A 55,889-nucleotide genomic window follows, 5' to 3' on the forward strand; every position below is an offset into this window, starting at 1 on the left:
CGGCCGGGCGTCGCCACGACGACCTCCGCGCCGCCGCGCAGCGCACTCGTCTGCCGGCCGATCGACACGCCGCCCACCACGGTGGCGAGCCGCAGGCCCAGGGCCCGGGCGTACGGGGTGAGCGCGTCGGTGACCTGCTGGGCCAGTTCCCGGGTGGGTACGAGGACGAGGGCGAGCGGCTGCCGGGGCTGGGCCCGCTGCCCCTCCAGCCGGGCCAGCACCGGCAGCCCGAAGGCGAGCGTCTTGCCCGAGCCCGTACGGCCCCGGCCCAGGACGTCACGGCCCGCCAGCGCGTTCGGCAGCGTCGCCGCCTGGATCGGGAAGGGCGCGGTGACGCCTTCGGCGCCGAGAGCGGCCGACAGCCGGGCCGGCATGTCCAGTTCGGCGAACGACTCCACCGCGGGCAGCGGCTCGGTCAGGGTGACCGGCGGCGCGAACTCCTGCCGCCGCGCGGCGGGGCGTGCGCCCTGGACAGGCTTTCGCCCGGTGCCCTGACGGAAACCCTGGCGGTCCGAGCCCTGTCCGCGGGCGCGGCTGCCGGGAGCGGCGCCGGTGGAACGGGGGGACTTCCGGTCCGCGCGGGAGCCACCGGATGTGCCGGGGGTGCGACGCGTGCGGTTCATGAGGAACCTTCCTCGATGCGGCGTATCGAGGAATTGCGTCCAGCGGTGCCTACCGCGCGCGAATTCGCAAGAATGAGCCGGAGAAAAATGTGTACAGCCGGCCCGCTCGGTGGGGAGGCCGGAGTCGTCCGCGGTCTCCGGTGAATCCGGGGAGCGGGTGAACGCATGAGGCTGGGGCCCGCATCCCGAGAGAGCGGGCCCCAGCCACATGATGCGCGAGCCGGTGGCTCGCGACGATTTCGCGTCAGCGTCAGGCGGGAACGATGTTCTCGGCCTGCGGGCCCTTCTGGCCCTGCGTGACGTCGAAGGTCACCTTCTGGCCTTCCTGAAGCTCGCGGAAGCCGGAGGTGGCGATGTTCGAGTAGTGGGCGAACACGTCAGCGCCGCCGCCGTCCTGCTCGATGAAGCCGAAGCCCTTTTCCGCGTTGAACCACTTCACGGTGCCAGATGCCATATTGAATCTCCCTTGGGGGGCAGTGCCGGTCTCCGCACCTTGCGGAGCCGAGTCGCCGCGATGATCACCCCTCCGGAAAGATCCGGAAAGCTCTGCAAAGAAAAATTCTCTGGCAACCAAAACTGCAACTGCTATCACGCTAACACAGGTGGGTCGGCACGGGCCATGCGTTTTGGTGGTCGACAGAATTTCCCGTCCTGCCACATCCAGTAATTCTGTACCGGCTGCATCAGATTTTCGGGTGTCCGGGCAGCCCGCACCCGCGCGGCCCGGCCCGGTGGACTGCTTAGGCCAGGTCCGGATCAGGCCAGTCGGGATCGCTGACACGGCCTCGGGCGGTGGGAGAACCTGCTGGTCACGCGAACGACGCAGCATCGGAGGGGTTCCAGCGTGAAGCGCGAAATCATCGTGGTCGGCGGTGGCACGGCAGGTCTGATCGCCGCCATCACCCTTACTCGTACGTGTCCTGAGACGGACGTCACCGTCATCCGCTCGGCCGCGCTGGGCACCATCATGGTCGGCGAGGGCACCTTCGCGAACACGCCCACCTACCTGCACGACGTCCTCGGGATACCGCAGGACGACTTCTACGCGAAGGTCAACCCCGTCTGGAAGCTCGGTGTCCGGTTCCACTGGGGCCCGCGCCCGTACTTCGACTATCCCTTCAACGAGCAGTTCGACAACCAGATCCTGCCGGCCCGCCACAAGCCGTGGGGCTACTACCACCTGGACGAGTACGAGGGCGGCTCGCTGCCGGCCGCCGTCACCGGCCGGGCCCCGGCGAAGAACTTCGGTTACCACATCGAGAACCAGCCGTTCGTCGCCTACCTGGAGCAGCACTTCGAGAGCCTCGGCGGGAAGCTCCTCGACGCCAAGGTGGCGGCTGTCGAGACCGGCGAGGCCGGCGTCGAGTGCCTGGTCCTGGACTCGGGTGAGCGGTACACGGCGGACTTCTTCGTGGACGCGTCCGGATTCCGCGCGGAGCTGATCCACAAGGCGCTCGGTGAGCCGTTCGTCAGCATGCGCGACCACCTGTTCTGCGACAAGGCGGTCGTCGGCGGCTGGACGCGCGAGGACGAGCCGATCCAGCCGTACACGACGATGGACACGATGGACGCCGGCTGGTGCTGGCGCATCGACCACGAGAACGTCATCAACCGCGGGTACGTCTACAGCAGCGCGCACATCAGCGCCGACGACGCGGCCGCGGAGCTGGTGCGCAAGAACCCGAAGATCGACCCGAGCAGCCTGCGGGTCGTGCCGTTCGAGGCGCGGCACGTCCGCCGGCCGTGGGTGAAGAACGTCGCCGCCATCGGCAACGCCTGCGGCTTCGTCGAGCCGCTCGAAGCGACGAACATCCAGGTCATCTGCATGCACGCGGAGCGGCTCGCGCGGGCACTGAACGCCGGCGGCCTGAACGACCCCGACATCGCGCAGGACTACAACGAGGCCGTCCAGCTCCAGTGGGAGGACATCCGGGACTTCCTCGCCCTGCACTACCGCTTCAACACCCGCCTGGACACGCCGTTCTGGCGGATGGCGGTCCGGGAGACCCCGCTGGGCGGTCTGGAGGAGTACGTCAAGCTCTACCAGGAGGGCGGCCCCGCCCTGTTCGCGGACGCGGCCGGCCGGCCGGGGAGCATGTTCGGCTACGACGGCCACCTCGCCGTGCTGCTGGGCCTGCGGGCGCCGTGGGAGGACGGCGGCATCCGCTGACCGGTTCTTCGTCCCGCCCGTCGCCGTGTGTACGGCGGCGGGCGTCGTCAGGTCCGCTCAACGAAGAGGCATCATGATCGACCACTCCCTCGTCTCCCGGCACTACGAGTCCTTCAGCGAAGGGCCACGGCTGCGGAAGTCACGCGTCCGCCGTCTCGAGTACGACACCACCCTGCACGTCCTGGACGGGCACCTCTCCCCGCGGTCCGCCGTGCTGGAGCTGGGAGCCGGCCACGGGGCCTACTCCTTCCGCCTCGCGCGGCAGGGCCACCGCGTCACGGCCACCGACCTCGTCGACGTCAACGTCGACGCGATGCGGGCCCTGGCGAAGGAGGAGGAGGGGCTCGACTCGGTCGACATCCGCCGGGCCGACGCCACGAGCCTCGACGACTTCACCGACGGCGCGTACGACGCGGTGCTGTGCCTCGGCCCGTTCTACCACCTGCGGACGCGTGCGCTGCGCCGCCGCTGCCTGCTGGAGTGCCGGCGGGTGGTGCGCGACGGCGGCACCGTCGCCGTGTCGTACATCAACCGGGTCTTCGCCGTGAACTACCTGCTCAGGAACGGCAAGCCGCTCACGGCCGACCAGTACGCGTCGCTGACGGACCCGGACGACCAGCGCGTGGACTACCCGGACGAGTTCTTCAACGTCACGCACTTCTCCACGCAGGAGGCCGTCGAGGCGGAGCTGCGGGCCGCCGGCCTGGAGATCGTGGAGCACGCCGGCACGGACGGGGCCTGCGGCTTCTTCCCGGAGACCCTGGAGGAACTCGACGAGCGCGCCTACCTGGAGTACCGGGCCTACCACCTGGCGACCTGCTCGCAGCCCTCGCAGCGGGGCGCCAGCAGTCACTGCCTCGTCGTCGCGCGGAAGATCTGACCCACGCCGTTCCCAGCGCCCTGCCAGCGTCCTGCCAGCGCCCGCCCGGCACCCGCCGGGCGGGCGCCGGCGCGTCACGCCGCGGCCGTCGCCGCCACCCCGGACACGATCCGTTCGGCGTCCTCGCCGTGGAAGGTGTTGATGCCGACCCGCCGCCGGCCCCAGGCGTCGCACCGCGCGTATCCCAGTCCGATGCCGAACACGCCGGGTACGGCGTCGTGGCCCGCGTCCAGGACACGGCACGCGTCGTCGACCCGGACCGTGCGGTCGCCCGTCGGTATCCGTTCCCCCCACCGGTCGAAGAGCGGCACCGCCCGGGTGCGGTACCCCAGGGCGTGGACCACCAGGCCCGCCTCGGCGAGAGCCGATCGCGCGCCGGCGGAGGCGGTGTGGCGGAGCGTGAGCCGGGGCTCGCGGCCCCGGAGCGCCCGCAGGCACAGCTCGCGCGGTCCGGAACGCAGTCCGTGGAAGCGGTTGATCACGCCGGACTCCGGACAGGTCTCCAGCCGGCCGGCGAGCTCCGGTGGCACGGAGCCGGCCTCGGCCGGATCGGTGTAGGACAGCGCGAGGTCGCGGTGGACGAGGACCAGGCCGCCCGGAGGTATCGCGTCACCGAACCGGTCGAGCAGCAGTCCGGCGGCGGCGAAACCGCTGTGCGAGCCGCCGAGGAGGGCGATCCTGCCGCCCGCCCGGAGCACCCGCGCGGCCTCGTCGAGCCGCCCGGACATCAGCTCCGCCGAGCCGATCACCCGGCCCGGCGGAATGCCGTACGCCTCGGACACCTCCCGGGTGTCCTCGTAGCCGCCGGTCGCGAGCACGACCGACTCGGACGTGACGAGCGCGGCCCCGGACCGGTCCACGCTCGTCCAGGAGCCGTCGCGGTTGCGGCGGACCGCCCGGACGTCCGCCCCGTAGCGGAACCCGTGCGGAAGGACGTCCTCCACCGCCCGCGAGAGATCGTTCACGAACTCGCCGACCAGGGGGAGCGGAACCTGGCGGTCGTGGCGCTCCCGCAGCAGCCGGCCGGCCCGGCCGCGCAGCGCCGCGGCGAAGGTCCCGTCGGGGCGGACACCCGCCAGGAAGTCCCCGCCGACGGAGTTGGCGTCGATCAGGAAGGGGAAGCGCAGGCCGTCCAGGGCCGTGGGACTCGGTGACCGGTCGAGGAATTCCACCCCGCCGGCCAGCAGCCGCGGCAGCGCGTCCCGGCGGTCCGCCGCGAGGGCGAGTCCCAGGGCGGCCGGGCCGCATCCGATCACTTGGCAAAGCACCCCGCTCACCGCGCACCTCGGCTTCCTTGGCATGTCGACGACTTCCGGGTCACGTGTCTCTACCGGACGGCTGCGGGCCGGGGGGCGTCCGGCGCGCCGCTGGACAGCCGCACCTCGACGGGGTGCGGCAGGGCGAGCAGTTCGACGAGGGCGGAACCCTCCACCGCGGCGCGGAAGTACCGCTCGGTGTCGGCGGACGGGAGGCCGGCCGGTCCCTCGACGGCGCAGTCCACCGTCTGGAAGCCGACCGCGGCCGAGGGATCGACCAGCATCAGCCCGCGCAGGTCCAGCAGCCCGTGCGCGTGGACGGTCCACTCCCCGGTGCTTCCGGTGGCGGCCGTCTGGGCGCGCGCGGCGAGCGAGGCCAGCTCGGCGGCGAGGGCGAGGACGACGTACTCCTGCGGATTGGGTGCCCAGTCCACACCGGCGAACTGCTTGGCCTCGTCGACGCGCAGGGGCAGGTCGCTGCCGCTGTGGTCGAGGCCGGCGGACTCGAACTGGGTGCCGCTGATCCACGTCACCCGGCGGCGGACCGTGCGTTCCCCACCGGCGCCGGCGGGGCTCGGCGCGGGGGTGCAGGCGAGTTCCCGCCCGTCGTGGCGGAAGCGCAGCTCGGTGTCGTCCTTGACCGTGCGGTGGTTGGGGCTGCGGTCCAGGATCTGCCGGGTCACCTCCTCGATCAGCGCGGCGTCCGCGTCGGACCGGGTGCTGATGTCGTAGCCGAGCCGGCGTACCCGGGCGGTGGGCAGGAAGTCCGCCTCGCCCGGCAGCACGTCCGCGGAGATCACCATGTCGATGCCGTCGAAGGTGATGCCCCGGGCGCTGCCGCCCGCGATGGCCGTCTTGAGCGAGCACACGCCCACGGCGGCGAGCGCGAGATCGAGCGGTGTGTGCTCGCGCGCCGGGGAGCCGGCCCGGTCGCCCGGTGAGCCCCCCTGCCACCCGTCGGCGAGATCGAGCTCGAAGCGGCGCGCGGACTTCACCCGCCCGAGGATCGCCGGACGCGTCCACGCGCGCAGTCCCCGTCCCGGCCGGAAGCGTGCGGCGGCGTGGTAGTGGAACTGCGCCTCCCGGGCGTCGTCACGGATCTCGTTGACGAACTCGCTGGAACTGGCGACGTTGAAACCGTTTCGCATGTCTGTCCTAGATCGATTCGAGGGCCTGGGCGATGTCCGCGATGAGGTCTTCGGTGCGCTCCACGCCCGCGGAGTAGCGGACCAGCCCCGGCCGGATCCCGATGGACGCGCGCTGCGCGGCCGTCAGCGAGCAGTGGGAGGTGTTGAACGGCAGGCTGACCAGCGACTCCACGCCGCCGAGGCTGGTGGCCACGTACGGGATCTCCAGGGCGGCGCAGAACTTCAGGGCGCCGGTGTCCCCGCCCGCCACCTCGAAGCCGACCATCCCGCCGTATCCGCCGCTTCCGCCGTTCCCGCCGCGGACGTCGTCCCTCAGGTGCGGGTGCGGGTAGTGGTCCAGCGACGGGTGGTGGACGGCCAGGACCTTCTCGTGGCCGTCGAGGAAGGCGGCCAGCGCGGTGGCGTTGTCGTTGTGCGCCCGCATGCGCAGGGCCAGCGTCTTCAGGCCGCGTTCCAGGAGGTAGCAGGCGAGCGGCTCCATGGTGCCGCCGAAGCGGAGCGCCTGTGCCCAGATCCGGTCGACGAACTTCCTGCTGCCGGCCACCACGCCGGCCGTCACGTCGCTGTGGCCGTTGAGGTACTTGGTGGCGCTGTGCACGACGATGTCCGCGCCCAGGTCCAGCGGCCGCAGGTTCACCGGCGACAGGAAGGTGTTGTCGACCACCAGCAGGGCGTCGTGCCTCTTGGCGATCTCGGCGATGGCCCGCAGCCGGGGCGCCTTGAGCAGCGGATTGGTCAGGCTCTCGAAGAAGAGGAGCTGGGTCTCGGGCCGGATGGCCGCCTCGATGGCGGCCAGGTCGGTGGAGTCCACGAAGGTGACCTCGCGGCCCGCCGACGGCATGTCCTCGCGCATGAGGTTGTAGGTGCCGCCGTAGACGTCGTACGCCGTGACGATGTGGCTGCCGTTGTTGGTCAGCGCGTAGATCGTGCTGGCGATCGCGCTCATGCCGGACGAGGTGACCACGGCGCTCTCGGCCCCTTCGAGCGCGGCGGCCTTCTCCTGCACCGACCACTGCGAAGGATTGCCGTACCGGGTGTAGATGGGCACGTCACGGGTGGCGCCCCGCTCGAACGCCGCGTAGCTCAGGTCGTCCAGGAGGAAGGTGCTGGTCTGGAAGACGGGCGTGCCGACCGCGCCGGTCACCGGGTCCTCGTACGTTCCGCCGTGCACGGCGACGGTCGCCGCCCCGAGGGAGGGGTCGACGGCCCGGTGGTGGACGGAGCGCGGGCCGGGATTGCGGCGCCGCTTGAGGTCGTTGAGCCACTGCGCGTCGTCCTCGAGTCCGGCCCGGAAGCCGACTGCTGTCCGGTCTTGCTCGCTCACGGTTCTCCTCATGTGGTCTGGAGTGCGAAATCTCGGGGGAGGGGCGCCGGTGCCCCGGACCTGTGCCGCGCCACGGCGCCGGCCATCCGCCGGACGATCCGGGTGAGGATCGGCTCGGTGGTGGCGAAGTTGAGGCGTACGAAACCCCGGCCGGGCGCACCGCAGCTGCCGCCGTCCACGGTGGTGACGCCCGCCTCGCGGCGGAAGAACTCCGCCAGGTCGTCACCGGGCAGGGCCAGTTCCCGGCAGTCCAGCCAGCCCAGGTACGTGCCCTCGGGCGGCAGGTAGCCGGCTCCGGGCAGGTGCTCGCGGAGCAGGTCCCGCAGCAGGTGCCGGTTGCGGTCGAGGCGGGCGCGCACGCCGTCCAGCCAGGGCTCGCCGTCCCGGTACGCCGCGGTGCCGGCCACCACCCCGAGGATGGACGTGCCGTCGGTGGCCAGCCGGCCGAGCTCCGCCCAGCGCGCGCGGTCGGCGTCGTTGGTGAGCACCATCTGGGCGCACTTCAGGCCGGCGATGTTCCACGCCTTGGAGGCGGACACGGCGGTGAGGGTGTGCCGCGCGGCGGCGGCGGAGGTCGAGGCGTAGGGCACGTGGCGGTGGCCCGGGTGAACGAGCGGGGCGTGCACCTCGTCGGCGAAGACCCGTCCGCCGTGCCGCTCGACCACGTCGCCGATGGCGGTCAGTTCCGCGGTGTCCAGCACCCTGCCCAGCGGGTTGTGCGGATTGCACAGCACCAGCAGGTGTCCGCCCGCGCGGTACGCCCGGTCCAGGGCGTCGAGGTCGTAGACGTACCTGCTGCCCGACCGCACCAGTTCCACCGGGATGACCCCGCGGCCGAGCAGGCCGGGGACGGTGAGGAACGGCGTGAACGTGGGGACGGGGACGATGACGGGTGAGCCGGGCCGGGAGAAGTGCTCGACGGCCACGTGGAAGGCGCGGATGACGTCGGGGAGCAGCCGTACGTCGTCCGGCGCGACGTCCCACCCGTGGGCGCGGCGCTGCCAGTCGGCGCACGCCTCGCTCAGTCCGGCCGCAAGCCCGGGAGGCAGGTAGCCGAGGAGGTTCCTGCGGAGCGCTTCGCTCAGTGCCGTGATGACCGGGGGTGCCGTGCCGTAGTCCATCTCGGCGGCGCACGCGCCGAGCAGGCCGGGCCCGGACCCGGTCCACTTCAGGTGTCCCGCCTCCCGCAGCGCCCGCGCGGTGATGTCGTCGCCGCTCATCGGGTGCGCGGGGGGCGGCCCGCGGGATCGGTCCGGACGGAGGCGGGGGGCCGTCCGGCGGCCAGCAGGGCGTCGACCACCATGGCCTGGTAGGCGGGCGGTCCGCAGACGTACGTGGTGGGCGCGTCCATCGCGGTGACGACGTCCCGTACGGTGCCGGCGTCGAGCCTGCCCTCCGTGCCGGTCAGCCGCAGGTCGAGGCGCATGCGCCCCCGGTGGGCGCGCTCCAGCTCCTCCAGTGCGCCGACGAACGGGGTGGTGTCGCGGTGGCGTCCGGAGTAGTGCAGGCGGACCTTGCGGTCCGAGGAGGCCAGGGCGTACTTGCACAGGGAGTACAGCGGTGTGATGCCGAGCCCGGCCGCGAAGAGCAGGATCTCGCTGTCGGACTCGTCGAGGGTGAACTGCCCGGTCGGCGGGAGGGCCTCCAGCGTCATCCCCGGTACGGCCTTCTCGTACAGCCAGTTCGACCCGGGCCCGCCGGGCGCGGCCTTGACCGTCACCGCGAGGCGGGGGTCGGAGACCGGGCAGGTGGAGATGGAGTACGAGCGCATCACGGGCCGGTCGGCGCCGACGGGGAGCCGCAGGGTGAGGAACTGCCCCGCGCGGTAGTCGAGGAGCCGGGCGGCGCTGCCCGGTGCGGGCTCCAGTACGAAGGTCTTGACGTCCCGTCCCTCTTCGACGATGCGGTCGATGCTGACGTGGACGAGTGGAACGCCGGCTGGTCGGTTCATGGACGGGTTTCCTTCATCGGGATACGGATCTGTGCCTGCGGCGGCCCGCGCACCGCCGGGACGTGCGCGCAGACGTCCCGGCGGTGCCGTGCGGACCGGACGGTTCAGGCAGCGCTGCGCGCACCGACCAGGTCTTCGGCGCGGCGCGCGCCGGGCGAGGGGGCGGCGGCGTCCGGTGCCGTGGCGGGCTCCTGGGCGGCCGGCGGACGCTTGGCGGCCCATGCCCGCCGGGCGTCCTCCTCCTGCCCCGGCTTGAAGTGCAGCCGGTAGAGCGGCAGTGCCAGCGCCGTCGTCAGGACGGCGATCAGGACCAGGATCGAGAACAGCTCCTTGCCGATGAGGCCGAGCGAGAGCCCGATGTTGATGAAGATGAGGATCATCAGCCCCCGGGCGTTCATCAGGCCGCCCATCGCGACGGACTCGCCCCAGCCCCACCTGAAGGAGCGCAGGACGGTCAGCGAGGACAGGAACTTGGAGGCGAAGCCGGCGGCGAAGAGCACGGCCAGCGTCCAGACGTAGGTGCCGCTGGATGCGCCCGTGAGGTCGGTGTTCAGCCCCGAGAAGGCGAAGAAGACCGGCAGGAACAGGCAGCGCACGGCCTGCATCAGGCGCGTGTTCAGCAGCGCGGCGAAGCCGGGGACGCGCGGCAGCGCGACGCCGCAGACGAAGCCGCCGAAGACCGAGTAGATGCCGATGTAGTCGGTGAACCACCCGGCCGCGAGGACCGTCCCGAGCAGGGCCGCGAAGAGACCGTCGCCGATCTCCCCCTCGCGCACCGCCTTCTCCATGGAGGCGCGGAACAGCCGCGGCAGCACGGCGAAGGCGACGCCCAGGAACAGCACGGCGGGGACGATGGTGCGCCAGGAGGCGAGCAGACTGCCGTGCACGAACAGCGCGCTCACCACCGCCAGGATGCACCAGGCCGCCGCGTCGTCGATGGCCGCCGCGCGGACCGCGACACCGCCGAAGTCGGTGTGCATCATGCGCCGTTCCTGCAGCACCCGGGCGAGCATCGGGAACGCCGTCAGGGACAGCGCGCCGCCGACGAACAGCATGAACAGCGGCAGGCCGACGCGGGAGGGCCGGTAGTCGTCCGCGATGTACCAGGCGGCCGCGGCCCCGACGAGCAGCGGGACGACGACACCGGCGGCCGACAGCACCACGGGCAGCGCCTTGTCCCTGCGGCTGCCCGGGTGGTACTCGTGCTCCAGCCCGACGAGGAACATGTACAGGCACAGCCCGACCATGGCGATCACGTACAGCGTCGGCTTCACCGAGGCCGAGAAGACGTAGCCGCTGAAGTCCGGCGCCAGCGCGCCGAGCACGGTGGGCCCCAGGACGATGCCCGAGAGCATTTCGCCGACCACGGCCGGCTGCCCGACCCGGGTGGCGAGGCGCCCGAACATCCGGGCGGCCAGCACGATGACGCACAGGGCCGCGGTCACCGCGAGGAGAAGTTGCATTTTGGGGTCGTGCATCGGTCCGACGACCTCCGCCCTTTCGTTCAGATGACGCGGGTATCGGCTCGGGACGGCCTCGGCCGCGCCGGCTCAGCGGCTGACGGTGCCCTCTTCCAGGCGGCGCACCATGCGGCGCGTCGTCTCCAGCGGGGTCTCGCCGAGCGACGGCTCGGTGAATCCGCCGCGCTCGTTGATCCCGGCGACCTTGGCGTTCCACTCCTCGTGGCCGCGGAAGGCGATCGACTCCCCGGGCGAGTAGGCCGGCCACTTGCGGTACTGGTTGGCGGCGGAGCCCGGCTCGCCGCGGACCAGGACGGGGTCGAGGTACAGGCCCTCGTTCGCGACGAGCGTGGACGTGGCGATGTACCCGATGTCCAGGCCGCAGCGCCGCTTGGGCGAGGTGTTGGCCTCGGAGCAGTGCAGGATGTTCGGGTGGTGGATGGAGACGTCGCCCGGCTGGAGTTCGATGTCCACGACGCCGGCCTTCTCCGTCCAGTCCCGGACGATCTCCTCGCGGGTCTGGGAGTACAGCATGTTGGCGACGTCGGTGCGCACCGTCGGCGCGTGGATGGGCAGTTCATGGCTGCCGGGGATGATCCGCAGGCAGCCGTTCTCCGTGGTGGACTCGTCGATCGCCGCCCACACGGTCAGCGCCTCCATGGGCTTGAGCTTCCAGTAGGCGCCGTCCTGGTGCCACAGCACGGGGCGGCCGTCATGCGGCGGCTTGCAGACGTAGTGCGAGGTGAAACACGCCAGGTCGGGGCCGAGGATCAGCTCCGCGATGTCCACCAGGCGCTCGTCGGTGACCAGGCGTACCCAGAAGGCGTCGTTGCGCATGAGCGGGTGGTGGTACTCCTCCGGCCGCAGATGCGGGTAGCGGCGGCCGAGCCACTCGACGTGCTCACGCGCTTCGGCGATGAGGTCCTGGTCGAGGACGTTGCGCAGGATCGCGAAGCCGTTCTTCTCGTACTCGTTGAGGACGGCGGCGGTGTCGATGTCGGACATGGGAAAACCCCCACTGGTGTGCATGCGTGAGAACCGTGAGAACGGCGAGAACCGTGAGAACCGTGAGATCGGCGAGAACCGTGAGAACCGTGAGAACGGGGTGAAGAGACCGGGTGGTGGCGGGCCGCCGGCCCGTCACTGCCAGCCGGTGGTGTCCTGGACGGTGGCCGGGGCGGGGGACTGCCAGCCGGTGGTGGCGTCCAGGGCCTGGGTCCGGGTGGTGGGACGGGTGGTGTCCTGGGCGGTGGCGGCGGTGGCGGTGGTGGCGAGTGCGGCGCAGGAGGCGACGAGGATCGCGGCGAGGGCCTTGGCGGTGCGGCGGCGTGCGACGGACATGGCTACTCCTGTGGTGCGTCGTGCGGTGGTCCCTCGGGGCCGGCAGCGCCCGCCGGCCGGGCCCGGCGCGGGTGTGCGCAGCGGTGCCCTCTTTCCGGTGGGGCAGCTGGTGTGTGACTGCCGTGTAACCCCGTGAGCAGCACTTTTGTCGACCGGACCGGGCGCTGTCACCGTTCTGCGCTGTCCTGATCCGGCGGTGTCATAAGCAGTCCACCCCCGAGCCGGAATGCGCCCCCGAACGGGCGGAGGCCGGGTCGCGCCGAGGTGGTCCCCCGGCACGACCCGGCCTCGCATCCGGCTCGGCGACGTCGTCTAGGTGGCGTCGTCCATGGTGATCCATCCGCGCAGCGCGGCCTGCGCCCCGGCCTGGAAGCGGCTGCGGGCGTCCATCTTGTCCATCAGGTCGGCGGCGATGCGGCGGACGGTGCGGGAGGAGACGCCGACGCGTTTGGCGATGTTCTCGTCCGTGTGCCCCTTGGCGAGCAGCTTCAGCACCTCGGCCTCCGCCGCGGTCAGCCCCCGGTCGTCGCGCTCCTGCGCCTTGTCGGAGCCCAGCGGCGTGGCGCGTTCCCACGTCGACTCGAAGAGCCCGCACAGCGCCGCGAGGATCCCCTCGCCGCGCAGCACCACGGCGCCCATGGAGCTGTCGTCGCGCGTGACGGGGACGAGAGCCGTCGACCGGTCCATGATCAGCATCCGGATCGGGAGCGACGGCACCGTGCGGACCTGGCCGCCCTGCTCCGCCAGCCAGTTGGCGTAGGCCACCGTGGGCGGATTGTTGCGGAGGCTGTCCAGGTACAGGGTGCGCATCCTGACGCCGCGCCGGAGCAGTTCGGCGTCCTGGGGCTTCGCGGCTTCCATGTTCGCCGCCGTCTGGGCGCCGTCCGGGGTGAAGGCGAGTACCTCCTCCTTGACCTCCGCGCACAGGAGGCGAATACGGTCCCGTATCTCGTCGAGGTGGTAAAGCCGTTCTATCTCCCCGTTTCCATTGTCCTGTACCCGGGAGAACTCCGCGATGATCTTCTCGGCCGCGTATTTCGCGTCTTCCAGCTGTTGCTGGGCGGCGGCGAGTTCTGCCTGGCGTTCGGCCAGGAGCACTTTCATTCCGATCTGCGGCGAGACGGCGTGCATCCGGTTGGGGTCGTCGGCCGCGGGGCGAACGAGTGCCAGTTCGCTGAGCCGGTCGAGCTCGGCTCTCAGATCGGCTTCCGAGAGGCCGGTGAGCTCTCTGATCCGGTCGAATCCCTCACTGGGGTGGGCGAGCATCGTCCGGTAGACGAGCTCGGTCGTCGCTTCCATGCCTAGTGTTTCCGGCATTTGAGTGCCCATCTCTTTCAGTGCAACCGGTAATTCCTTACCGGCACAGGTGAAACCGAGACTACACAGCCCGCTGCTAAGAGGGCAGATGCGGGGGTGGGGGTGGCCAGGACCGATGATTCACACGGCAACGACTATCGGCCGCTATCCGGCCCGAATACCCGGGCCCGCGGGATGCGGCACCGCGCCCCGCAGCCCCGCAAGTCGCGTCGGGGACAACGAAGTTGCGCGCGGGCTGTGCGTCCGCTTCCGTCCTCGTCCGCATACGGCCCCGACATTTTCTGGCCAATGGGACACGGCTCATCGATGCTCGCAGACATGAGACTTGTTCATGTGCGTCTTGACGGCCCCCCGGTGCCCATCAAGCCCGATTTCTCATCGTTCATCATGGCTTGCGCCACCGAGGAGGACCGCCTCGGACACGTGATGGTCCACGAAGGGCCACCCCCGACGGTCGGTCTCTACCTCGCCGCGGAGTCCCTGGAGCGGGCGGAGCGCACGGCGTACGGCGTGGTCCGGCGAGCGCTCGACCGGCTCCCGGAGTTCGCGGGCACCTCGGCCGTCTGCTGCGGCACCCCTCTGCTCGTGCCCTACTACGAGCGGCTGCTGTCGACGGCGCTCCCGGGGGGTGGACTGCTTATGACACCGCCGGATCAGGACAGCGCAGAACGGTGACAGCGCCCGGTCCGGTCGGCAAAAGTGCTGCTCACGGGGTTACACGGCAGTCACACACCAGCTGCCCCACCGGAAAGAGGGCACCGCTGCGCACACCCGCGCCGGGCCCGGCCGGCGGGCGCTGCCGGCCCCGAGGGACCACCGCACGACGCACCACAGGAGTAGCCATGTCCGTCGCACGCCGCCGCACCGCCAAGGCCCTCGCCGCGATCCTCGTCGCCTCCTGCGCCGCACTCGCCACCACCGCCGCCACCGCCCAGGACACCACCCGTCCCACCACCCGGACCCAGGCCCTGGACGCCACCACCGGCTGGCAGTCCCCCGCCCCGGCCACCGTCCAGGACACCACCGGCTGGCAGTGACGGGCCGGCGGCCCGCCACCACCCCGTCCCGACGCCACGGATCGCCCACCACCCAGCTCGCCAAAGGTTCACTCGATGCACGACTCCACATTCAGCGATGTCATGTCGGAAGTCCTGGAGATCAGGGAGCAATACGTCAGGGACCGCTCGGTCTTCGTCGAGGGCGCCCGCATGGTGCGTATTCTCCGGGCGCTCGGCGCCACGGACGAGGACCTGGAGAAGATCAGGCTGGTCAGTGACAACCTGTCGCCGGACCCCACGCTGCCCTTCCGGGAATCGAAGAACGGCCGGTTCTGTTTCGACTTCGACCGGTCGGCGGCGTACCGCCTCGAATCCCAGCCCTTCGCCCTCTCGGCGGAAGAGGACTTCGTACGGCACGACTCCGGTCAGACCCGCGTCTTCGAGGAGATTGGGGACGACCTCCAGGGCAATACCGCCTTCCAGGCACTCCTCGCCTTCAAGTCGCTGGTCTTCCGGGAGGTGCCGACCGCGCCGAGGCCGAAGCTCGACTACGGCAATCCCAGCTGGATATGCACGGTCTTCAACCTGCGGACGATCAGCACCCCCGACCTCGTGGGCGAGCCGGCCCTGGAGGGCGTCCACAGCGACGGCGTGGACCACACCATGACCACGTTCCTCGGCTGTACCAACATGACGGACGACAGCGCCGTCACGTTCCTCCACGACATGCGGGAGAAGAACGCCACGCGCTGGAACGAGACGGACCCGGAGCTGGTCCTGGGCCAGTGCCGGCACCGGCACTTCCTCGACACCCTGATCGTGGTCGACCACGAGCGCAAGCACAGCCTGTCGCCCGTCTCGGCCGTCGACGAACGGCAGCCGGCCACCCGGGACATGCTCATCTTCTTCACGCGCAAGCCCGTCCTCGAGGGGCACATCTCGCATCCGTACGACTCCCTCAAGGCCCACGACCGGCTCCCCATGGTGATCGGCCTGCCCTCGCCGGCGGCGCGCGGGGAGCTGGTGGGGGCCGGCGGTCCGGTGGCCGGAGGCACGGCGCGATGGGCGTGAGCACACCCGAACGGCGGCTCGACACCGCGCTGCTGAGGCAGCTGGCCATGGCGAGCCGGCGCCGGGTCGCCGTCCGGGCCGTCCTCATCCTCGCGCTCTACGCGGCCGGGGTCACCGCCTCGCTGCGCTTCGGGTTCTCCTGCGGCGTGGCACTCGTCAGCTCCGCCGTGCTGGGCACGGTACTGGCCGGCTTCCTGAACGCGGCCCACGACTGCCTGCACCGCTCGCACCTGCGCTCCCGGCGCGGCAACCGGATCATGGGCGCCGTCTGGTCCACCCCGTTGCTGGTCAACTTCAGCGTCTACCGCTACCAGCACCTGGTGCACCACCGTTTCACGGCGGTGGAGGGGGACACCGAGTCGCACCGGACCTACGCCACCGTGGGCAGCTACCTCTACGCACTGACCGGTATCGCCCTGTGGCGGCACACCCTGGCCGGCCTGCTGGAGTCGTCCCGGGGCACGTTCCCGCCGAGCGTCAACTCCGAGGAGCGCCGCAGGGAGGCGCGCCAGGACGACGTGGCGATCGCCTGCTGGCTCGTCCTCATGGTGGCGCTCACCTTCGCCTTCCCGCGCGAAATCCTGCTCGCCTACTGGCTCCCGCTGTACTTCTCCGGGCCGGCGATCATCTTCCTCGCGCTGCCGGAGCACTACGGGCTCTACGGCTCCCCGGAAGTGACGCGCAATACGCGCACGGTCAGGTCGAACCCGCTGGCCCGGTTCGTTCTGTGGAACGCCAACTACCACGCGGAACACCACCGTTACCCGGCGGTGGCCACCCTCAACCTGCACCGGCTGCACCGGTCCATGCCCGTCCCCCACCCCATTCAGGAGAAGTCCTACCTGGGCTTCCACACCAAGCTGGTGAAAGCCATCAGCGCCAAGGACCAGAGTTCGCTGAAAGGACCCGATCCCGATGTCTGATCAGGCGGCACCCGTCTCCACCACCGATCCCGTCGAGCGGGTCTGGTACCACGGGCAGTGCCACTGCGGCGGAGTGAAGTTCTCGGCCGCCGCCAGCCGCAACCTCACCATCACCCTGTGCAACTGCGGGATCTGCTTCATGTCGGGCCACCAGGAGCTCATGATCCCCGAGGAGCGGTTCGAGCTGCACCAGGGCCAGGAGTTCCTCAAGCCCTACCGGTTCGGCAACAAGATCGCCGACCACACGTTCTGCGCCGTCTGCGGAATCATGCCGTTCTACCGCCCGCGCTCGCACCCGACCGGCTTCTTCAGCGTCAACGCCCGCTGTCTCGACCTGGGAGCCGCGGAGAACATCGAGTACGTCGAATTCGACGGACAGAACTGGGAAGAGAGCATCGCCGCGGGAAAGCACGTCCTGACGGAATAGCCCCCCACGGCCCGCGCACCGGTCCGCGCATTCCTTTCCGAGAAGACCTTGCGAGAATCCATGGAAACCCTGCACCCACCCGTCCAGCCGGTGCACCAGACACCGGAGTCGACACCGATCGAGCGTTTCGTCTGGGACCTGACCTACGCGTGTCCGCTGCGCTGTCAGCACTGTCTGTCCGAGTCCGGCAGGCGCCCGGCGAGCATGCTCCGCCGTGCCGACGCGCTGAAGGTCGCCGACGTCATCATCGGCGCCCGGCCCAAGCGCCTGTCGATCGGCGGCGGCGAGCCGCTCCTCGCGCCGTGGTGGGAGGAAGCGACCCGGCGGCTCACCGAGGCCGGGGTCCCCACCACCATCTTCACCAGCGGCTGGCTGATGAACGGGGCGATCGCCGGCCGGCTCGCCGATGCGGCCACCGGCGTCGCGGTCAGCGTCGACGGCCCCGGCGGCACGGTGCACGACGTGATCCGCGGCCGCGCCGGCTCGTTCGAGCGGTCGATGGCCTCCCTGGAGCACCTCGACCGCGTCAAGCGGGAGCGCCGGGAGCAGGGCCGCAGCTGCTACCGGCTGGGCGTCGAGTACACCGTCACGCGCAGCGGCTGGGAGGGCAAGGAACGGTTCGTCGAGGACATCACCACCCGCTTCCCCGAGGTCGACTACATCACCTTCGGCGCGGTGATCCCCGAGGGACTCGCCCAGGAGGAGGCCTTCGCCTCGCGGGAACTGCTCAGCGACGAGCAGCTGGTGGCGCTGAGCGAGGCGGAGGCCGAGCTGGCCTCCCACGCCAGGAGCGCGGCACACGTCTCCGTCACCGACGCACGGCTGTTCCTGCCGACGTCGCCGCTGAGCGCCGAGGGCGAGACCATCGCGCACATCGAGGCGAGCGGGCAGCTCAGGGCCGTCACCAACTACGAGGCCAAGGTGGGCAGCGTCCTGGAGGAGCCGCTCGACGTCCTGTGGCGCCGGGCACTCGACTGGCGCAACGACCCGTTCGTGGCCCGGCAGCGCAACTCCATCCGCAGCCTCGACGACTGGGCGCGCGTCACGCGCCTGCTCGACCGGCGCTACGGATCGGCCGCGGACAAGCTGCGCATCGCACGGCGGGGCGATGCCGCATGACTCCGGTGCGCCGTCGCCGTCCGGCCGGGGAGCGGCAGCGGACATGATCGTGGAATCGGTCTTCTACCACTCCCTCGTCGGGGACCTCGGGGGGCGGCGTGGCGGGTCCTTGCTCGCTCCCGCCCGCCCGCCCGCGGCCGTCCCCCGGATCGAGGGAGTGGGGGACGCCCTGGCGCAGACTCTCGCCCTGCTGCGCCGGCGCGTGGACGAGGCGCACGAGGTGATCGACACCGTCCTCGCCGGGACCCCCGGCGGCTTCCCCCGGGTGCCGCCGGCTCCCGCGGAACGCCGGGCGCTCACGGAGCACGCGCACACCCTGCTGCACACCTACCTCGACCGCTTCATGGGGATGGTCTTCAACGGCGAGGAGTCGGTGCGTCTGCCGGTCGGCGGCAAGCGCCTGAAGAAGGTGTCACGCCGGCTGCACGACGCGGTCGAGGAGTGCGCCGCCGCGTACGCCCCCGTGACGGACCTGGCCGGGGTCCTCGCACAGGAGCACCCCGGCTTCGCCGCCGCGACGTACGAGCGGGTGTCGGCCGCGCTGCTGGTGCTGGCCGCCTGGGACGCCTCGCACACGGGCCCCACCGGGGAACTCACCGGGAGCCTGCTGCGCAGCGTCGAGCGGGACGGCCGGATCAGGCTCGGGCTGTTCGTGTGCCCGCCCGTGGACTTCACCCGGATCGACGGGGAGCGGCCCGAGACGTACCTGCGCGACCACATGCACGGCAGCGTCCTGAGCCGGCTGGCCGGGCGGCTGCGGGAGCTGTTCCTCGGCCTGGCGGACGCCGGGGTCGAGGTCGAGCTGCGCACGCTCATCGGCGACACGGACGAGGACGACTACCTCTGGTACGGCGTGCCCGCCCCCGCGCACCTGGACCGCGTGGCGCTGGACGCCCGCAGGGAGGCGCTCGTCACCACGGTCGCCCGGTACCTGACCGAGGAGGTCCCCGGCGCCCGCGGCCCCCGCCCCCGGGTCTTCCGCGGCGCCGCCCTGACCGTCCAGCGGCTGTCCGCGACGGCGCCCTCGACGGAATGCCGGAACGTGTACGAGTCCGTGCTGGCGGACCCTGCCGCGCACTTCGACCGGCGGGACGTCGACGCCGAGATGGCCATCATGCGGGGCCTGTGGGAGCCGGGCTCCTACTACGAGGGGCTGCCCGAACCCGATGACGCCACCCTCGCCGCGATCGTCGTGCGCAAGTTCGCGACCTACGCGATGCAGGGCCGGCTGCTGCGTGAGCTCGAACCCGACCTGGTGCTGGTCCAGACCGAACGGCCACCGCTGCTGCGCTCGCGGATGCTGAACGCCGGCTGGGACGGCACCGGCCGCTCGCCGCTGCCGACCGTCGAGTTCTTCGCGCCCGAAGACCGCTGACGGCGCCCGGGCACCGAGCCGCCCACCGGAGAGACACGAGAAGAGCCACCTGACACATGCCGAAGATCATCATCCTGAACGTGGGCACGGCGCACGCGCTCGGTGACCACGCCTCCAGCACCCACCCCATCACCAGATCGGGCTGGCGCCACGCCTGGTTCGCCGACCGGGGGGACGTCATCGTCAGCCCCGTGGCCGTCGGCCGGGACTTCCTGCGGTACCTGGGCGAGACGCTGGGGTTCGACCCCGCAAGCGTCACCGTCCTCAGCCGGGAGCGGCTCGTCACGGACGAGTTCCTGCTGTCCGAGGACGTCCTCGCCGAACTGCGCGAGCTGACCGGCGACGGCTCAGGCTGGCGGCTGATGCCCTGCTTCTGGACGCAGGGCGTCGCCGAGCTGGCCGCACGCCTCGGCATCGGGCCGCGGGCCGGACTCGGCTTCGCCGCCCAGCGCGGGGCCGACCTGCTGAACCGGAAGACCCATTTCCGGCAGCTGGCCGCGGGCGCGGGCCTGCCGCTCCCCGAGGGCTCCGTGGCGCGGACGCCGCGCGAGCTGGCCGAGGCGATCGAACGGCACCTGCCGTGCACCGGCACCGTCATCGTGAAGCAGGACGACGGCGCCGGCGGTCTGGGCAACCTGACGCTGACGCGGGGCGAGGCGGTCCCGCTGCCCGGATCGCGCGAGACCCGCCAGGCAGGCGAGGACATCCCCGCGCTCGCCGAAGAGGTCTGGGCCGCCCTCGCCGACGAACTGAGCCACGGCCTGGTGGTGGAGAGCTACCACGACTCCACCCACCAGTTCTATCTGGAGTACGCCATCGGCGACGACGGCGTCCCCGCCTTCCTCGACAGCGGTGAGATCCGGCTGCGCCCGGACACCGACCCGGACTCGACCGAACTGGTCTGGGTCGGCCTGGACATACCGGCCACGCTGCCGCCGGCGCTCACCGCCGAGGCGATGCACCAGTCGCTGCGCCTGGCCGCGCTCACCGCGCAGATCGGCTACCGGGGCCACCTCAACATCGACGCCATCGCCACCACCACCGGCGACCTGGTGTTCAACGAGATCAACGCCCGGTGGGGCGGCGGCCTGGTCGCGCACGTCATCTGCGAACGGCTGATCGGCAGGGGGTATGCGGACCACCACGTGGCCGCGACCCTCCGGGACGTGCCGCCGGCCCCGCTGGAGGACGTGCTGCGGACCCTGCGCGAGGAGCGGCTCGGCTTCGACCGGGACACGAACGAGGGCGTGCTCGTCCTCGCCTGCGACCCCCTGCTGGTCAACGACACCGAGTGCCTGGTCGTCGGTGCGACGAGGGACCGCGTCCGGGAGATCGAGGAGCGGCTGAGGAAGGCCCTGGCATGAAGACGGGTCCCCTGCGCCGACGCGCCTTCCGCAGGGTCTTCCTGGGACGGTCGCTCTCGCTGGTCGGTGACGCGGTGGTGCCGGCCGCCCTGGCCCTGGCCCTGCTGCGGGCCACCGGCTCCGTCTCGTCGCTCGCGCTCGTCCTCGGGTGCGCGATGGTCCCCAAGCTCCTCCTGCTGCCGGTGGGCGGTGTCGTCGCGGACCGCTTCAACGCGCGGACCGTCGCCGTCGCCACCGACCTGGTGCGCTGTGCGGCGCAGCTGCTCGTCGGCCTCCAGCTCCTCGGCGGCGAGCCGTCGGTGGGGCTCATCGCCGCGGCCGAGGTGGTGGGCGGCGCCGCGTCGGCGTTCGCCACTCCCGCGCTGTCCCCGCTCGTCGGCGCCACGGTCGGCGCCGAGGACCGGCAGCGCGCCAACTCCCTGCTGGGCACGGCCGGCAGCGTCGCCCGCCTGGGTGGGCCGGCCCTCGCCGGACTGCTCATCTGGTCGGCGGGCCCGGGCTGGGCGTTCATCCTCGACGCGGTGACGTTCGCGGCCAGCGCGGCGCTGCTGCTGGGCGTCCGGGTCGCCCACGCCCCGCTGCCGAAACGGTCCTTCCGCTCCGACCTCCTGGAGGGCTGGACCGAGGTGCGCAGCCGCGACTGGTACTGGACCAGTCTCATCGCGCACGGCGTCTGGAACCTCACCGCGGCGGTGTTCATGGTCCTGGGACCCGCGATCGCCGTCCGCTCGCTGGGCGGCGAAGGCGCTTGGGTCGCCGTGCTCCAGAGCGGCTCCATCGGTGTCCTCGTCGGCGCGCTGCTCGCCGGGCGCCTGCGGGTGCGCCGGCCGGTGGCGGCGGGGAACCTCGCCGCCGGGCTCTACGCCCTCCCCCTGGCCGCGCTGGCCGTGCCCGCCCCCGCACCCGTCGTCATCGGCGCCTACGGCGTCGCGATGGCCGGCCTCGGCTTCCTCGGCCCGGTGTGGGAGACCACGCTCCAGAACACGATCCCCGAGCACGTGCTGGCCCGGGTCGTCTCCTACGACTGGCTCATGTCCCTCGGCGCCATGCCCGTCGGGTACCTCCTGGCACCCCTCGCCGCCTCGGCGTGGGGGAGCGGGGCGGCCCTGGCGGCTTCGGCGCTGCTCGTCGGCGGGGCGTGCGCGGCCACCCTGCTCGTGCCCGGGGTGCGCCGCTTCCTCGTCACGGCCGGGGAACGGCACCCCGGCCCGCAGCCGGGCGGAGCCCGGACGGCGGAGCCGGCGCGCGGCGAGGCCGCGTGAGACGCCGACACGGCGGCCCGCACCACCCCGGTGATGCGGACCGCCGTGTGCCGGGCCGTGCGGAGCCGTCAGTCCTTGAGGCCGGGGAACAGCTCGGCCGTCGGCGAGGCGTTCTCGCGCCGCTGCACCCAGTCGACGACCGTCTCCACGGCCTTGTCCACCGGGACGCCGTTGAGCTGGCTGCCGTCGCGGAACCGGAAGGACACCGCCCCGGCCTCCGCGTCCTTCGCGCCCGCGAGGAGCATGAAGGGAACCTTCTGCGTGGTGTGCGTGCGGATCTTCTTCTGCATGCGGTCGTCGGAGACGTCCAGCTCGGCGCGCAGGCCCTTGAGGCGCAGCGCCTCCTCCACCCGGCGCAGGTGCGGGATCTGCTCGTCGGAGATCGGGATGCCCACCACCTGCACCGGGGACAGCCAGGCCGGGAACGCGCCCGCGTAGTGCTCGGTGAGCACACCGAAGAACCGTTCCAGCGAACCGAACAGCACCCGGTGGATCATCACCGGGCGCTGCCGGGAGCCGTCCGCGGCCGAGTACTCCAGGTCGAAGGCCTCCGGCAGGTTGAAGTCCAGCTGGATGGTGGACATCTGCCAGGTCCGGCCGAGGGCGTCCCGGGCCTGCACGGAGATCTTCGGCCCGTAGAAGGCGGCACCGCCCGGGTCCGGCACCAGCTCCAGACCGGATTCCTCGGCGGCCGTGCGCAGCGCGTCGGTCGCCTTCTGCCAGATCGCGTCCGAGCCGACGTACTTCTCGTCGTTGCGCGTCGACAGCTCCAGGTAGAAGTCGTCCAGGCCGAAGTCGCGCAGCAGGTCCAGGACGAAGTCCAGCAGCGACTTCAGCTCGTCCTGCACCTGGTCCTCGGTGCAGAAGATGTGGGCGTCGTCCTGGGTCAGCCCGCGCACCCGGGTCAGGCCGTGGATGGTGCCGGACTTCTCGTAGCGGTAGACGGAGCCGAACTCGAACATCCGCAGCGGCAGTTCACGGTAGGAGCGGCCGCGGGAGCGGAAGATCAAGTCGTGGAACGGGCAGTTCATCGGCTTGAGGTAGTAGTCCTGCCCCGGCTTGCGCACACTGCCGTCGGCGTCCAGCTCGGCGTCCAGGTGCATGGACGGGTACATGCCGTCCTTGTACCAGTCGAGGTGCCCGGAGGTCTGGAAGAGGTTCCCCTTGGCGATGTGCGGCGAGTTGACGAAGGAGTAGCCGGCGGCGAGGTGACGCTGCCGGGAGTAGTTCTCCATCTCCATCCGGACGATGCCGCCCTTGGGGTGGAACACCGCGAGACCGGAACCGATCTCCTCGGGGAAGGAGAAGAGGTCGAGTTCGGTGCCCAGCCTGCGGTGGTCGCGCCGCTCGGCCTCGGCGAGCAGTTCCAGATGGGCGTCGAGCGCCTCCTGGGACTCCCAGGCGGTGCCGTAGACGCGCTGGAGCTGCTGGTTGTTCTGGTCACCGCGCCAGTACGCGGCCGCCGTACGCATCAGCTTGAAGGCCGGGATGTGCTTGGTGGTCGGCGCGTGCGGGCCCCGGCACAGGTCGCCCCAGACCGTCTCGCCGCTGCGGGGGTCGACGTTGTCGTAGATGGTGAGTTCGCCGCCGCCGACCTCCATCACCTCGGCGTCGTCGACCTCGCTCTTCAGGTCGACCAGCTCCAGCTTGAACGGCTCGTGGGCGAGCTCCTCCTTCGCGGCCTCCACGGACTCCACCACACGGCGGGAGAACCGCTGCGACCCCTTGATGATCTGCTTCATGCGGCGCTCGAGCACCACCAGGTCGTCGGGGGTGAAGGGGCGGTCGACCTGGAAGTCGTAGTAGAAGCCGTCCTTGATCGGCGGTCCGATGCCCAGCTTGGCCTCGGGGAACTCCTGCTGGACGGCCTGGGCGAGCACATGGGCGCACGAGTGACGGATGACGCTGCGCCCGTCCTCGCTGTCCGCGGTGACCGGCTCGACCACGGTGTCGGCCTCGGGCGCCCACGACAGGTCGCGCAGACGCCCCTCGGCGTCGCGCACCACGACGACCGCCCGCGCCCCCTTCGCAAGCACTCCGGCGTCGCGCAGCGCGGTACCGGCGGTCGTCCCGGCCGGCACCGTCACGCTCGGTGGGATCACGGACTGGGCAGCACCTGCTTGCGACACGGAAGACTCCTCGAAAGGGATCGGCATTTGGTGGCGATGCTAACCACGGCACGGCCGCGCGGAAGGGCGGTTCCCGGGGCCCACCGCCCCCTGCCCGCCGATGCGTCAAGGCCACCCCCGGTACCGTGCACGTGGCCTCTGACCAGGCACTTCATCTCACCACTCCCCGTCGCAGCCAGGAGACAGCCCATGTCCGCACCCGCTTCCCACCGCTCTTCCGCTTCCGCTTCCGGCCTGTCCGGATCCGGACAGAAGGAGGCCGATACCGTCTGGTCGGTCGTCACCGGGCTGTACACCGCCCACCGGGACGGGGACGTGGGGCAGGTGGACGAGCGGCTGGATCCCGAGGCCACGATCTGGCACTCCGAGGCGGAGCCGCTGCTGCTGGGCAAGGGGGACCTCGACCGGCTCCGGGCCGGCCGCGAGGCCACCGCGTCCGGTCCGCGGGTGGCGTCCTACCGCGCCTACGACCCCGTGATCGACGTGTCCGGGCACATGGCCCTGGTGCGCTACTGGCTCCGGGTCGACTACGCCCCGCGGGCGGACGGTACGGCGCCGCGCCCGGAACGGGTGCGGAACACGGCCGTACTGCGCCGGAGCGCGGCCGTCTGGCGCATCGTGCACCTGCACGAGGAGGTCTGGGAGGCGGGGGAGGCGGGGGACGGGCCTGAGCCGAGCGCCGGGCGGGCGTGACACCGTCGGCCGGTCCGGCTCGGGCCGGGGGGTGCCGCCGTGGAACCGTCGTGGGACCGCGTGTCCGCCGGCGGCAGGCGGCCGTGTGCTCAGGCGGCGCCGGAGCCGGTGGGACTGGCCGCCGCTTCGCCGGCGGCACGCCGGTACTCGGCGTTGATGCGCTGCGCTTCCTCGAGCTGGTCCTCCAGGATGACGATGCGGCACGCGGCCTCGATCGGGGTCCCCTTGTCGACGAGCTCGCGGGCACGGGCGGCGATCCGCAGCTGGTAGCGGGAGTACCGGCGGTGTCCTCCCTCCGAGCGGAGCGGAGTGATCAGACGGGCCTCACCGATGGCCCGGAGGAACGCCGGGGTGGTGCCGAGCATCGCGGCTGCCCGGCCCATCGTGTACGCGGGGTAGTCGTCGTCGTCCAGACGATCGATCAAGGGGTTGTCCGATGTCATGTCACCTCGCTGTGCAACGCGTCGAGGGGCCCTGGTGCCGTACGGCACCAGGGCCCCGAAGGAAATTCAACACCATCTGTCGGCCCTACTGCTGTGCCGACCTTCTGTTTCCGCTACCCGGCCCAGCAGGGCGGAGCGGGGGTTCTCAGCTGCCTGACCGGGGACCACCATCCCTTCCGGGGTCTTGCGGTTGCCGATTGGTGCTCCATCCATCCGCCGGTCCGCTGCCGGCGGCTCTCGTTCGACCGTCTCTACGGGATAGAGCGTACCCACGTCGGGGACGAATTTCTACTCTGGCGGCAGTAGATTTCAGTCTCCCGGCGCAGCGGGAAGTCTCCCGCGGACAGCACCCACCGGTGGGACGAATAAGCTCCGCTGTCATGTCGAATCCTGATGAGCTGCTCGTCGCCATCTCTGCGGCCGTGGAGTCCGAGCGAAGCAATCAGATGGCGCTGACCGTGGTCGTCGGCGGTGCCGTCATCACCGGCCGACTGGCTCCCGAGGCCGTCTGGCGGGAGCGGGTGGCCGAGGTCCTGAAGGACTCGGACCGCCTCGGTGCGTTCTCGGACATCTTCGCCCGCGGCTCGCGGACCAAGAGCTCCGGTCGCAGCGAGGCGCCCACGCACCTGCACTTCCATCTCGCCCGGATCCTTCAGGGAAGCCTCGGCATCCCGGAGACGGGCGGCATGTACCGCGTCGCCATCAAGGACGTCAGCGCGTGGACCGTGGGGGACATCAGCTACTCCGACCAGTGAACCCCCCTCACCGCCCGGCCGCACCCGGCCGGCGGCCCGCGTGGGAACGGCGCTCGGGCACATCCTCTCGCGTGCGCCGCCGCGGGCCCGGACGACCCCGTTCGTCCGGGCCCGCGGCGCAGCGGCGCAGGCGGCTCGGAAGAGCCCCTTCGTCCATCCCCCCAGGGGGTCCTGCTCGACGGTGTTCAACTGCCCCTGGCCGAGGGTCGGCTGGGAGCCCGTGTGGACGGCCTGCCGGGGGCAGGCGTCCGCGACCCGGCGCACGGTGACCCCGCCGCCCTCGGCGGGCTCCACGAGGGGGACACCCCAGTGCCCCGTGCCGGCGCCGCCCGCCACCGGGAGCCCGCCGTCCGGGGTCGCCACGGCCTGCCGTGACGTCCTGACCGGCAGCGTCCGCGGCGCGGAGCCGTCGGCGCACGTCGGCGCATGGATCCGGCAGCCGCTGCCCGACCCGGCCGAGTGGACCGGCGGGGCGGCCGGAGCCGGCGCGGACCCGGCCGACCGGATCACCCGGGACGAAGTCGGTGTGCCGCCGGAACCGGAACCGGCCGTCACCCCCCTCCGGGGCGCGGTCGCCGCCGGCCGAGTCCGCCGGATGACGGTGTCCAGGGCCCTGGGCCGGTCCGATCGGTGGGGTGCGGCGTGGCGAGTGCCGCTGTCCGGGCGGGGGCCCCGCCATGCTGGGTCCGAGGCACGTGTGCCCGGGAGGTCCGATGGAATGGCTGGTCACGCTGATCGGCGCGGTGCTGGTGCTGATCATCCTGCGGGACGTGTTCCACACGCTGTGGCATCCCACTCGGCACGGTGGCCTGAGCAGGTTCGTCATGACGCTTCTGTGGCGGCTGTCCACGCACAGCCGCCGGAGCAGCAAGGCCGCCGGCCTGGCCGGCCCGGTCGGCATGGTGACCGTGGTGGCCACCTGGGCCTGCGCCGTGGCCGTGGGCTGGGCCCTGGTGTACTGGCCGAACATGCCGGAGCAGTTCTCCTTCTCCGGCGCATTGGAACCGTCCGAGCACTCCGGGCCGGTGGACGCCTTGTACCTCTCCCTCGTCACGGTGGCGACGCTCGGACTCGGTGACATCGCCCCCTCCGCCGACTGGCTGCGGATCGTCGCGCCGCTGGAGGCGCTGATCGGTTTCGCGCTGCTGACCGCCACCGTCTCCTGGATCCTCGGCATCTACCCCGCTCTGGCCCGGCGCCGGGCACTGGCACTGCGCATCTCCCAACTGCGCCGCTCCGACCAGGCGGCCGGGCAAGTGGACTCGGACGCGGCAGCCGCGCTCCTCGGACAACTCGCCGCCGACATCGCACGCACGAGCGTGGACTTCCTCCAGTACCCCGAGTCGTACTACTTCTACGACGGCCCGGGCGACACCTCGCTGGCCCTCACCCTCGGCCACGCCGCCGACCTCGCAGAGCGGGCGACGCACGCGGGGACCCTCGGCGTCCGGAGTGCCGCGGCCGTGCTCACCACCGCCCTGGACGATCTCGCCACCGTCCTCGACGAGCGGTTCCTGCGCACCGGCGGCCCGCGGCAGCAGATCCTCGCCGCCTACGCCCGCGACCACGGCAGCCGCTGACCACGCGGCACCGAGCGGTCCGAGAGGACCCGCGCCGCGCTCGTACCGGCGGCCCCGGCTCCGGCCTCCGCGCCTGTGCCGTCGTCGCGGACACCACGCCCGCCCCGGTGCACCGTGACCACCGCCGGGAACGGCCAGGCCGACGGCTTCCCCGGAGCCCTCGGAGGGCAGGAGCCCCCGGAATCCCCGGGGCCCTCGGATCCCAGGAGCCCCCGAGCCCCCCGGGGCCTTCGGACGGGAGAGAAGGAGCACCGTATGAGTGACTGGCACAGTTGGGCGGCCGTGGCCGTGTTCGCCGGCGCGTACGTACTGATCATCAGTGAGCGGGTTCACCGTACGGCCGCGGCCCTGGGTGGTGCCGGGTGCATGCTCGCAATCAGCGCCACCGACGACAAGGCGGCGTTCTACTCCGAGCACACGGGTATCGACTGGAACGTCGTCTTCCTGCTGCTGGGGATGATGGCGATCGTCGGCGTACTGCGGCAGACGGGTTTGTTCGAGTACCTGGCGATCTGGTCGGTCAAGCGGGCCAGGGGCAGGCCGTTCCGGGTGATGGCGATGCTGGTCCTCATCACCGCCGTGGCGTCCGCGCTGCTGGACAACGTCACCACGGTGCTGCTGGTCGCCCCGGTCACCCTGCTGGTCTGCGAGCGCCTCGGCCTGCCCGCCGCTCCCTTTCTGATCGCCGAGGTGTTCGCCTCCAACATCGGCGGCACCGCGACCCTGGTCGGTGACCCGCCGAACATCATCATCGCCAGCCGCGCCGACCTGACCTTCAACGACTTCCTGGTGCACCTGGCCCCGATCGCCGCCGTCCTGACCCTGGTCCTGCTGGCACTGTGCCGGGTGATGTTCCGCAAGGCGTTCGTCTACGACGACGAGCGTGCCGCGCAGGTCATGGCGCTGGAGGAGCGGGAGGCCATCCACGATCCGCGGCTGCTGTGGCAGGGCCTGGCCGTCCTGGCCCTGGTCGTGGCCGGGTTCGTCCTGCACCCGGTGCTGCACTACGAGCCCAGCGTCGTCGCCCTGCTCGGCGCCGGCCTGCTCGTCGCCGCCTCCAAGGTGGAGACCCGCCAGGTTTTGGGCGAGGTGGAGTGGCCGACGCTGGCGTTCTTCGCGGGCCTGTTCGTCATGGTCGGCGCGCTGATCGAGACGGGCGTCATCGGTGATCTCTCCCGTGCCCTGGCCGACGCCACCGGCGGCCGGGAACTGGGCGCCACGCTCACCCTGCTGGGCGGTTCGGCCGTGCTGTCCGGCATCGTGGACAACATCCCGTACGTGGCCACCATGGCACCCATCACCGCCGATCTGGTCAAGGACCTGGGCGGCCCGGCCGACGGCCACCACGTCCTGTGGTGGGCGCTGGCCCTGGGCGCCGACCTGGGCGGCAACGCCACGGCCATCGGCGCCAGCGCCAACGTGGTCGTCCTCGGCATCGCCGAACGCAACCGCCAGCCGATCTCGTTCTGGCAGTTCACGAAGTACGGCCTGGTCGTCACGGCCGCCACCGTCGCCCTCTCCGCCCTGTACCTGTGGCTGCGGTACTTCGCGCTCGCCTGAGCCACGCTGGGCCGGCGGGATCAGACCTCCGAAGAACTGCTCGGCGTCTCCGCCCTCCCCAACAACTCGTGCAACAGATGGGAGGCGGTGATGACGCCGAGCAGACGCGTCCCGGCCTTGTCCTTCTCCGCCACCGCCACCAGCGGACTGCGCACCCGGGCCATGAGCGCGGCAACCTCCAGAGCGGTGTCGTCGGGATCGGCGATCGGCGGCGGCGCCGCGCTGCGCGGCAGGCACTCGCCGACCCGCCGCCCGGTCAGCGCCTCGCACAGCCGGTCGGCATGCTGCTCGTCGACGACCGCAGCGAGCGCGGGATCCTCGATGACGTAGTCCGGCACGAGGATCTTGACCATCTGGGACGCGGGCAGGATGGCCTTCGGCTCCCCCCGCTCGTCCAGCACCAGCAACCCCGGCAGCCTGTGCTCGGCCATCAGCCGGGCCGCGTCCAGGGCGTCACTGCCGACGCTTACCGACTCGTACTCCACCGCCAGGTCACGCGCACGCACGATCGGCTCCTCGTCTGAACGGTATCCGCCTCAGCCCAGCCTCGTACGGACCCACCCGCAGCGCCAGACGATCGCGGAACACCCGCACCCTCGAGCACGCGCCCCGCGACACCGGGCGTACCGCAGCGCCCGCCGAAAGCCGCGGAGCCACTCACCGCGACGCAGCGAGGGCGCCCTGCGGCCGACCGTCCCCCATCGCGCTCCGGCACAGCCCGACTGATCACCAACACGCGCGGCACTACGCGAACGACTTCACCGACCTGGAACTGTATGGGTCCGAGGACTGATTAGAGGGATAGTGCAGAAGGCATTGGACATCTACAACGGGACCTATCAGCCATGACGTACAACCTCCTCACCGTGGAGCCTCTGCGCCTCGACACCGTCACAGCGGCACTCGCGCGGTGTCTGAATGTGCGCGAGCAGGAGGTGGACGTCGCCGACGAGGACACCGACCAAGAGCGGCGCAACTGGGACGCCCTGGTGTTCTGCGAAAAGGCAACAGTGCTGGGGGACGTGTCCACGTCCCTCGACATCTACGTCCAGGAGTCCGTGCAGCCACAGCCCAGCGAGCGCCAGCTGGCATCAGCCTTCGCCCAGGTGGCAGGCACCGTCGTCCTCTTTCCCGCCGAGGAAGTGCCGCCGAGCGCGTACTGGCTGGCCACGGAAAACGGGCTGATCACAAGAGCACGCCTGTATGACTCGGACGACGAGGAAACACATTATGTGATTGACAGGGTTGAGGCCCCGGTCAGCCGGCTTCCGCGTGCCACCGTCGCCCGCATCCCCGAAGTGGTCCGCGAACTGAAGATCGACACCCCGGTCAAGGACGTCTTCGCCGGGCATCTGCACCGCATGTTTCCGGAGGAGGTCAACACGCCGGGAACAGCCTGCTGGGAAGCGAGGAGTTCCCTGGGGGCCTGGGAGAAACTCGTCCGGCACATGGAATCCGCATGGGCCCCGTCCGGCTGGTGTCCACCTGATCTCTACCTTGAGCGACTTGAAGCAAGGGACGATCTTGAGCGAGTGAGTGAACAACTCCCCGCGACGGTCTCCGCACTCATGCAGAACGCCCTCGAGTCCTTGGACACCCTCTTTGCCGAGCTGACAGTCGACGACACCGGCGGCTTGCTCCGCAAGGAGCTGCTTCCTGCGGAAGGCGCCGCCTCGGCACACGGGTGGTGGTGGAACCGCCGTCCTGAGCCCCTGCCCTGGTGATGCGGCGGACCGGCCCAGCAGTAGTCCGGCTTGGCCGCCCCCTGTCTGAGGACGCGCCGCATGCGCCATTGGCTTCGAGGAGCGTCGATGGCGCTGCGACGCGGCGCACCACACCCCGAATCAGCCTGGACAAAAAGTGAACCCCAAGTCGCTGACCTGGGGGCTTCTCACCGAGCGGGTGACGAGAATCGAACTCGCGCTCTCAGCTTGGGAAGCTCGGATTTCTTGCGGCGGATGCTGGGCTGACCTGCTGCGGAACGAGGCCGGAGCCTGAAGACCACCGACGCAATTCCCCGGCTTGCCCCGTGAATTGCCGCCTGGCCTGGCACGGTTGTGGCATACCTGCAGGTGGTTCTGACCACACGAACAACGGCGTTGTCAGTGAGGGCTGTTGATTTCCAGGGAAGAGCAGGGCCGGTTCGAGGTTCTCGCTGAAGAGCACTGCGGTCACAGGGGTAGCCGGATAAGGTTCTCCGAACCACTGGGCTTCGGGACACCGCATGGTTCCGCACCCGCACCCCTCACAACGTTTGGATCCGTCGAATCGGGCAGGCTGTTGCGCGGCGGCTTCGCCTTCATCCACGTTGATGGCTGATGGTCGTAATCAACGGTCTATGTGGCTGTCGTTGCCGTCAGGGTTGCCGTCAGCCCTGAACGGTGGCATGGGCGATTGGGCTCCCTGCCTTCAGGTTGCTGAAAGCTCGTCGGCGATGAGGTCCATGAACTGGTCGGGGGTGAGAGTGGCAAGGTCGACGGAGCGGTCTTCGAGCACGAGTCGTGCCGTCGCCTGCTGCGCCCTGAGCTGTTGGGCGCGTTCGATGAGCTCGCCGGCGCGGCGCCGCTTTCGGATACGGTCGGCGATGTCCGCGACTGCGAGCATGGCCCGATGGAATGGACACGATCAGGGACGCCACCGCGACCGGATCGACGCCCTTGGTGTCCGGATCGTTCGCCGGTGCCGCTGTCGGAGCTGGTTCGGGTCGGTAGCCCCAGCTCGAGGTCAACGCGGCGACGCTCTTCCCGGCGGCTTCGGCGTCCGCTCCAACAAACTCGATGATCATGATTCCTAGTTCCCATCGCCAGTGGCTTTCAGTAGCTCATCAAGCTGGTCAACAGCGTCCGCGAAACCGATCTTGGTGGCAGCGGCTCGGCTCGCCTGAAACACCTGCCGGGCCTGCCCGCGTTCACCCGCGGCCAGCAGCGGCAGCGCGACGTTGCCGCCGGCCTGGACGACATGGTCCGCACCGAGCGTGCGAAGCACCACATCGACAAGAGTGCGCACCACAAGGAGAAGCCCACGGGCAGCTAGCCGCCGCTTGTGGTGCGGATGTGGTGCGCGGCCCGTCCACTGGTCCAGACAAAAAACAACCCCCAAGTCTCTGACCTGGGGGTTTTGCATGGAGCGGGTGACGAGAATCGAACTCGCGCTCTCAGCTTGGGAAGCTGATGTTCTACCATTAAACTACACCCGCGTAAGTACGGACGAGCCTTGGAGAGGCCGGTGTCCGGACGCTTGCTCACTTTACATCATCGCGGACCTCCGGTGGTCGAACCCCGGGGGTCTGAGTCTGTTTCAGGGGTGGGATCCGGCTGCGGGTGGCGTGAGTTGGGGCGTACCGTGGGGACGTGGGCGAGGGGTCCGGCGAGGCCGGAGTGCCGCCTGGAGAGTCGTCTCTTTGATCCCGTAATGTGGCTTTTGTCGTCCGGGCAGCAACGCCGGACGAGGCTCTTGGGGAAGGGACTTGAGGGACTTGATGCAACGCACCGTCGTCCGATGCGCGGACGGTCACGTCTTCAGCACCGCTTCGTTCCCGATGCAGCAGGCCGAGCGGCTCGGCCCCGGCCGGCTCGTGCGCTGTCCGCGCTGCGCCCGGCTGCGCAGTGCCGTGCCGGTGATCTTGCAGAAGCGGTGAGCGGCGGCAGCGCGCGGTCAGCGACGAGACGCGTAAGTGACACGCGGTAAGTGGCGAAACGCCGTCAGTGGTGAGAAACCCTGAGTGGTGAGAAACCCGTGAGACGTCCCGAGCGGTGAGACACCGCACGCGGAGCGACACCGCACGCGGTGTGACGCCGTGAGTGGCGGGACGAGGAGCGGTAAGGCAGGGCAAGAGCCACCGGGGGTAGTCGGTGGGTCACCGCGGGCGCGCGGGGTCGTCGTGATTGCGATGGTTCCGCGCGCCTTGCGTATCCTCGCTACGTGCTTCTCTCAGACAAGGACATCCGGGCCGAGATCGACGCCGGGCGGGTACGGATCGATCCCTATGACGAATCCATGGTGCAGCCGTCGAGCATCGACGTACGGCTGGACCGGTACTTCCGGGTGTTCGAGAACCACCGGTACCCGCACATCGACCCCTCCATCGAGCAGGCGGATCTGACGCGGCTGGTCGAGCCCGAGGGCGACGAGCCGTTCATCCTGCATCCCGGGGAGTTCGTGCTGGCCTCCACCTACGAGGTCATCACGCTGCCCGACGACCTCGCCTCGCGGCTGGAGGGGAAGAGTTCGCTCGGCCGGCTCGGGCTGGTCACGCACTCCACCGCCGGGTTCATCGACCCCGGCTTCAGCGGGCACGTCACCCTGGAGCTGTCCAACCTCGCGACGCTCCCCATCAAGCTGTGGCCCGGGATGAAGATCGGCCAGCTCTGCATGTTCCGGCTGACCTCCCCCGCCGAGGCGCCGTACGGCAGTGAGCGGTACGGCTCCCGGTACCAGGGGCAGCGCGGGCCGACCGCCTCGCGGTCCTTCCTCAATTTCCATCGGACCCAGGTGTGAGGGCGACGACGACATGACGGACGCAGACGTGCGGGAGAACCTGACCTACGAGCGGTTCGGGACCGCCATCCGCGAGCTGGCGCAGACCATCGCCGACGACGGGTACGAGCCCGACATCGTGCTGAGCATCGCCCGGGGCGGGGTCTTCGTCGCCGGCGGGCTCGCCTACGCCCTCGACTGCAAGAACATCCACCTGGTCAACGTGGAGTTCTACACGGGCGTCGGCACCACCCTGGAGATGCCGGTCATGCTCGCCCCCGTGCCGAACGTGATCGACTTCTCCGACAAGAAGGTGCTGATCACCGATGACGTGGCGGACACCGGCAAGACCCTGAAGCTCGTGCGTGACTTCTGCCTCGACACCGTCGCCGAGGTGCGCTCCGCGGTGATCTACGAGAAGTCCCACTCCCTCGTGCAGTGCGAGTACGTGTGGAAGCGTACCGACGACTGGATCAACTTCCCGTGGAGTGTCGAGCCGCCCGTGGTCAAGCGGGCCGGACAGGTTCTCGACGCCTAGGGGGCGAGACACCCCCTAGGGGTGTGTCCCAGGCCCCGCGCTCCGGCCTCCGCGTGCGCACGGATGCGGCGACCTTGTCGTGCAGGGAGGGGCCGGGCACGTACGGGGTTGGAGAAGGCCCCCGGCTCGGCAGCCGGGGGCCTTCGCCGTGTGTGGTGGCCGGGAGGCTAGAACGTGCCCAGCTTCACGATCGACAGCAGGGCGACCAGCTGGAGCGCCGAGGCCCCCAGCGCCTTCGGCCAGGGCAGGTCGTGGGAGCGGCGGACCATCATCGTCAGCAGGGCGCCCGCGCCGATCCAGGTGGCCCAGCCGAGCAGCTGGACGAAGCCGGCGTCGCCGCCGAAGAACATGGCGACGATGAGGCGGGGCGCGTCCGTGAGGGCCGTGATCAGCATGGACAGGCCCACCGTGGGCTGCCAGGCGCCGTCGCCGCCGAGCTGGCGGGCCAGGGTGTGGGTGACGACGCCCAGGACGAACAGGCCCAGCACCATCACGACCGCCGTCACCAGCACGATCGGCACCGCGTTGGAGAGCGTCGCGCTGATCGCGTCCTGGCGGGCGCCGTCGAAGCCGAAGACGGCGAGCAGGCCGTAGAGGAAGGTCACGATGAGGGCGGGGGCCCACATCGTGTAGTCCCGCATGCGCAGGAAGGTCTGGTCGGGGGAGAGGACGATCCCCTTCAGCAGTTCCTTCCAGTGCAGGGGCGGACCGAGCGGGGCGGCGGGCTCGGGGGCCGCGCCGGCGTGGTAGGTCGCGCCCTGGGTGTAGCCGGCGGCCTCGTCGATCGAGAACGCCTGGGTGTGGCCCGGGTTGTTGGCCGCGTAGGGGTCGTGCGGACCCTGCCCGGGGCCGGGGTGGCCGCCGTCGCCGAAGTACTCCGGTCCGTCGTCGGCCGGCTGCGGGTACCCGTACTGCTGTCCCGGCTGCGGGTACGGCGGCTGCGGCGCCGACGGGTAGCCGTACGAGGCGCCGCCCTGCCGTCCCCGGGGCGGCTGGCCGTACGGCGGCTGCCCGTACGGCGGCTGCCCGTGCGACGGCCCCGTGGGCCGACCCGGTCCGCGCCCCTGGCCGTACTGCTGCCCGTGTCCGTACGACGGTCCCTGCGGCGCCTGTTGTCCCTGGGGGGTGCGGTTGTCCCGGCCCCCGCGTCCGATCCTGAATCCAGCCACGTCATCGAACGTACCTGGTCCGGGACGCCGACGTGCCGGGCCCGGCGGTCCGGGCCCGGCTTTGCGGCCGACCTGTGACATCCCCTAAGGGACCGTCAGGCGCCGCCCCCGAGGTACCTGGGGGTTTTCCATGGTTCTCCGGGGCGCCGGAGCGCCTGCTCAGTCCGCGAAGACCGCGCCGAACTGCGGGGTGCCGGTGGTGGAGAGGCCCACGGCGGACGCGCCGAGGGAGCGCGAGCCGGTGGTGGTGAGCTTGGTGCCGTTGGAGGGCAGGTAGGTCACGGCGCCGTCGCCGCCGTTCTCGTACGACCCGATCACCAGGTCGGCCCGGCCGTCGCCGGTGACGTCGTCCAGCTTGACGTCGGCGCCGAACAGGTCGGACTTCTCGTCGCTGCCGGGGACGCCCGTGGTGTTCTGGCCGAAGGACTGGGCGCCGGAAGCGGTGTTCACGCCGGAGGCGGAGCCGTACAGGACGGTGACGCTGCCCGCGTCGGTCACGCCGCCGATGTCCTCCTGCGGGCTGCTCACGACGAGGTCCTGGTAGCCGTCGCCGTTGATGTCGCCGAGGTCCAGCTCCCAGCCGAAGGCGTCGCCCTTCTCCGCGGAGCCGGGCACGTTGCCGGTGTTCTGGGTGATGCCGGTGGTGGAGGCCGGGCCGGAGGCGGAGCCGTAGGTGACGTTGACCTTGCCGCCGTCGGCGGCGTAGGGGATGGCGGTGCCGTCGCTGGTCCTGGCGTCCCAGTCGGCGCCGCTGACGATGTCGCCGAAGCCGTCGCCGTTGACGTCGCCGATCGCGGTGATGATGCCGGGCTTGAGGGTCTTGGCCGAGGCGCTGCTCAGGCCGGTGGACGTGCCGGGCAGCCAGTAGTTGGTGTTCCAGCCGTACTGGGTCGAGGTCTCGTACCCGTCCACGACGAGGTCGGTGCGCCCGTCGCCGTTGACGTCGCCGGCGGTGAGGTTGAGCGGGCCGTAGGGGAAGTCGTTGGTGCCCGACCGGATCGGCGGCTTCACGGTGGTCCGGCTGCCGTGGGCGCCCGCGGTGGTGAAGCCGCCCCGGTACAGGTGGAGGGTGGCCGTCGAGCTGCCGACGACCAGGTCGGCCTTGCCGTCGCCGTCGAAGTCGCCGGCGGCCAGGTTCTTGCCCCAGTAGTCGTGGGAGGAGACGGCCGGGTCGGGGACGTCGACGCCCTGGCCGGTCAGGCCGCTCGGGGAGCCCCACAGGATGGCCAGGGCACCGCCGTTGGTGTCGGTGCCGACCTTCTCGCCCGGGGAGCCGACGGCGAGGTCGTCGTAGCCGTCGCCGTTGAAGTCGGCGTAGGCCAGGTCGCCGCCGAACATGTCGCCGGCCTCGGCGGTGCCCGGGACGCCGGTGCTGTTCTGGCTGAGGGTGGTGCGCTCGGCGGAGGAGACACCGGTGGCCGTGCCGTACAGGACGACGACCTGGCCGGCGTTCTGGCGGCCGCTGACGTAGGCGGTGGCCGCGGAGGTGGCGGTGTCGCCGATACCGTCGCCGTTGAAGTCGGCCTTCGCCACCTTGACGGAGTCGGCGGCGGTGGCGGGCTGTGCGGCGAACGTGAGCAGGCCGCCCGTCAGCGCGGCCGCGGTGGCCGTCGCGAGGGCGAGTCGCGGGTGCTTGTGCATGCGGTCTCCTGCGGCATGCGGGGAATGCCCGGCGGGGCATCCACTGGGGATGGGGGGACCGCCCGGGTTCGTCGTGGGTTGTCCCGTCGTTCACCGGGCGGTCGGCGATCAGGAGACCCGTCCGGGGACGCCATGGTTGTACGAGTGTTCGGTAACGGAATGGGATCACCGGGGCCGGTGGGGCCACCGGGGCCCTGGGGCCGGTGGGGGCGCCGGGGCCAGTGGGGCCGGTGGGGTCGGCCAGCGGGCCGGTGGGGCTGCTGGGGCCGGTGGTCCGGCCAGGAGGCGCGGGCCTTCACCGCCGCCCGGGTGACCGTCCGCGACAACCCTCCGCGACAACCCTCCGCGACGACCGCCCGCGACGAGCGCCCGCACTAACCGCTCGCGAGGACCGTCCGCGACGACCGCCCTTCCCCCTTTCCCTCCGGCCCTCCGCCACCGGCCCGGCGGCATGGGCCAGGATGGGTCCATGAGCGTAGTGAAGATCAACGTGCTGACCGTTCCCGCCGAGCAGCGGGAGGTGCTGGAGAAGCGGTTCGCCTCGCGGGCCCACGCGGTGGAGAACTCCGACGGCTTCGAGTGGTTCGAGCTGCTGCGGCCCGTCGAGGGCACCGACACCTATCTCGTCTACACCCGCTGGCGGGACGAGGAGTCGTTCCAGGCGTGGATGGAGGGCCCGATGAAGTCCGCGCACCAGGGCGGCGGCGAGGGCGGCGAGCGTCCGAAGCCGGCGGCCTCCGGCTCCACCCTGTGGTCCTTCGAGGTGGTGCAGCAGGCGGGCCCGAAGGAAGCCTGACGACCCGACGGGCGCCCCCTGCCTGACGACCCGACGGCGCCCCCTGCCCGCGACCCGACGGGCACCCCCTGCCTGACGACACGACGGCGCCCCCTGCCCGCGACCCGACGGGCGCCCCTGCCTGACGACACGACGGCGCCCCCTGCCTGTGCGGGTCAGGGGGCGCCGTCGGTCCTGGGCGGGCGCGGTTACTTCACCGGCTCCGGCTCCGGCTCGCTCTCCGGCTCCGGTTCGCCCGCCGGGTCGACCGGCGTCCGGACGGAGTCGAGCAGCAGCTGGGCGACGTCCACGACCTGGATGGACTCCTTGGCCTTGCCGTCGTTCTTCTTGCCGTTGACCGAGTCGGTGAGCATGACCAGGCAGAACGGGCAGGCCGTGGAGACGATGTCGGGGTTGAGGGAGAGGGCCTCGTCGACGCGCTCGTTGTTGATGCGCTTGCCGATCCGCTCCTCCATCCACATCCGCGCGCCGCCGGCGCCGCAGCAGAAGCCGCGCTCCTTGTGGCGGTGCATCTCCTCGTTGCGCAGGCCCGGGACCTTGCCGATGATCTCGCGCGGCGGCGTGTAGATCTTGTTGTGGCGGCCCAGGTAGCAGGGGTCGTGGTAGGTGATGATGCCCTCGACCGGGGTGACGGGGATCAGCTTGCCCTCGTCGACCAGGTGCTGGAGCAGCTGGGTGTGGTGGATGACCTCGTAGTCGCCGCCGAGCTGCGGGTACTCGTTGCCGAGCGTGTTGAGGCAGTGCGGGCAGGTGGCGACGATCTTCTTCGCCGACTTCGGCTTCGCGGACTCGGCAACGACCTTGCCCTCGTCGTCCAGCTCCTCGCCGAACGCCGTGTTCAGGGCCATCACGTTCTCCATGCCGAGCTCCTGGAACAGGGGCTCGTTGCCGAGGCGGCGGGCGGAGTCACCGGTGCACTTCTCGTCGCCGCCCATGATCGCGAACTTCACGCCCGCGATGTGCAGCAGCTCGGCGAAGGCCTTGGTGGTCTTCTTGGCGCGGTCCTCCAGGGCGCCGGCGCAGCCGACCCAGTACAGGTACTCGACCTCGGTGAGGTCCTCGATGTCCTTGCCGACGACCGGGACCTCGAAGTCGACCTCCTTGGTCCACTCCAGCCGCTGCTTCTTGGCCAGGCCCCAGGGGTTGCCCTTCTTCTCCAGGTTCTTGAGCATCGTGCCCGCCTCGGAGGGGAAGGCGCTCTCGATCATGACCTGGTAGCGGCGCATGTCCACGATGTGGTCGACGTGCTCGATGTCCACCGGGCACTGCTCGACGCAGGCGCCGCAGGTGGTGCAGGACCACAGGACGTCCGGGTCGATGACGCCGTTCTCCTCGGCGGTGCCGATCAGCGGGCGCTCGGCCTCGGCCAGGGCGGCGGCGGGCACCGAGGCGAGCTGCTCCTCGGACGCCTTCTCCTCGCCCTCCATGGTCTTGCCGCCGCCGGCCAGCAGGTACGGCGCCTTGGCGTGCGCGTGGTCCCGCAGGGACATGATCAGCAGCTTCGGGGAGAGCGGCTTGCCGGTGTTCCAGGCGGGGCACTGCGACTGGCAGCGGCCGCACTCGGTGCAGGTGGAGAAGTCGAGCAGGCCCTTCCAGGAGAACTGCTCGACCTGGGAGACGCCGAAGACGTCGTCGTCGCCCGGGTCCTCGAAGTTGATCGGCTTGCCGCCGGAGGTCATGGGCAGCAGGGCGCCGAGGGAGGTCTCGCCGGTGGCGTTGCGCTTGAACCAGATGTTCGGGAAGGCGAGGAAGCGGTGCCAGGCCACGCCCATGTCGGTCTTCAGGGCGACCGTGATCATCCAGATGAAGGAGGTCGCGATCTTCAGGCCGGCGAAGAAGTAGGTGAGGTTCTGCAGCGTGGAGAGGTCCATGCCCTCCAGCCACGACACCACCGGGTAGGAGATGAAGAACGAGGCCTCGTAGCCGTCCACGTGGTGCTGGGCGCCTTCGAGGGCGTGCAGCATGAAGATGCAGACGCCGACGACGAGGATGACGGTCTCGACGAAGTACGCCTGACCGAAGTTGGAGCCGGCGAAGCGGGACTTGCGGCCCGGCTTGCGCGGGTGGCTCAGCTGCCGGACCACGATCAGGACGAGGATGCCGACGATGGTCATCGTGCCGATGAACTCGACGTAGATGTTGTACGGCGCCCACTCGCCGAGGACCGGCAGGATCCAGTCCGCCTGGAACAGCTGGCCGATCGCGTTGACGATCGTCAGCAGCAGGGTGAAGAAGCCCACCGCCACGAACCAGTGCGCCACGCCGACGACGCCCCAGCGGTTCATCCGGGTGTGGCCGAGGAACTCCCTGACCACGGTGATGGTGCGCTGGGTGGGATCGTCGGTCCGCGTCCCGGCCGGCACGGGCTGGCCCAGCCGCATGAAGTTGTAGATCTGGAGGAGGGCGCGGCCGAACAGTGCCACGCCGACCACGATCAGGACCAGCGACACGATGATCGCGGCGAGTTGCATTGGGGCTCCTGAGGCGGCCTCGGTCTGAACGAGCTGTCTGAGCAGGGCTACATTACTAAGCGGTAACTTATGCAGTCCGTCTGAGACTACCCCCATCATCCGTCGGGATGCAGCAGGGCGCGGGGTGATATGGGTCGCCGCCCGGCAATCGGATCGTGTTATTCATACCGAATTGATACTTTCGCCCCTACCTTAGAGCCGTGCTCTACGGGATCGCCGCCGCCTCAGCCGCCCTGCTGCTCACCGCCGTGCTCGCAGCGGCGTTCCGGCTGCCCGCGCTCAGGGCCGGAATCCTGGACCGGCGTCGGCAGCGGCCCCTTCCGCTTCTCGGCGGGCTCGCCGTCGTGGCCGTCACCTGCCTGGTCTCCTGGGTGGGGGAGTGGTCCCGGGTCGCCCCGCTCGGGCAGGGGGTCGGGGGGCTGCTGGCGGCCGCCGTCGGGGTCGCCGTGCTGGGCCTGGTGGCCGATGTGTGGCGGCTGCGGGCGCGCGTGCTCGTCGCCGGTACGGCCGTCGCGGCGGTCTGGGTGGTGCCGTACGACGAGACGGGGGTGCCGGGCGGGCTGCTGGCCGTCGGCTGGATCGTCCTCGCCACACTCGCGTTCAAGGCGCTCGACCACGCCGACGGCCTGGCGGGCACGGTCGGGGTGATCACCGCCTTCGGCGCCGGCGCCTGTGCCGCCGCCGAGCTGATGGACGGGCTCGCCGTACTGCTGAGCGTGGTCGCCGCCGCCCTCACCGGCTTCCTCATGCACAACTGGCACCCCGCGCGGGTCGGGCTCGGCGCCTGCGGCTCGCTGTTCACCGGCTTCCTGCTGTCGTCGGCGGTCGTCTTCACGCGCGCGGGGTACGCGATCGGGCCGAGCGCCGCGGTGGTGTTCTGCCTCGGCGCCGTCGCCCTCGCCGACGCCCTGCTGGTGGTCCTCGTCCGGGGGCTGGCCCGGCGGCCGCTGCTGCGGCGCGGCCCCGACCACCTCGCGCACCGGCTGCGGCGGCTCGGGCTCACCACGCAGGGGGCGGTCGTGCTGCTGGGGGCCGGATCCTTTTCCGCCGTCCTGGTGGGGGTACTGGTGCACACCGGCTGGACCGGGGAGGGGGCCGCGCTCTGGGTGGCCGGTGGGGTGGTTCTCGCGGTGGCCGTGCTCGTCCTCCTCCGTACACCTGTCCAGCAGCCTCGGCGCCCGACGTCGACGCAGGTCAGCGGCCACTTGCGTGTAAGGAACGGATAAGAGTTGAGCCAAGCTGACTCAGGTCTGTTGACCCCGGCGTCCCGCTCGTGCACACTTGAGCCTGTTCCACTCAAGTCAGCTGGAGGAATCAACCATGGCACGTGCGGTCGGCATCGACCTGGGCACGACTAACTCCGTCGTCAGCGTTCTGGAGGGCGGCGAGCCCACCGTCATCACCAACGCCGAGGGTGCCAGGACCACGCCGTCCGTCGTCGCCTTCGCCAAGAACGGTGAGGTGCTCGTCGGCGAGGTCGCCAAGCGCCAGGCGGTCACGAACGTGGACCGGACCATCCGCTCGGTGAAGCGCCACATGGGCACCGACTGGAAGATCCAGCTCGACGGCAAGGACTTCAACCCGCAGCAGATCTCCGCCTTCATCCTTCAGAAGCTGAAGCGGGACGCCGAGGCCTACCTGGGCGAGAAGGTCACGGACGCGGTCATCACCGTCCCGGCCTACTTCAACGACTCCGAGCGCCAGGCGACCAAGGAGGCCGGCGAGATCGCCGGTCTGAACGTCCTGCGCATCGTCAACGAGCCCACCGCGGCGGCGCTCGCCTACGGCCTCGACAAGGACGACCAGACGATCCTCGTCTTCGACCTCGGCGGCGGCACCTTCGACGTGTCCCTGCTGGAGATCGGCGACGGCGTCGTCGAGGTGAAGGCCACCAACGGTGACAACCACCTCGGTGGTGACGACTGGGACCAGCGCGTCGTGGACTACCTGGTCAAGCAGTTCCAGTCCGGTCACGGCGTGGACCTGTCCAAGGACAAGATGGCCCTCCAGCGCCTCCGCGAGGCCGCCGAGAAGGCCAAGATCGAGCTGTCCTCCTCCACGGAGACCTCGATCAACCTGCCCTACATCACCGCCTCCGCCGAGGGCCCCCTGCACCTCGACGAGAAGCTCACCCGCGCCCAGTTCCAGCAGCTGACCGCGGACCTGCTGGAGCGCTGCAAGACGCCGTTCCACAACGTCATCAAGGACGCCGGCATCTCCATCAACGAGATCGACCACGTCGTCCTCGTCGGCGGCTCCACCCGTATGCCCGCCGTCGCCGAGCTCGTCAAGGAGCTGACCGGCGGCAAGGAGGCCAACAAGGGTGTGAACCCGGACGAGGTCGTCGCCATCGGCGCCTCGCTCCAGGCCGGTGTCCTCAAGGGCGAGGTCAAGGACGTCCTGCTGCTCGACGTCACCCCGCTGTCCCTCGGTATCGAGACCAAGGGCGGCATCATGACCAAGCTCATCGAGCGCAACACCACGATCCCGACCAAGCGCTCGGAGATCTTCACCACGGCCGAGGACAACCAGCCGTCGGTGCAGATCCAGGTTTACCAGGGCGAGCGCGAGATCGCGGCCTACAACAAGAAGCTCGGCATGTTCGAGCTGACCGGTCTGCCGCCGGCGCCGCGCGGCGTCCCGCAGATCGAGGTCTCCTTCGACATCGACGCCAACGGCATCATGCACGTCACGGCGAAGGACCTCGGCACCGGCAAGGAGCAGAAGATGACCGTCACCGGCGGCTCCTCGCTGCCGAAGGACGAGGTCGACCGCATGCGCGAGGAGGCCGAGCGCTACGCGGAGGAGGACCACAAGCGCCGCGAGGCCGCCGAGTCCCGCAACCAGGGCGAGCAGCTGGTCTACCAGACCGAGAAGTTCCTCAAGGACAACGAGGACAAGGTGCCCGGCGAGGTCAAGACCGAGGTCGAGGCCGCCGTCGCCGAGCTGAAGGAGAAGCTCAAGGGCGAGGACACCGCCGAGATCCGCTCCGCCACGGAGAAGGTCGCGGCCGTCTCGCAGAAGCTGGGCCAGGCCATGTACGCCGACGCCCAGGGTGCCCAGGCCGCCGGCGGCGCCTCCGCCGGTGCCGGTGAGACCAAGGCCGACGACGACGTCGTCGACGCCGAGATCGTGGACGACGAGCGCAAGGACGGTGCCGCGTGACGGAGGAGACCCCGGGCTTCGAGGAGAAGCCCGACGTCCCCTCCGGCGCCACCTCCGACGACGCCGAGCCGAAGGCCGCCCCCGAGGAGGGGGCGGCCCCGGCCGGGGACGCGAACGAAAGTGCCGGTCTTGTCGCCCAGCTGGACCAGGTGCGCACCGCGCTGAGCGAGCGCACGGCGGACCTCCAGCGCCTCCAGGCCGAGTACCAGAACTACCGCCGCCGCGTCGAGCGCGACCGGGTCGCCGTCCGGGAGATCGCCATCGCGAACCTCCTGACCGAGCTCCTGCCCGTGCTCGACGACATCGGCCGCGCGCGCGAACACGGTGAACTGGTCGGCGGCTTCAAGTCGGTGGCCGAGTCGCTGGAGACGGTCGCGGCCAAGATGGGGCTCCAGCAGTTCGGCAAGGAGGGCGAGCCCTTCGACCCGACGATCCACGAGGCCCTGATGCACTCCTACGCGCCGGACGTCACCGAGACGACCTGCGTGGCGATCCTCCAGCCCGGGTACCGCATCGGCGAGCGCACCATCCGCCCCGCGCGGGTGGCCGTCGCCGAGCCGCAGCCCGGCGCGCAGGCCGCCAAGGCCGAGGACGCCGAGGAGAGCACCGCGGCGGCCGACGAGAAGGACACCGGTGGCCCGGACGAGGGCTGACGGACGGACTGAGGGGAAGGAGGGACGTCGGGGATGAGCACCAAGGACTTCATCGAGAAGGACTACTACAAGGTCCTCGGCGTCCCCAAGGACGCCACCGAGGCAGAGATCAAGAAGGCGTACCGGAAGCTCGCCCGCGAGTTCCACCCGGACGCCAACAAGGGCAACGTCAAGGCCGAGGAGCGCTTCAAGGAGATCTCCGAGGCGAACGACATCCTCGGTGACCCCAAGAAGCGCAAGGAGTACGACGAGGCCCGCGCCCTGTTCGGCAACGGCGGCTTCCGCCCCGGACCGGGCGGGGCCGGCGGCTCCTTCAACTTCGACCTGGGTGACCTCTTCGGGGGCAACGCCCAGGGCGGAGGCTTCGGCGGCGGCATCGGTGACGTCTTCGGGGGCCTGTTCAACCGGGGCGGCGCCGCGGGCACGCGGACCCAGCCCCGGCGCGGCCAGGACATCGAGTCCGAGGTCACGCTGAGCTTCACGGAGGCCATCGAGGGCGCCACGGTGCCGCTCAGGATGTCCTCCCAGGCGCCCTGCAAGGCGTGCTCCGGCACCGGCGACAAGAACGGCACACCGCGCGTGTGCCCGACCTGCGTCGGCACCGGGCAGGTGGCTCGGGGCTCCGGCGGCGGCTTCTCGCTCACCGACCCCTGCCCCGACTGCAAGGGCCGCGGCCTGATGGCCGAGCACCCCTGCACGGAGTGCAAGGGCAGCGGCCGGGCCAAGTCGTCCCGGACGATGCAGGTCCGCATCCCGGCGGGGGTGACCGACGGCCAGCGGATCCGGCTGCGCGGCAAGGGCGCGCCCGGCGAGCGGGGCGGCCCGGCCGGCGACCTGTACGTGGTCGTCCACGTCGGCGAGCACCCGGTCTTCGGACGCAAGGGCGACAACCTCACCGTCACCGTTCCGGTGACGTTCGACGAGGCGGCCCTCGGCGGCGAGGTGCGGGTGCCGACCCTGGGCGGCCCGGCCGTCACCCTGAAACTGCCCCCGGGCACGCCGAACGGCCGTACGATGCGGGCTCGTGGCAAGGGCGCGGTCCGCAAGGACGGCACCCGCGGCGATCTGCTGATCACCGTGGAGGTGCGTGTCCCCACGGACCTGTCGGGGAAGGCTCGTGACGCGCTGGAGGCGTATCGCGAGGCGACCGCGGGCGAGGATCCGCGGGCGGAGCTGTTCGAGGCCGCGAAGGGAGTTTGAGAGAGATGGACGGCCGTCGACGTAATCCGTATGAACTGACCGAGGAAACCCCGGTCTACGTCATCTCGGTGGCGGCCCAGCTCTCCGGACTCCACCCGCAGACGCTGCGCCAGTACGACCGCCTGGGCCTGGTCTCCCCGGACCGCACCGCGGGCCGGGGCCGCCGTTACTCGGCCCGCGACATCGAACTGCTCCGCCAGGTGCAGCAGTTGTCGCAGGACGAGGGCATCAACCTGGCCGGCATCAAGCGCATCATCGAACTGGAGAACCAGGTCGCCGCGCTCCAGTCCCGGGTCGCGGAGCTGCAGGCGGCCCTGGACGGCGCGGCGGCCGCGATGCAGCAGCGCGAGGCCGCGGTGCACGCCTCCTACCGGCGCGACCTGGTCCCGTACCAGGAGGTCCAGCAGACCAGCGCGCTGGTGGTGTGGCGGCCGAAGCGGCAGCAGCAGGACTGACCCGGTCCGAGTGGAACGGGAAGGGGCCGGCGGGAGCGATCCCGCCGGCCCCTTCCGCGTGCTCAGGGCGCCAGCACGGCCCAGTCGCCGCCCGGCGCGGACTCGGTGCCGTCCGCGGCCAGCGAGGTCACCCGGTAGAAGTGGGTGGTGCCCGTGGCGGCGGCGGTGTCCCGGTAGGAGGTCCCGGTCGTCTCCGCGAGCCCCTCGTAGGCGCCGGTGCCGCGGTTCCACCGGTAGATCCGGTAACCGGTGGCGTCGGGCACCGCGTTCCAGCCCAGCGTGACCGGCGCCGTGCCGTCCTCCCCGGTGGTCGCCGTCACGTGGACCGGCGAGCCCTCGGGCGTGGGCACGCCCGGCGTCATGTCCAGCTCGGTGGCGACCACGGCCTCGGCCGGGCCGTGCCACTTGACCGCCGAGTTGCCCTCGTCGTCCACGGCGTCGACGAAGAAGCACGCTTCGCCGCCGTCCGGGAGCGTGGTGAGGGCGTGGGAGGTGGCGGTGGGCGGGACGTACTGCGTCGCGAGGCCGTAGCAGACCCGGTCCTCCTCGTCGCCGACCAGCTCGCCCCGGTGGACCGTGTAGTACTTCAGGTCCGTGGCCGGGTTCGCGTCCCAGTCCAGCCGGAAGCCGTACTCGGTCGGGGTGGCCTTCAGGCCGGTGACGGGCGCCGGCGGGTCGTTGTCCCAGATCCTGCCGCGCTGCGGCGCGGACGGGGCGGACTCGTTGCCGGCCGCGTCGACGGCCGACACCCGGTAGTGGTAGACGGTGCTCTCGGCGGCCGTGGTGTCCAGGTAGGCGGGCTGCTGCGTGGTGGCGAGCCCGGTGTAGACGCCGTTCTCGGCCGGTGCCCGCCAGACGCGGTACGACACCGCCCCGGGGACCGCTCCCCAGGCGACCTTCAGTCCGCCCGTACCGCCCTGCGCCGTCACCTCGCCGGTCGCGCTCGTGATGGCGGGCACGGCGGGCGCGACCCGGTCGACGGTGGTGACGGCCTGGTCGGCCGTGCCCGCGGACTCGTTGCCGGCCCGGTCGTAGGCGCGGATCTCGTAGTAGTAGGTCTCGCCGGTCTTCGGCAGGGTGCTGTCGGTGTACGACGTGCCGGTGGTGGCCGCGAGCGGCGTGCCGCCGAACGGCGTGCCCTTCAGGCGGCGGTGGACGCGGTAGCCGGCGAGGTCCATCTCCTTGCTCCTCGCCCAGTCGAGCCTCGTCCTGCCGGTGGTCCGGTCGTAGGAGACCGAGACCCCGGTGGGCACCAGCGGCCGGACCTGGTCGACGTCGGCGCCGGTGCGCGGGGCGTAGCCGAAGGAGACGGACGCGCCGCCGGTCCAGTTGGCGTAGTCGACGCGCAGGGTGTGCCGGCCGGACGGGACGGTGACGTCGACCGTTTTGGTCCGCGCGCGGGAGACGTTCTTCCACAGGTCGATCCGGCGGGTGCCGTCGAGGTAGACGCGGACGCCGTCCTCGGCGGTCGCGGTGAGGCTGAAGGGCCCGCCGGAGCCGAAGTCGCGGGTGACGGTCCAGCGGACGCCGAAGTTGTCCTTCGGCAGGCCCGTGGCGGGCGCGCCGGTGCCCCACGACTCGCTGACGCCGCTGTCGCAGTCGGTCTTCTTCGGGGTGCCCGAGAAGCCGGTGTTCGCGAAGAACTGCCGGGTGTAGACCGGTGAGGCGCAGCTCGCGGTGGCGGAGGCGGGCGGGGCGACCGCGCCGAGCAGGGCGCCGGAGGCGGCGAGTACGACGGCCGTGGCGGTCGTACGTCTGGCTGGGTTCATTCGGTCCTCTGATCGATTTCGTGACGCGGCCCGGGGCCGCGACGAGCACGACTCGCGGTGAACCGGGGTGGTTGTACGGATCTTGGCCGAACCGCGAACTCCTGCCGGATGGACGGCCCGTAAAGGGTATTTGAAGGGGGTTTCGCGTGACCTTCACAGTGCAGCTGAGCGTGGTGTTGCGCACTCGTTAAGTGATTCTTCTTGACGCCGGGTGCGGCCTCCGCGTTGTCTTTTCAGACACCTGGGTCGTAAAGCAGCACCCACGTCCGGAACGCACCTGAAGTGAGCCCCCGAATGCGTCGTATCGCCTTGTCCGTGGCCGCGTCCACGATGACCCTCTCGCTCGCCGGCTGTGGCGTGCTGAACGCGACGGGGGACGGGGCGAGCGCAAGCCCGACCAAGGGCAACGACGTCACCGTCGGCCTGCTGCTGCCGGAGAAGGCGAACACCCGCTACGACAAGTTCGACTACCCCATCATCAAGAACAAGGTGGCCGAACTCACCAAGAAGCAGGGCAAGGTCGAGTACGCCAACGCGGACGCGAGCGCCACCCGGCAGGCCGAGCAGCTGCAGAACATGATCGACGACAAGGTCGACGTCATCCTGCTCGACGCGGTGGACGCGCACGCCGTCGCCGCGGGAGTGAAGAAGGCCAAGGAAGCGGGCATCCCGGTCATCGCCTACGACCGGCTCGCCGAGGGCCCGATCGACGCGTACATCTCCTTCGACAACGAGCTGGTCGGCGAGGTGCAGGGCCGCACCGTGCTGGAGGCGCTGGGGCCGGACGTCGACACCTCCGACAAGATCGTCATGATGAACGGCTCGCCCACGGACCCGAACGCCCGGCAGTTCAAGGAGGGCGCGCTCTCCGAGCTGAACGGCAAGGTGACCATCGCGGCGAGCTACGACACCACCGACTGGAAGCCGGAGAACGCCGAGGCCAACATGGCCAAGGCGATCGCGTCGATCGGCAAGAGCAACATCGCCGCCGTCTACTCCGCCAACGACGGCATGGCGGGCGGTGTCATCAAGGCGCTGAAGGCGGCCGGCGTCACCGACCTGCCCCCCATCACCGGCCAGGACGCCGAACTCGACGCGGTGCAGCGGGTGGTCTCGGGTGAGCAGTACATGAGCGTCTACAAGTCCTACCCGGACGAGGCCGAGGCCGCCGCGCAGATGGCGGTCATGAAGATCCAGGGCAAGGACATCCAGTTCGACGCCCTCACCCAGGACCGGGTGGACAGCCCCACCGACAAGGACATCCCGGCCCGGCTGGTCCAGGTGACCGCGCTGACCAAGCGCACCATCAAGGACACGGTCGTCGCGGACGGCATCTACAGCGTCGACGCCATCTGCACCGCCAAGTACAAGGCGGCCTGCGCGGCGATCGGCCTGAAGTAGGCTCAGCGCCCCTGGCGGCCCCTTCCGGCGGCTCCCCGCCGTACCGGGCCCCTGGCGGCCGCTTCCGGCGGCTCCCCGCCGTACCGGGCCCTGGCGGCCGCTTCCGGCGGCTCCCCGCCGTACCGGGCCCCTGGCGGCGCCTTCCGGCGGCTCCCCGCCGTACCGCGCCACCCCCGTGGGCGCGGTACGGCGGCGGCCCCCCGCGACGCCGGGACCCCGTCACCCCACGCCGTCAACTTGGTGTGCTGCGGAGGGTGGAGCGACGTCACAAAAACCCGGGCATAGCAGCGGTTTTCGAGGGCCGGCGCGGCAGGAGCCGTGTTGCGGACCCGGTCGGCGCCGCGCATAGTTGCGCTGCGGAAGTGGCAGCACACCGGGGGTGGAATGGGCGATGGCCGGGCACGGGGCGGAGGAGCATCCTCACGGTGCCGACCGGCTGTGCGAGGCCGGGGACCGTGTCTATTCCCGTGCCGTGCGCCGGGGACGGGTACCGCGCACGGACGCCGAACCGGTGCCCTGCCTGCTGGAACTGGCTCTGCTGCACCCGGATCCCGACGACATGGACTGGCTGGTGCCGACCTCCCCGCAGGAGGTCATGACCCGGCTGCTGCGCGGGGTCTACGACGAGGTCAGTGAGAGCCAGCGGCGGGTGGGCTCGGCGGTGGCCGCCTTCGAGTGGTACGCGGGCCTCGGCCGTCAGCCGCAGACCCTGGCGCTGCCCACCGAGGGCACCGCGATCCGGGTCCTGGACGGACTCTCCCGCATCCAGGCCGCGATGGACGAGGCGACCGAGGCGTGCACCACCGAGGTGCTCACCGTGCAGCCGGGCGGCATCCGCCGGGAGGCGGAGCTCACCGAGGGTCTGCACCGGGCACTGGCGCTGCGCGGCCGGGGCGTGCGCATGCGCGACCTCTACACGCACGTGGCCCGGCACGGCCAGGGCCTGCTCAACTACCTGGAGCTGATGGGCGAGGCGGTGGAGGCCCGCACCCTGGACGAGGTCATCGACCGGCTCATCCTCTTCGACCGCACGGTGGCCTTCATCCCCGCCAACTCCGACCGCACGATGGCCCTGGAGCTGCGCCACCCGGCCCTGGTCGAGTACCTGGTGACGGTCTTCGAGCGGCTCTGGCGCCTCGCCATCCCGCTGACCGCTCCGCTGCCCGACACCGGCATCGAGGGCATCTCGCACCGCGAGCAGTCCATCGCCGCGCTGCTCGCCGAGGGCCACCAGGACGCGGTGATCGCCGAGCGGCTCGGCATCAGCGTCCGCACCTGCCGGGCCCACATCGCCCGCCTGTCGGAGACGCTGGGCGCGGCCAGCCGTACCCAACTCGGGGTCCGGATCGCCCAGGTGGGCCTGGACGGCCACCGTCCGCCGGTGCCGAGCAGCGCCCTCGCCGGCCCGGACCAGAAGAGCCCGGGCGTCCGGTGAGACGTCCGGGCCGAGCCCGGGGCGGGTCCTCCCGTGGCCCGGGACCCGGTCACCGCCTCACTGCTCGCGGTCGAGGATCCCGGACTGGGCGATGAGGTAGCCGAGCTGGGCCCGGCTGCCGCTGCCGAGGGCCTGGGCGAGCTTGGCGATGTGGGCCCGGCAGGTGCGGACGTTCATGCCCAGACGGCGGGCGATGGCCTCGTCCACGTGCCCCTCCACGAGGAGTTTGGCGATGGAGTGCTGGATCTCGGTGATGCCGTCGGGCGCCGTCTCGTAGGGGGCGCCGGCGCTCAGCGGCACCGCCCGGTCCCACATGAACTCGAACACCTTGATCAGGTAGCGGACGAGCCCCGGGTGCCGGAGTTCGAGGGCGACCTGCCGGTCGTCCCGGACCGGGATGAAGGCCACGGTCTCGTCGCAGATGATGAGCCGCTCGACGAGTTCGTCGATGGTGCGGTACTCCGCCTTGCCCTCCGTGAACTGGTCGACGTAGGCGAGCCGTTCGGGGCTGTAGCGGGCCGTGTGCTGGTAGAGCGTGCGGATCCGGACCCCGCGTTCGATCAGCGGCTTGTCCCGTTCCAGCCCCTCGACCAGCCGGCGTTCGGGGTGGCGGGCGCTCGGCTGGACCGTGAGGACCTCCTTCTGGCACTGGGCGGTGGCCAGGTCGAGGGCCGTGTTGATGCGGTCCAGGCCCTCCAGCACGGTGAGGGAGTGGGTGCTCGCCGTCACCTGGGTACTGAGGTCCATGAACGGCTCGAATGCCTCGGCCAGTTCGGTTGACAGCCGTCGGCGCTCGGTGATCTCGCGTTCCAGGGGGTTGAGCCGCTGGGAGAGCGCGACCGACGCCGGTACGGGCCGCAGCCAGTCGGCGTCGTCGGGGTCGGGGTGGAGGAGGGCGAACTCCATCAGGCAGGGAGCGGCCGCCACGTCCGCGCGCGGAACACGCCCCATGCGCAGAGCGTTCGCGTAGAGGCGGCTTCCTTCCTGACAGAGTTCCGTCAAGGCATGGGGATGTGTCTCGTTAGTCCGATTCGTTGCCAAATCTCCACCCCCCAGGGTCCTGAACATGCAGGAACATGATGCACTGATTGTGTGGTCATGACGTGTCCGAATGAGCCATCGTCTTATCCGACGGGGGAAGAGGGGACCTTCAAGTGAGGACGAAGCCGACTATGCGTAAGAGAATGCTTCGCTCGGTGCTTGTCGCCGCCTTCTCCGCCGTTGTGGCCTTCGGATCGCTGATTGGCCTCTCTGGCGAGAAGGGTGACGTTCGAGCGGACACCGTCTGGTCTGTTACGGCTCCGGTCGCCGCCGGTGACGGTGCCACGTCCGCCACCCCCGGTGACACGGTGTGGAGCTGACGTGACCACTCCACCTGACGACCGCTCCTTCCGCCGAGAAATGGCCACCGCCTACCGCTCCGGCTGGCACTTCATCGATCTGGTCACCGCCATCCCCCACAGTGGTGACTCGCTGATGGTGACCGTGTTCGGCGAGCCGGTCGTCGTCACGCGGGACGAGGACGAAGACGTGCGGGCGTACCGGTGCCTGCGCAAGCCGCGTGGCGCGCCGCAGCCGGTGCGATGTGCCATCCGGTACGGAATGATCTTTGTGAACCTGGACCAGCGGGATCACCGGCTGTACGAGCCGGCGGAGTCCGACCTGAGGACCATCTCGGCCACCCCCCGCAGTGCCTGACGCGATTCCCCCGTCGTAACACATCGCTCAGGCGCTTCCCCCCGCAGCGGCGTCACCGTGACCTGAACACGGTGACGCCGCTGCAGTTTTCCGGGGATATTCCGGGTATGGGCGGACTTCCATGGTGGCTGGAAACCATCGGGTCTCAGCCGTGCCCGAGGGCCCGCTCCACTTCGATCTCGATGACCACCCGGGACGGGTTCGGCGCGGGCGTCCGCCGGTACCGCTCGGCGTACCGGCGCACCGCCTCGCCGACCCGCTCCGGCTCGGTCCGCACCCGCGCGCGCCCCTCCAGCGTCGCCCAGCGCCGGCCGTCCACCTGGCACACCGCCACCCGGGCGCCCTCGTCGCCCGCGGCGCGCACATGGGCCACCTTCGCGCTCGTCCCGTTCGTGATCACCCGGGCCAGCCGCGCCGCCGGGTCGTAGGTCACCCCGACCGGGACGACGTGCGGGCTGCCGTCCGGCCGCAGGGTGGTCAGCGTGCACAGGTGCCGTTCGCGCCAGAAGGCGAGGTACGGCTCGTCGGGGGAAACCAGGTTCACGGAGTGCCTCGTCATGAGCGCAACCTAGCCCCGGAACGCTCCCGTAGAGACCTTGAGTGGAATAGACTCAACTTTGTGTACGCTGGTTAAGTCAGCAGCGGAGAGCGGTCTGCACCGCCACGAGGAGGAGAACGGACAAGGTGGACGCCGAGCTGACCAACAGGAGCCGGGACGCGATCAACGCGGCCAGCAACCGTGCCGTGACCGAGGGGCACCCGGACCTCACCCCTGCCCACCTGCTGCTGGCTCTGCTCCAGGGGCAGGAGAACGAGAACATCACCGACCTGCTCGCCGCCGTCGAGGCCGACCAGGCGGCCGTGCGCGCCGGGGCGGAGCGCATCCTGGGCTCGCTGCCCAGCGTGACCGGCTCCACCGTGGCGCCTCCGCAGCCCAACCGCGAGCTGCTGGCCGTCATCGCCGACGCGGGTGAGCGCGCCAAGGAGCTCGGCGACGAGTACCTGTCCACCGAGCACCTGCTGATCGGCATCGCCGCGCAGGGCGGCGCGGCCGCCGACCTGCTCAAGGGGCAGGGCGCCGAGGCCGGGAAGCTGCTGACGGCCTTCCGCAAGGCCAGGGGAGGACGCCGCGTGACCACCGCCGACCCCGAGGGCCAGTACAAGGCCCTGGAGAAGTTCGGCACCGACTTCACCGCCGCCGCCCGCGAGGGCCGGCTGGACCCGGTCATCGGACGGGACCAGGAGATCAGGCGGGTCGTGCAGGTGCTGAGCCGCCGTACGAAGAACAACCCGGTGCTCATCGGCGAGCCCGGCGTCGGCAAGACCGCCGTCGTGGAGGGCCTCGCCCAGCGGATCGTCAAGGGGGACGTGCCGGAGTCGCTGAAGGACAAGCGGCTGGTCGCACTGGACCTCGGCGCGATGGTGGCCGGCGCCAAGTACCGCGGCGAGTTCGAGGAGCGGCTGAAGGCCGTCCTCGCCGAGATCAAGGGCTCCGACGGCCAGATCATCACCTTCATCGACGAGCTGCACACCGTCGTGGGCGCCGGCGCCGGCGGGGACTCCGCCATGGACGCCGGGAACATGCTCAAGCCCATGCTCGCGCGCGGCGAGCTGCGCATGGTGGGCGCCACGACGCTGGACGAGTACCGCGAGCGGATCGAGAAGGACCCGGCGCTGGAGCGGCGCTTCCAGCAGGTGCTGGTCACCGAGCCGACCGTCGAGGACACCGTGGCGATCCTGCGCGGTCTCAAGGGCCGCTACGAGGCCCACCACAAGGTGCAGATCGCGGACAGCGCCCTGGTGGCCGCCGCCACCCTGTCCGACCGGTACATCACCTCCCGCTTCCTGCCGGACAAGGCCATCGACCTCGTGGACGAGGCCGCCTCCCGGCTGCGCATGGAGATCGACTCCTCGCCCGTGGAGATCGACGAGCTCCAGCGCGCCGTCGACCGGCTCAGGATGGAGGAGCTGGCGATCGGCAAGGAGACCGACCCGGCCTCCCGGGAGCGGCTGGAGAAGCTGCGCCGCGACCTCGCCGACAAGGAGGAGGAGCTGCGCGGCCTGACCGCCCGCTGGGAGAAGGAGAAGCAGTCCCTCAACCGGGTCGGCGAACTGAAGGAGAAGCTGGACGACCTGCGCGGCCAGGCCGAACGCGCCCAGCGCGACGGCGACTTCGACACCGCCGCCAAGCTCATCTACGGCGAGATCCCGCAGCTGGAGAAGGAGCTGGAGGCCGCCTCGGCCGCCGAGGAGCAGGCCGCCGAGGACACCATGGTCAAGGAGGAGGTCGGCTCCGACGACATCGCCGACGTCGTCGCCGCCTGGACCGGCATCCCGGCCGGACGGCTGATGGAGGGCGAGACGCAGAAGCTGCTGCGGATGGAGGAGGAGCTGGGCCGGCGGCTCATCGGCCAGACCGAGGCCGTCCGGGCGGTCAGCGACGCCGTACGGCGCTCCCGGGCCGGCATCGCCGACCCCGACCGCCCGACCGGGTCCTTCCTCTTCCTCGGCCCCACCGGTGTCGGCAAGACCGAACTCGCCAAGGCGCTCGCCGACTTCCTCTTCGACGACGAGCGGGCCATGGTCCGCATCGACATGTCGGAGTACGGCGAGAAGCACAGCGTGGCCCGGCTGGTCGGCGCACCCCCCGGCTACATCGGCTACGAGGAGGGCGGCCAGCTGACCGAGGCGGTGCGGCGGCGACCGTACAGCGTGGTGCTGCTGGACGAGGTGGAGAAGGCCCACCCGGAGGTCTTCGACGTCCTGCTCCAGGTGCTGGACGACGGCCGCCTGACGGACGGCCAGGGACGCACGGTCGACTTCCGCAACACCATCCTGGTGCTCACCTCCAACCTGGGCAGCCAGTTCCTGATGGACCCGCTGACCACCGAGGAGCAGAAGAGGGAACAGGTCCTCGAAGTCGTCCGCAGCTCGTTCAAGCCGGAGTTCCTCAACCGGCTCGACGACCTGGTGGTCTTCTCCGCGCTGACCAAGCCCGAGCTGGAGCGGATCGCCGAGCTCCAGATCGGCCGTCTGGCCAAGCGGCTGGCCGAGCGCCGGCTCGCCCTGGAGGTCACCCCGCAGGCGCTGGCCTGGCTCGCCGAGGAGGGCCTCGACCCGGCCTACGGCGCCCGCCCGCTGCGCCGCCTGGTGCAGAGCGCCATCGGGGACCGGCTCGCCAGGGAGATCCTCTCCGGCGAGATCAAGGACGGCGACACGGTCCGCGTCGACCGCTTCGGCGAGGGTCTGCTGGTCGGGCCGGCCACGGGCAAGACGCTGTGACGCTCGGGTGGTGAACGCCGGACGTGCGCGAGGGCCCGGTCCGGGCCCTCGTACGCCACGGTGACCTCCGCGGCGTACGCGCCGAAGCCCGGCTCGGACGCGCCCGGGACCAGGCCGGCACAGTCGGGGAACCCCGTGGAACCGTCACCCGGACCAGGGCCGCGGCGGGCAGCGCCGACAGCGCCGCGAACAGCCCCCCACCTGGTCCGTCCCCGTGCCCTCACGCCATCCCCGTGCCGTACGCCCGCCACCCGGCCGCCGGATCGTGTCAGCCCACGGCTGACAGGGCCCCGCCGGGGCTTGCCACCCCCCTCCCCGCATGGGGGAGGATGGCGGCATCCGCATGAAGGGAAAAACACGGTGAGCATCGACCCGTCCTCGATTCCGAACTTCGGGGGCCAGCCCGAACCGCAGCCCCAAGGACCGGTTGGCCCCGTCCTCCCGGATCAGGACCTGGTGAAGCAGCTTCTCGACCAGATGGAGCTGAAGTACATCGTCGACGAGGAGGGTGACCTCGCGGCGCCGTGGGAGCAGTTCCGCACCTACTTCATGTTCCGCGGCGAGGAGGAGC

52 protein-coding genes and 1 tRNA gene (1 of these 53 running past the window's edge) are annotated in these 55,889 nt (G+C 70.9%); 30 read left to right on the top strand and 23 right to left on the bottom strand.

What is annotated here, in order from left to right; all coding sequences use genetic code 11:
* Together ABZ576_RS16395 and ABZ576_RS16400 are read right to left on the bottom strand one after the other, a co-directional pair.
* On the bottom strand, positions 1 to 623 hold a 623-nt coding region (locus ABZ576_RS16395; protein ID WP_360740665.1), incomplete at its 3' end, for a DEAD/DEAH box helicase.
* 250 nt (positions 624 to 873) lie between these two features.
* Positions 874 to 1,077, bottom strand: coding sequence for a cold-shock protein (locus ABZ576_RS16400; protein WP_007383480.1), 204 nt, complete (start codon positions 1,075 to 1,077; stop codon positions 874 to 876).
* A gap of 390 nt (positions 1,078 to 1,467) precedes the next feature.
* Between ABZ576_RS16400 and ABZ576_RS16405 the strand changes: the two genes are divergently transcribed.
* Both ABZ576_RS16405 and ABZ576_RS16410 read left to right on the top strand, forming a co-directional pair.
* Complete coding sequence (locus tag ABZ576_RS16405; protein ID WP_360740667.1) at positions 1,468 to 2,793, top strand: tryptophan 7-halogenase; 1,326 nt, start codon at positions 1,468 to 1,470, stop codon at positions 2,791 to 2,793.
* Positions 2,794 to 2,866: 73 nt separating this feature from the next.
* Positions 2,867 to 3,673, top strand: a complete 807-nt coding sequence (locus ABZ576_RS16410) for a methyltransferase domain-containing protein (protein WP_360740669.1) — start codon at positions 2,867 to 2,869, stop codon at positions 3,671 to 3,673.
* Between the two features lie 74 nt (positions 3,674 to 3,747).
* Here the strand turns inward: ABZ576_RS16410 and ABZ576_RS16415 are convergent, their stop codons facing one another.
* The 9 genes from ABZ576_RS16415 to ABZ576_RS16455 form a co-directional block, all read right to left on the bottom strand.
* Complete coding sequence (locus tag ABZ576_RS16415) at positions 3,748 to 4,929, bottom strand: hypothetical protein (RefSeq protein ID WP_360740671.1); 1,182 nt, start codon at positions 4,927 to 4,929, stop codon at positions 3,748 to 3,750.
* Between the two features lie 71 nt (positions 4,930 to 5,000).
* Entirely contained in the window at positions 5,001 to 6,077 is a 1,077-nt protein-coding gene (locus tag ABZ576_RS16420) for a hypothetical protein (protein ID WP_360740673.1), read from the bottom strand.
* Positions 6,078 to 6,084: 7 nt separating this feature from the next.
* Positions 6,085 to 7,401 (bottom strand): aminotransferase class I/II-fold pyridoxal phosphate-dependent enzyme, encoded by a 1,317-nt coding sequence (locus tag ABZ576_RS16425; protein ID WP_360740675.1) that lies wholly within the window; start codon positions 7,399 to 7,401, stop codon positions 6,085 to 6,087.
* Positions 7,402 to 7,409: 8 nt separating this feature from the next.
* On the bottom strand, positions 7,410 to 8,621 hold the full coding sequence (locus ABZ576_RS16430; protein ID WP_360740677.1) for an aminotransferase class I/II-fold pyridoxal phosphate-dependent enzyme: 1,212 nt from the start codon (positions 8,619 to 8,621) through the stop codon (positions 7,410 to 7,412).
* Positions 8,618 to 9,352, bottom strand: coding sequence for an FAD-binding oxidoreductase (locus tag ABZ576_RS16435; protein ID WP_360740679.1), 735 nt, complete (start codon positions 9,350 to 9,352; stop codon positions 8,618 to 8,620). Before ABZ576_RS16435 ends, ABZ576_RS16430 begins: the two co-directional genes overlap by 4 nt.
* A 104-nt stretch (positions 9,353 to 9,456) precedes the next feature.
* Complete coding sequence (locus tag ABZ576_RS16440; RefSeq protein WP_360740681.1) at positions 9,457 to 10,815, bottom strand: cation:proton antiporter; 1,359 nt, start codon at positions 10,813 to 10,815, stop codon at positions 9,457 to 9,459.
* Between the two features lie 87 nt (positions 10,816 to 10,902).
* Positions 10,903 to 11,817: a phytanoyl-CoA dioxygenase family protein gene (locus ABZ576_RS16445; RefSeq protein ID WP_360740683.1), complete on the bottom strand. Its 915-nt coding sequence runs from the start codon at positions 11,815 to 11,817 to the stop codon at positions 10,903 to 10,905.
* 135 nt (positions 11,818 to 11,952) lie between these two features.
* Complete coding sequence (locus ABZ576_RS16450; RefSeq protein ID WP_360740685.1) at positions 11,953 to 12,153, bottom strand: hypothetical protein; 201 nt, start codon at positions 12,151 to 12,153, stop codon at positions 11,953 to 11,955.
* A 312-nt stretch (positions 12,154 to 12,465) separates the two neighbouring features.
* Positions 12,466 to 13,452 (bottom strand): helix-turn-helix transcriptional regulator, encoded by a 987-nt coding sequence (locus tag ABZ576_RS16455; RefSeq protein WP_360740687.1) that lies wholly within the window; start codon positions 13,450 to 13,452, stop codon positions 12,466 to 12,468.
* Positions 13,453 to 13,857: 405 nt separating this feature from the next.
* Between ABZ576_RS16455 and ABZ576_RS16460 the strand changes: the two genes are divergently transcribed.
* The 9 genes from ABZ576_RS16460 to ABZ576_RS16500 all read left to right on the top strand — a co-directional run bounded on the left by ABZ576_RS16460 (position 13,858) and on the right by ABZ576_RS16500 (position 22,009).
* Positions 13,858 to 14,145 carry a hypothetical protein gene (locus tag ABZ576_RS16460; protein ID WP_360740689.1) on the top strand — a complete coding sequence of 96 codons (288 nt, stop codon included), beginning with the start codon at positions 13,858 to 13,860 and terminating at the stop codon, positions 14,143 to 14,145.
* Between the two features lie 167 nt (positions 14,146 to 14,312).
* The gene (locus ABZ576_RS16465; RefSeq protein ID WP_360740691.1) at positions 14,313 to 14,507 is read left to right on the top strand and encodes a hypothetical protein; all 195 of its coding nucleotides are present in this window, start codon (positions 14,313 to 14,315) and stop codon (positions 14,505 to 14,507) included.
* Between the two features lie 75 nt (positions 14,508 to 14,582).
* A complete protein-coding gene (locus tag ABZ576_RS16470; RefSeq protein ID WP_360740693.1) occupies positions 14,583 to 15,539 on the top strand; it encodes a 2OG-Fe dioxygenase family protein in 957 nt (318 codons plus the stop codon).
* Positions 15,536 to 16,462: a fatty acid desaturase gene (locus ABZ576_RS16475; protein WP_360740695.1), complete on the top strand. Its 927-nt coding sequence runs from the start codon at positions 15,536 to 15,538 to the stop codon at positions 16,460 to 16,462. The genes ABZ576_RS16470 and ABZ576_RS16475 overlap by 4 nt, the downstream gene beginning before the upstream one ends.
* Positions 16,455 to 16,889, top strand: coding sequence for a GFA family protein (locus ABZ576_RS16480; RefSeq protein WP_360740697.1), 435 nt, complete (start codon positions 16,455 to 16,457; stop codon positions 16,887 to 16,889). The genes ABZ576_RS16475 and ABZ576_RS16480 overlap by 8 nt, the downstream gene beginning before the upstream one ends.
* Positions 16,890 to 16,949: 60 nt before the next feature.
* Positions 16,950 to 18,008 (top strand): radical SAM protein, encoded by a 1,059-nt coding sequence (locus tag ABZ576_RS16485; protein ID WP_360740699.1) that lies wholly within the window; start codon positions 16,950 to 16,952, stop codon positions 18,006 to 18,008.
* A gap of 43 nt (positions 18,009 to 18,051) precedes the next feature.
* A complete protein-coding gene (locus ABZ576_RS16490) occupies positions 18,052 to 19,383 on the top strand; it encodes a hypothetical protein (protein ID WP_360740701.1) in 1,332 nt (443 codons plus the stop codon).
* Between the two features lie 56 nt (positions 19,384 to 19,439).
* Entirely contained in the window at positions 19,440 to 20,747 is a 1,308-nt protein-coding gene (locus ABZ576_RS16495; protein WP_360740703.1) for a peptide ligase PGM1-related protein, read from the top strand.
* Positions 20,744 to 22,009: an MFS transporter gene (locus ABZ576_RS16500; RefSeq protein WP_360740705.1), complete on the top strand. Its 1,266-nt coding sequence runs from the start codon at positions 20,744 to 20,746 to the stop codon at positions 22,007 to 22,009. Before ABZ576_RS16495 ends, ABZ576_RS16500 begins: the two co-directional genes overlap by 4 nt.
* A 68-nt stretch (positions 22,010 to 22,077) precedes the next feature.
* On the opposite strand, the gene thrS is transcribed toward ABZ576_RS16500, so the two are convergent.
* A complete protein-coding gene (thrS, locus tag ABZ576_RS16505; RefSeq protein WP_360741111.1) occupies positions 22,078 to 24,045 on the bottom strand; it encodes a threonine--tRNA ligase in 1,968 nt (655 codons plus the stop codon).
* Positions 24,046 to 24,327: 282 nt separating this feature from the next.
* Here thrS and ABZ576_RS16510 point away from each other — a divergent pair, with 282 nt between their 5' ends.
* The gene (locus ABZ576_RS16510; protein ID WP_360740707.1) at positions 24,328 to 24,831 is read left to right on the top strand and encodes a DUF4440 domain-containing protein; all 504 of its coding nucleotides are present in this window, start codon (positions 24,328 to 24,330) and stop codon (positions 24,829 to 24,831) included.
* 89 nt (positions 24,832 to 24,920) lie between these two features.
* Here ABZ576_RS16510 and ABZ576_RS16515 read toward each other — a convergent pair whose 3' ends face one another.
* Positions 24,921 to 25,274: a MerR family transcriptional regulator gene (locus ABZ576_RS16515; RefSeq protein ID WP_360740709.1), complete on the bottom strand. Its 354-nt coding sequence runs from the start codon at positions 25,272 to 25,274 to the stop codon at positions 24,921 to 24,923.
* 380 nt (positions 25,275 to 25,654) lie between these two features.
* On the opposite strand from ABZ576_RS16515, the gene ABZ576_RS16520 reads away from it, so the two are divergent.
* The 3 genes from ABZ576_RS16520 (at position 25,655) to ABZ576_RS16530 (ending at position 29,169) form a co-directional block, all read left to right on the top strand.
* Entirely contained in the window at positions 25,655 to 26,029 is a 375-nt protein-coding gene (locus ABZ576_RS16520) for a hypothetical protein (protein WP_360740711.1), read from the top strand.
* A 713-nt stretch (positions 26,030 to 26,742) separates the two neighbouring features.
* Positions 26,743 to 27,609: a potassium channel family protein gene (locus ABZ576_RS16525; RefSeq protein WP_360740713.1), complete on the top strand. Its 867-nt coding sequence runs from the start codon at positions 26,743 to 26,745 to the stop codon at positions 27,607 to 27,609.
* Positions 27,610 to 27,864: 255 nt separating this feature from the next.
* On the top strand, positions 27,865 to 29,169 hold the full coding sequence (locus ABZ576_RS16530) for an ArsB/NhaD family transporter (RefSeq protein WP_360740715.1): 1,305 nt from the start codon (positions 27,865 to 27,867) through the stop codon (positions 29,167 to 29,169).
* Positions 29,170 to 29,189: 20 nt separating this feature from the next.
* On the opposite strand, the gene ABZ576_RS16535 is transcribed toward ABZ576_RS16530, so the two are convergent.
* A complete protein-coding gene (locus ABZ576_RS16535) occupies positions 29,190 to 29,675 on the bottom strand; it encodes a CBS domain-containing protein (protein WP_360740717.1) in 486 nt (161 codons plus the stop codon).
* Positions 29,676 to 30,014: 339 nt separating this feature from the next.
* Between ABZ576_RS16535 and ABZ576_RS16540 the strand changes: the two genes are divergently transcribed.
* Positions 30,015 to 30,893, top strand: coding sequence for a hypothetical protein (locus tag ABZ576_RS16540; protein WP_360740719.1), 879 nt, complete (start codon positions 30,015 to 30,017; stop codon positions 30,891 to 30,893).
* 685 nt (positions 30,894 to 31,578) lie between these two features.
* Here the strand turns inward: ABZ576_RS16540 and ABZ576_RS16545 are convergent.
* From ABZ576_RS16545 to ABZ576_RS16555, 3 genes are all read right to left on the bottom strand, one after another.
* Positions 31,579 to 31,773 carry a hypothetical protein gene (locus ABZ576_RS16545; RefSeq protein ID WP_360740721.1) on the bottom strand — a complete coding sequence of 65 codons (195 nt, stop codon included), beginning with the start codon at positions 31,771 to 31,773 and terminating at the stop codon, positions 31,579 to 31,581.
* A 186-nt stretch (positions 31,774 to 31,959) separates the two neighbouring features.
* A complete protein-coding gene (locus ABZ576_RS16550) occupies positions 31,960 to 32,178 on the bottom strand; it encodes a hypothetical protein (RefSeq protein WP_360740723.1) in 219 nt (72 codons plus the stop codon).
* A 113-nt stretch (positions 32,179 to 32,291) separates the two neighbouring features.
* A tRNA-Gly gene (locus ABZ576_RS16555) sits at positions 32,292 to 32,365 on the bottom strand.
* Between the two features lie 282 nt (positions 32,366 to 32,647).
* On the opposite strand from ABZ576_RS16555, the gene ABZ576_RS16560 reads away from it, so the two are divergent.
* The 3 genes from ABZ576_RS16560 (at position 32,648) to ABZ576_RS16570 (ending at position 34,183) form a co-directional block, all read left to right on the top strand.
* On the top strand, positions 32,648 to 32,806 hold the full coding sequence (locus tag ABZ576_RS16560) for a hypothetical protein (RefSeq protein WP_360740724.1): 159 nt from the start codon (positions 32,648 to 32,650) through the stop codon (positions 32,804 to 32,806).
* A gap of 284 nt (positions 32,807 to 33,090) precedes the next feature.
* On the top strand, positions 33,091 to 33,666 hold the full coding sequence (gene dcd, locus ABZ576_RS16565) for a dCTP deaminase (RefSeq protein WP_360740726.1): 576 nt from the start codon (positions 33,091 to 33,093) through the stop codon (positions 33,664 to 33,666).
* Between the two features lie 13 nt (positions 33,667 to 33,679).
* Positions 33,680 to 34,183, top strand: a complete 504-nt coding sequence (locus tag ABZ576_RS16570) for a phosphoribosyltransferase (RefSeq protein WP_360740728.1) — start codon at positions 33,680 to 33,682, stop codon at positions 34,181 to 34,183.
* Between the two features lie 167 nt (positions 34,184 to 34,350).
* Here ABZ576_RS16570 and ABZ576_RS16575 read toward each other — a convergent pair whose 3' ends face one another.
* Together ABZ576_RS16575 and ABZ576_RS16580 are read right to left on the bottom strand one after the other, a co-directional pair.
* The gene (locus tag ABZ576_RS16575; protein WP_360740730.1) at positions 34,351 to 35,433 is read right to left on the bottom strand and encodes a YIP1 family protein; all 1,083 of its coding nucleotides are present in this window, start codon (positions 35,431 to 35,433) and stop codon (positions 34,351 to 34,353) included.
* Positions 35,434 to 35,511: 78 nt separating this feature from the next.
* Entirely contained in the window at positions 35,512 to 36,993 is a 1,482-nt protein-coding gene (locus tag ABZ576_RS16580; protein WP_360740732.1) for an FG-GAP and VCBS repeat-containing protein, read from the bottom strand.
* 469 nt (positions 36,994 to 37,462) lie between these two features.
* Between ABZ576_RS16580 and ABZ576_RS16585 the strand changes: the two genes are divergently transcribed.
* A complete protein-coding gene (locus ABZ576_RS16585) occupies positions 37,463 to 37,789 on the top strand; it encodes an antibiotic biosynthesis monooxygenase (RefSeq protein ID WP_356151725.1) in 327 nt (108 codons plus the stop codon).
* A gap of 188 nt (positions 37,790 to 37,977) precedes the next feature.
* Here the strand turns inward: ABZ576_RS16585 and ABZ576_RS16590 are convergent, their stop codons facing one another.
* Entirely contained in the window at positions 37,978 to 40,260 is a 2,283-nt protein-coding gene (locus ABZ576_RS16590) for a (Fe-S)-binding protein (RefSeq protein ID WP_360740734.1), read from the bottom strand.
* Between the two features lie 200 nt (positions 40,261 to 40,460).
* Here ABZ576_RS16590 and ABZ576_RS16595 point away from each other — a divergent pair, with 200 nt between their 5' ends.
* The 5 genes from ABZ576_RS16595 (at position 40,461) to ABZ576_RS16615 (ending at position 45,733) form a co-directional block, all read left to right on the top strand.
* Positions 40,461 to 41,486, top strand: coding sequence for an MraY family glycosyltransferase (locus tag ABZ576_RS16595; protein WP_360740736.1), 1,026 nt, complete (start codon positions 40,461 to 40,463; stop codon positions 41,484 to 41,486).
* A 94-nt stretch (positions 41,487 to 41,580) separates the two neighbouring features.
* The gene (gene dnaK / locus ABZ576_RS16600) at positions 41,581 to 43,425 is read left to right on the top strand and encodes a molecular chaperone DnaK (protein ID WP_360740737.1); all 1,845 of its coding nucleotides are present in this window, start codon (positions 41,581 to 41,583) and stop codon (positions 43,423 to 43,425) included.
* Complete coding sequence (gene grpE / locus ABZ576_RS16605) at positions 43,422 to 44,078, top strand: nucleotide exchange factor GrpE (protein WP_360740739.1); 657 nt, start codon at positions 43,422 to 43,424, stop codon at positions 44,076 to 44,078. The genes dnaK and grpE overlap by 4 nt, the downstream gene beginning before the upstream one ends.
* A 33-nt stretch (positions 44,079 to 44,111) precedes the next feature.
* The gene (dnaJ, locus tag ABZ576_RS16610) at positions 44,112 to 45,278 is read left to right on the top strand and encodes a molecular chaperone DnaJ (protein ID WP_360740741.1); all 1,167 of its coding nucleotides are present in this window, start codon (positions 44,112 to 44,114) and stop codon (positions 45,276 to 45,278) included.
* Between the two features lie 5 nt (positions 45,279 to 45,283).
* Entirely contained in the window at positions 45,284 to 45,733 is a 450-nt protein-coding gene (locus ABZ576_RS16615; RefSeq protein ID WP_360089474.1) for a helix-turn-helix domain-containing protein, read from the top strand.
* A gap of 62 nt (positions 45,734 to 45,795) precedes the next feature.
* Here the strand turns inward: ABZ576_RS16615 and ABZ576_RS16620 are convergent, their stop codons facing one another.
* Positions 45,796 to 47,502 carry a PA14 domain-containing protein gene (locus ABZ576_RS16620; protein ID WP_360740743.1) on the bottom strand — a complete coding sequence of 569 codons (1,707 nt, stop codon included), beginning with the start codon at positions 47,500 to 47,502 and terminating at the stop codon, positions 45,796 to 45,798.
* A gap of 294 nt (positions 47,503 to 47,796) precedes the next feature.
* On the opposite strand from ABZ576_RS16620, the gene ABZ576_RS16625 reads away from it, so the two are divergent.
* Both ABZ576_RS16625 and ABZ576_RS16630 read left to right on the top strand, forming a co-directional pair.
* Positions 47,797 to 48,903 carry a substrate-binding domain-containing protein gene (locus ABZ576_RS16625; RefSeq protein ID WP_360740745.1) on the top strand — a complete coding sequence of 369 codons (1,107 nt, stop codon included), beginning with the start codon at positions 47,797 to 47,799 and terminating at the stop codon, positions 48,901 to 48,903.
* A 391-nt stretch (positions 48,904 to 49,294) separates the two neighbouring features.
* Positions 49,295 to 50,338 (top strand): LuxR C-terminal-related transcriptional regulator, encoded by a 1,044-nt coding sequence (locus tag ABZ576_RS16630; RefSeq protein WP_360740747.1) that lies wholly within the window; start codon positions 49,295 to 49,297, stop codon positions 50,336 to 50,338.
* A gap of 57 nt (positions 50,339 to 50,395) precedes the next feature.
* On the opposite strand, the gene ABZ576_RS16635 is transcribed toward ABZ576_RS16630, so the two are convergent.
* A complete protein-coding gene (locus tag ABZ576_RS16635; protein ID WP_360740749.1) occupies positions 50,396 to 51,406 on the bottom strand; it encodes a helix-turn-helix transcriptional regulator in 1,011 nt (336 codons plus the stop codon).
* Between the two features lie 294 nt (positions 51,407 to 51,700).
* Between ABZ576_RS16635 and ABZ576_RS16640 the strand changes: the two genes are divergently transcribed.
* On the top strand, positions 51,701 to 52,036 hold the full coding sequence (locus tag ABZ576_RS16640) for a hypothetical protein (protein ID WP_360740751.1): 336 nt from the start codon (positions 51,701 to 51,703) through the stop codon (positions 52,034 to 52,036).
* Positions 52,037 to 52,181: 145 nt separating this feature from the next.
* On the opposite strand, the gene ABZ576_RS16645 is transcribed toward ABZ576_RS16640, so the two are convergent.
* Positions 52,182 to 52,595: a PPOX class F420-dependent oxidoreductase gene (locus ABZ576_RS16645; protein WP_360740753.1), complete on the bottom strand. Its 414-nt coding sequence runs from the start codon at positions 52,593 to 52,595 to the stop codon at positions 52,182 to 52,184.
* Between the two features lie 125 nt (positions 52,596 to 52,720).
* Between ABZ576_RS16645 and clpB the strand changes: the two genes are divergently transcribed.
* Together clpB and ABZ576_RS16655 are read left to right on the top strand one after the other, a co-directional pair.
* Complete coding sequence (gene clpB / locus ABZ576_RS16650) at positions 52,721 to 55,318, top strand: ATP-dependent chaperone ClpB (RefSeq protein ID WP_360740755.1); 2,598 nt, start codon at positions 52,721 to 52,723, stop codon at positions 55,316 to 55,318.
* 360 nt (positions 55,319 to 55,678) lie between these two features.
* Positions 55,679 to 55,889 carry the beginning of a YbjN domain-containing protein gene (locus ABZ576_RS16655; RefSeq protein ID WP_360740756.1) on the top strand. Its footprint extends 350 nt past the window's final position, so only the first 211 of its 561 coding nucleotides appear in the window; its start codon is at positions 55,679 to 55,681; the stop codon falls past the right edge of the window.

The sequence above is a fragment of the Streptomyces sp. NPDC013455 genome, assembly GCF_040632975.1.
In the GTDB taxonomy this organism is placed as follows: Bacteria; Actinomycetota; Actinomycetes; order Streptomycetales; family Streptomycetaceae; genus Streptomyces.

Excerpts from the sequence above, each read along its gene's own strand:
- ABZ576_RS16400 (WP_007383480.1), bottom strand. The coding sequence starts at position 1,077 with ATGGCATCTGGCACCGTGAAGTGGTTCAACGCGGAAAAGGGCTTCGGC.
- ABZ576_RS16410 (WP_360740669.1), top strand. The coding sequence starts at position 2,867 with ATGATCGACCACTCCCTCGTCTCCCGGCACTACGAGTCCTTCAGCGAA.
- ABZ576_RS16420 (WP_360740673.1), bottom strand. The coding sequence starts at position 6,077 with ATGCGAAACGGTTTCAACGTCGCCAGTTCCAGCGAGTTCGTCAACGAG.
- ABZ576_RS16430 (WP_360740677.1), bottom strand. The coding sequence starts at position 8,621 with ATGAGCGGCGACGACATCACCGCGCGGGCGCTGCGGGAGGCGGGACAC.
- ABZ576_RS16435 (WP_360740679.1), bottom strand. The coding sequence starts at position 9,352 with ATGAACCGACCAGCCGGCGTTCCACTCGTCCACGTCAGCATCGACCGC.
- ABZ576_RS16440 (WP_360740681.1), bottom strand. The coding sequence starts at position 10,815 with ATGCAACTTCTCCTCGCGGTGACCGCGGCCCTGTGCGTCATCGTGCTG.
- ABZ576_RS16445 (WP_360740683.1), bottom strand. The coding sequence starts at position 11,817 with ATGTCCGACATCGACACCGCCGCCGTCCTCAACGAGTACGAGAAGAAC.
- ABZ576_RS16450 (WP_360740685.1), bottom strand. The coding sequence starts at position 12,153 with ATGTCCGTCGCACGCCGCCGCACCGCCAAGGCCCTCGCCGCGATCCTC.
- ABZ576_RS16455 (WP_360740687.1), bottom strand. The coding sequence starts at position 13,452 with ATGGAAGCGACGACCGAGCTCGTCTACCGGACGATGCTCGCCCACCCC.
- ABZ576_RS16460 (WP_360740689.1), top strand. The coding sequence starts at position 13,858 with ATGGCTTGCGCCACCGAGGAGGACCGCCTCGGACACGTGATGGTCCAC.
- ABZ576_RS16465 (WP_360740691.1), top strand. The coding sequence starts at position 14,313 with ATGTCCGTCGCACGCCGCCGCACCGCCAAGGCCCTCGCCGCGATCCTC.
- ABZ576_RS16470 (WP_360740693.1), top strand. The coding sequence starts at position 14,583 with ATGCACGACTCCACATTCAGCGATGTCATGTCGGAAGTCCTGGAGATC.
- ABZ576_RS16480 (WP_360740697.1), top strand. The coding sequence starts at position 16,455 with ATGTCTGATCAGGCGGCACCCGTCTCCACCACCGATCCCGTCGAGCGG.
- ABZ576_RS16485 (WP_360740699.1), top strand. The coding sequence starts at position 16,950 with ATGGAAACCCTGCACCCACCCGTCCAGCCGGTGCACCAGACACCGGAG.
- ABZ576_RS16490 (WP_360740701.1), top strand. The coding sequence starts at position 18,052 with ATGATCGTGGAATCGGTCTTCTACCACTCCCTCGTCGGGGACCTCGGG.
- ABZ576_RS16495 (WP_360740703.1), top strand. The coding sequence starts at position 19,440 with ATGCCGAAGATCATCATCCTGAACGTGGGCACGGCGCACGCGCTCGGT.
- ABZ576_RS16500 (WP_360740705.1), top strand. The coding sequence starts at position 20,744 with ATGAAGACGGGTCCCCTGCGCCGACGCGCCTTCCGCAGGGTCTTCCTG.
- ABZ576_RS16510 (WP_360740707.1), top strand. The coding sequence starts at position 24,328 with ATGTCCGCACCCGCTTCCCACCGCTCTTCCGCTTCCGCTTCCGGCCTG.
- ABZ576_RS16515 (WP_360740709.1), bottom strand. The coding sequence starts at position 25,274 with ATGACATCGGACAACCCCTTGATCGATCGTCTGGACGACGACGACTAC.
- ABZ576_RS16520 (WP_360740711.1), top strand. The coding sequence starts at position 25,655 with ATGTCGAATCCTGATGAGCTGCTCGTCGCCATCTCTGCGGCCGTGGAG.
- ABZ576_RS16525 (WP_360740713.1), top strand. The coding sequence starts at position 26,743 with ATGGAATGGCTGGTCACGCTGATCGGCGCGGTGCTGGTGCTGATCATC.
- ABZ576_RS16530 (WP_360740715.1), top strand. The coding sequence starts at position 27,865 with ATGAGTGACTGGCACAGTTGGGCGGCCGTGGCCGTGTTCGCCGGCGCG.
- ABZ576_RS16540 (WP_360740719.1), top strand. The coding sequence starts at position 30,015 with ATGACGTACAACCTCCTCACCGTGGAGCCTCTGCGCCTCGACACCGTC.
- ABZ576_RS16545 (WP_360740721.1), bottom strand. The coding sequence starts at position 31,773 with ATGCTCGCAGTCGCGGACATCGCCGACCGTATCCGAAAGCGGCGCCGC.
- ABZ576_RS16560 (WP_360740724.1), top strand. The coding sequence starts at position 32,648 with ATGCAACGCACCGTCGTCCGATGCGCGGACGGTCACGTCTTCAGCACC.
- ABZ576_RS16570 (WP_360740728.1), top strand. The coding sequence starts at position 33,680 with ATGACGGACGCAGACGTGCGGGAGAACCTGACCTACGAGCGGTTCGGG.
- ABZ576_RS16575 (WP_360740730.1), bottom strand. The coding sequence starts at position 35,433 with ATGTCACAGGTCGGCCGCAAAGCCGGGCCCGGACCGCCGGGCCCGGCA.
- ABZ576_RS16580 (WP_360740732.1), bottom strand. The coding sequence starts at position 36,993 with ATGCACAAGCACCCGCGACTCGCCCTCGCGACGGCCACCGCGGCCGCG.
- ABZ576_RS16585 (WP_356151725.1), top strand. The coding sequence starts at position 37,463 with ATGAGCGTAGTGAAGATCAACGTGCTGACCGTTCCCGCCGAGCAGCGG.
- ABZ576_RS16590 (WP_360740734.1), bottom strand. The coding sequence starts at position 40,260 with ATGCAACTCGCCGCGATCATCGTGTCGCTGGTCCTGATCGTGGTCGGC.
- dnaK (WP_360740737.1), top strand. The coding sequence starts at position 41,581 with ATGGCACGTGCGGTCGGCATCGACCTGGGCACGACTAACTCCGTCGTC.
- dnaJ (WP_360740741.1), top strand. The coding sequence starts at position 44,112 with ATGAGCACCAAGGACTTCATCGAGAAGGACTACTACAAGGTCCTCGGC.
- ABZ576_RS16615 (WP_360089474.1), top strand. The coding sequence starts at position 45,284 with ATGGACGGCCGTCGACGTAATCCGTATGAACTGACCGAGGAAACCCCG.
- ABZ576_RS16620 (WP_360740743.1), bottom strand. The coding sequence starts at position 47,502 with ATGAACCCAGCCAGACGTACGACCGCCACGGCCGTCGTACTCGCCGCC.
- ABZ576_RS16625 (WP_360740745.1), top strand. The coding sequence starts at position 47,797 with ATGCGTCGTATCGCCTTGTCCGTGGCCGCGTCCACGATGACCCTCTCG.
- ABZ576_RS16630 (WP_360740747.1), top strand. The coding sequence starts at position 49,295 with ATGGCCGGGCACGGGGCGGAGGAGCATCCTCACGGTGCCGACCGGCTG.
- ABZ576_RS16635 (WP_360740749.1), bottom strand. The coding sequence starts at position 51,406 with ATGTTCAGGACCCTGGGGGGTGGAGATTTGGCAACGAATCGGACTAAC.
- ABZ576_RS16645 (WP_360740753.1), bottom strand. The coding sequence starts at position 52,595 with ATGACGAGGCACTCCGTGAACCTGGTTTCCCCCGACGAGCCGTACCTC.